Annotated in this window: 59 protein-coding genes (1 of these 59 only partly in view); 38 read left to right on the top strand and 21 right to left on the bottom strand. The window is 65.0% G+C overall.

Annotated features, from left to right (window positions below; translation table 11 throughout):
• Positions 1-152 precede the first annotated feature (152 nt).
• From P9230_RS28880 to leuC, 3 genes are all read left to right on the top strand, one after another.
• Positions 153-965: an amino acid ABC transporter permease gene (locus P9230_RS28880; protein ID WP_095799636.1), complete on the top strand. Its 813-nt coding sequence runs from the start codon at positions 153-155 to the stop codon at positions 963-965.
• Between the two features lie 57 nt (positions 966-1,022).
• Positions 1,023-1,658, top strand: a complete 636-nt coding sequence (locus tag P9230_RS28875) for a class I SAM-dependent methyltransferase (RefSeq protein WP_127214587.1) — start codon at positions 1,023-1,025, stop codon at positions 1,656-1,658.
• A gap of 280 nt (positions 1,659-1,938) precedes the next feature.
• Complete coding sequence (gene leuC / locus P9230_RS28870) at positions 1,939-3,348, top strand: 3-isopropylmalate dehydratase large subunit (RefSeq protein WP_278085935.1); 1,410 nt, start codon at positions 1,939-1,941, stop codon at positions 3,346-3,348.
• 60 nt (positions 3,349-3,408) lie between these two features.
• Here leuC and P9230_RS28865 read toward each other — a convergent pair whose 3' ends face one another.
• Positions 3,409-3,723 (bottom strand): hypothetical protein, encoded by a 315-nt coding sequence (locus P9230_RS28865; protein WP_066991843.1) that lies wholly within the window; start codon positions 3,721-3,723, stop codon positions 3,409-3,411.
• 126 nt (positions 3,724-3,849) lie between these two features.
• On the opposite strand from P9230_RS28865, the gene P9230_RS28860 reads away from it, so the two are divergent.
• Together P9230_RS28860 and P9230_RS28855 are read left to right on the top strand one after the other, a co-directional pair.
• A complete protein-coding gene (locus P9230_RS28860) occupies positions 3,850-5,043 on the top strand; it encodes a GGDEF domain-containing protein (RefSeq protein WP_127247335.1) in 1,194 nt (397 codons plus the stop codon).
• A 115-nt stretch (positions 5,044-5,158) separates the two neighbouring features.
• Entirely contained in the window at positions 5,159-6,358 is a 1,200-nt protein-coding gene (locus P9230_RS28855; RefSeq protein ID WP_278085934.1) for a GGDEF domain-containing protein, read from the top strand.
• Here P9230_RS28855 and P9230_RS28850 read toward each other — a convergent pair.
• Positions 6,342-6,695 (bottom strand): hypothetical protein, encoded by a 354-nt coding sequence (locus tag P9230_RS28850; protein ID WP_095799639.1) that lies wholly within the window; start codon positions 6,693-6,695, stop codon positions 6,342-6,344. The two genes, P9230_RS28855 and P9230_RS28850, sit on opposite strands and share 17 nt — an antisense overlap.
• Positions 6,696-7,161: 466 nt before the next feature.
• Here P9230_RS28850 and P9230_RS32450 point away from each other — a divergent pair, with 466 nt between their 5' ends.
• The 7 genes from P9230_RS32450 to P9230_RS28815 all read left to right on the top strand — a co-directional run bounded on the left by P9230_RS32450 (position 7,162) and on the right by P9230_RS28815 (position 12,426).
• Positions 7,162-7,407, top strand: a complete 246-nt coding sequence (locus P9230_RS32450) for a hypothetical protein (protein WP_336618886.1) — start codon at positions 7,162-7,164, stop codon at positions 7,405-7,407.
• Positions 7,408-7,630: 223 nt separating this feature from the next.
• Entirely contained in the window at positions 7,631-8,053 is a 423-nt protein-coding gene (sdhC, locus tag P9230_RS28840) for a succinate dehydrogenase, cytochrome b556 subunit (RefSeq protein WP_067322933.1), read from the top strand.
• A complete protein-coding gene (gene sdhD, locus P9230_RS28835; protein WP_095799641.1) occupies positions 8,053-8,448 on the top strand; it encodes a succinate dehydrogenase, hydrophobic membrane anchor protein in 396 nt (131 codons plus the stop codon). Before sdhC ends, sdhD begins: the two co-directional genes overlap by 1 nt.
• A gap of 4 nt (positions 8,449-8,452) precedes the next feature.
• On the top strand, positions 8,453-10,288 hold the full coding sequence (sdhA, locus tag P9230_RS28830; protein WP_095799642.1) for a succinate dehydrogenase flavoprotein subunit: 1,836 nt from the start codon (positions 8,453-8,455) through the stop codon (positions 10,286-10,288).
• 1 nt (position 10,289) lies between these two features.
• Positions 10,290-10,724 carry a DUF3052 family protein gene (locus tag P9230_RS28825; RefSeq protein WP_067322940.1) on the top strand — a complete coding sequence of 145 codons (435 nt, stop codon included), beginning with the start codon at positions 10,290-10,292 and terminating at the stop codon, positions 10,722-10,724.
• Complete coding sequence (locus P9230_RS28820) at positions 10,724-11,503, top strand: succinate dehydrogenase iron-sulfur subunit (RefSeq protein ID WP_278121371.1); 780 nt, start codon at positions 10,724-10,726, stop codon at positions 11,501-11,503. The genes P9230_RS28825 and P9230_RS28820 overlap by 1 nt, the downstream gene beginning before the upstream one ends.
• Before the next feature lie 293 nt (positions 11,504-11,796).
• Complete coding sequence (locus tag P9230_RS28815; protein WP_278121370.1) at positions 11,797-12,426, top strand: DUF480 domain-containing protein; 630 nt, start codon at positions 11,797-11,799, stop codon at positions 12,424-12,426.
• A 202-nt stretch (positions 12,427-12,628) separates the two neighbouring features.
• Here the strand turns inward: P9230_RS28815 and P9230_RS28810 are convergent, their stop codons facing one another.
• Positions 12,629-13,054 carry an OsmC family protein gene (locus P9230_RS28810; protein WP_095779974.1) on the bottom strand — a complete coding sequence of 142 codons (426 nt, stop codon included), beginning with the start codon at positions 13,052-13,054 and terminating at the stop codon, positions 12,629-12,631.
• Positions 13,055-13,259: 205 nt separating this feature from the next.
• Here P9230_RS28810 and P9230_RS28805 point away from each other — a divergent pair, with 205 nt between their 5' ends.
• From P9230_RS28805 to P9230_RS28795, 3 genes are all read left to right on the top strand, one after another.
• The gene (locus P9230_RS28805; protein ID WP_067322949.1) at positions 13,260-13,478 is read left to right on the top strand and encodes a hypothetical protein; all 219 of its coding nucleotides are present in this window, start codon (positions 13,260-13,262) and stop codon (positions 13,476-13,478) included.
• Positions 13,479-13,480: 2 nt separating this feature from the next.
• Entirely contained in the window at positions 13,481-13,837 is a 357-nt protein-coding gene (locus P9230_RS28800; protein WP_067322951.1) for a YciI family protein, read from the top strand.
• A 98-nt stretch (positions 13,838-13,935) separates the two neighbouring features.
• The gene (locus tag P9230_RS28795; RefSeq protein ID WP_278121369.1) at positions 13,936-14,466 is read left to right on the top strand and encodes a hypothetical protein; all 531 of its coding nucleotides are present in this window, start codon (positions 13,936-13,938) and stop codon (positions 14,464-14,466) included.
• 271 nt (positions 14,467-14,737) lie between these two features.
• Here P9230_RS28795 and P9230_RS28790 read toward each other — a convergent pair whose 3' ends face one another.
• Entirely contained in the window at positions 14,738-16,000 is a 1,263-nt protein-coding gene (locus P9230_RS28790) for a ubiquinone biosynthesis hydroxylase (protein WP_278121367.1), read from the bottom strand.
• A 107-nt stretch (positions 16,001-16,107) separates the two neighbouring features.
• Between P9230_RS28790 and tesB the strand changes: the two genes are divergently transcribed.
• From tesB to xth, 7 genes are all read left to right on the top strand, one after another.
• Positions 16,108-16,971, top strand: a complete 864-nt coding sequence (tesB, locus tag P9230_RS28785) for an acyl-CoA thioesterase II (RefSeq protein WP_066998363.1) — start codon at positions 16,108-16,110, stop codon at positions 16,969-16,971.
• A 248-nt stretch (positions 16,972-17,219) separates the two neighbouring features.
• On the top strand, positions 17,220-17,558 hold the full coding sequence (locus P9230_RS28780) for a P-II family nitrogen regulator (RefSeq protein WP_066998360.1): 339 nt from the start codon (positions 17,220-17,222) through the stop codon (positions 17,556-17,558).
• Between the two features lie 196 nt (positions 17,559-17,754).
• On the top strand, positions 17,755-18,936 hold the full coding sequence (locus tag P9230_RS28775) for an ammonium transporter (protein WP_245322420.1): 1,182 nt from the start codon (positions 17,755-17,757) through the stop codon (positions 18,934-18,936).
• Positions 18,937-19,229: 293 nt separating this feature from the next.
• A complete protein-coding gene (locus tag P9230_RS28770; protein WP_066998346.1) occupies positions 19,230-19,505 on the top strand; it encodes a hypothetical protein in 276 nt (91 codons plus the stop codon).
• A gap of 211 nt (positions 19,506-19,716) precedes the next feature.
• On the top strand, positions 19,717-22,374 hold the full coding sequence (locus P9230_RS28765) for a DNA translocase FtsK (protein ID WP_278121366.1): 2,658 nt from the start codon (positions 19,717-19,719) through the stop codon (positions 22,372-22,374).
• A gap of 143 nt (positions 22,375-22,517) precedes the next feature.
• Positions 22,518-23,186: an outer membrane lipoprotein carrier protein LolA gene (locus P9230_RS28760; protein ID WP_066998340.1), complete on the top strand. Its 669-nt coding sequence runs from the start codon at positions 22,518-22,520 to the stop codon at positions 23,184-23,186.
• Between the two features lie 103 nt (positions 23,187-23,289).
• Entirely contained in the window at positions 23,290-24,090 is an 801-nt protein-coding gene (gene xth, locus P9230_RS28755; protein WP_278121364.1) for an exodeoxyribonuclease III, read from the top strand.
• A 33-nt stretch (positions 24,091-24,123) separates the two neighbouring features.
• Here the strand turns inward: xth and P9230_RS28750 are convergent, their stop codons facing one another.
• The gene (locus P9230_RS28750) at positions 24,124-24,582 is read right to left on the bottom strand and encodes a cyclic nucleotide-binding domain-containing protein (protein ID WP_095782692.1); all 459 of its coding nucleotides are present in this window, start codon (positions 24,580-24,582) and stop codon (positions 24,124-24,126) included.
• A gap of 246 nt (positions 24,583-24,828) precedes the next feature.
• On the bottom strand, positions 24,829-25,512 hold the full coding sequence (locus tag P9230_RS28745) for a response regulator transcription factor (protein ID WP_066998380.1): 684 nt from the start codon (positions 25,510-25,512) through the stop codon (positions 24,829-24,831).
• A gap of 146 nt (positions 25,513-25,658) precedes the next feature.
• Here P9230_RS28745 and P9230_RS28740 point away from each other — a divergent pair, with 146 nt between their 5' ends.
• Positions 25,659-26,192: a L,D-transpeptidase gene (locus P9230_RS28740; RefSeq protein ID WP_245322417.1), complete on the top strand. Its 534-nt coding sequence runs from the start codon at positions 25,659-25,661 to the stop codon at positions 26,190-26,192.
• An 85-nt stretch (positions 26,193-26,277) separates the two neighbouring features.
• On the opposite strand, the gene P9230_RS28735 is transcribed toward P9230_RS28740, so the two are convergent.
• Complete coding sequence (locus P9230_RS28735) at positions 26,278-26,535, bottom strand: DUF1127 domain-containing protein (RefSeq protein ID WP_066998328.1); 258 nt, start codon at positions 26,533-26,535, stop codon at positions 26,278-26,280.
• A gap of 132 nt (positions 26,536-26,667) precedes the next feature.
• Between P9230_RS28735 and gcvA the strand changes: the two genes are divergently transcribed.
• Entirely contained in the window at positions 26,668-27,594 is a 927-nt protein-coding gene (gcvA, locus tag P9230_RS28730; RefSeq protein WP_278121362.1) for a transcriptional regulator GcvA, read from the top strand.
• A gap of 76 nt (positions 27,595-27,670) precedes the next feature.
• Here gcvA and P9230_RS28725 read toward each other — a convergent pair whose 3' ends face one another.
• The 6 genes from P9230_RS28725 to tsaD form a co-directional block, all read right to left on the bottom strand.
• Positions 27,671-28,096: a DUF1761 domain-containing protein gene (locus tag P9230_RS28725; protein ID WP_127247329.1), complete on the bottom strand. Its 426-nt coding sequence runs from the start codon at positions 28,094-28,096 to the stop codon at positions 27,671-27,673.
• Positions 28,097-28,146: 50 nt separating this feature from the next.
• Positions 28,147-28,818, bottom strand: a complete 672-nt coding sequence (locus P9230_RS28720; protein WP_278121361.1) for a methyltransferase — start codon at positions 28,816-28,818, stop codon at positions 28,147-28,149.
• The gene (locus P9230_RS28715) at positions 28,815-29,240 is read right to left on the bottom strand and encodes an EVE domain-containing protein (RefSeq protein WP_067322984.1); all 426 of its coding nucleotides are present in this window, start codon (positions 29,238-29,240) and stop codon (positions 28,815-28,817) included. The genes P9230_RS28720 and P9230_RS28715 overlap by 4 nt, the downstream gene beginning before the upstream one ends.
• A gap of 102 nt (positions 29,241-29,342) precedes the next feature.
• Entirely contained in the window at positions 29,343-29,639 is a 297-nt protein-coding gene (locus P9230_RS28710; protein WP_278051713.1) for a YciI-like protein, read from the bottom strand.
• Positions 29,640-29,656: 17 nt separating this feature from the next.
• Positions 29,657-30,682 carry an NAD(P)H-dependent glycerol-3-phosphate dehydrogenase gene (locus P9230_RS28705; RefSeq protein WP_278121359.1) on the bottom strand — a complete coding sequence of 342 codons (1,026 nt, stop codon included), beginning with the start codon at positions 30,680-30,682 and terminating at the stop codon, positions 29,657-29,659.
• Complete coding sequence (gene tsaD, locus P9230_RS28700; protein ID WP_278121379.1) at positions 30,679-31,764, bottom strand: tRNA (adenosine(37)-N6)-threonylcarbamoyltransferase complex transferase subunit TsaD; 1,086 nt, start codon at positions 31,762-31,764, stop codon at positions 30,679-30,681. The genes P9230_RS28705 and tsaD overlap by 4 nt, the downstream gene beginning before the upstream one ends.
• Before the next feature lie 228 nt (positions 31,765-31,992).
• Here tsaD and hemC point away from each other — a divergent pair, with 228 nt between their 5' ends.
• The 6 genes from hemC (at position 31,993) to P9230_RS28670 (ending at position 38,041) form a co-directional block, all read left to right on the top strand.
• Complete coding sequence (hemC, locus tag P9230_RS28695) at positions 31,993-32,919, top strand: hydroxymethylbilane synthase (RefSeq protein ID WP_127216349.1); 927 nt, start codon at positions 31,993-31,995, stop codon at positions 32,917-32,919.
• 1 nt (position 32,920) lies between these two features.
• Positions 32,921-33,634, top strand: coding sequence for a uroporphyrinogen-III synthase (locus P9230_RS28690; protein WP_278121357.1), 714 nt, complete (start codon positions 32,921-32,923; stop codon positions 33,632-33,634).
• A gap of 105 nt (positions 33,635-33,739) precedes the next feature.
• Positions 33,740-35,212, top strand: coding sequence for a mitofilin family membrane protein (locus P9230_RS28685; RefSeq protein WP_278121355.1), 1,473 nt, complete (start codon positions 33,740-33,742; stop codon positions 35,210-35,212).
• 10 nt (positions 35,213-35,222) lie between these two features.
• Complete coding sequence (locus P9230_RS28680; protein WP_278051706.1) at positions 35,223-36,794, top strand: heme biosynthesis protein HemY; 1,572 nt, start codon at positions 35,223-35,225, stop codon at positions 36,792-36,794.
• A gap of 32 nt (positions 36,795-36,826) precedes the next feature.
• Positions 36,827-37,306: a TerB family tellurite resistance protein gene (locus tag P9230_RS28675; RefSeq protein ID WP_066998287.1), complete on the top strand. Its 480-nt coding sequence runs from the start codon at positions 36,827-36,829 to the stop codon at positions 37,304-37,306.
• A gap of 18 nt (positions 37,307-37,324) precedes the next feature.
• Complete coding sequence (locus P9230_RS28670; protein ID WP_095826259.1) at positions 37,325-38,041, top strand: glutamine amidotransferase; 717 nt, start codon at positions 37,325-37,327, stop codon at positions 38,039-38,041.
• A gap of 70 nt (positions 38,042-38,111) precedes the next feature.
• Here P9230_RS28670 and P9230_RS28665 read toward each other — a convergent pair whose 3' ends face one another.
• From P9230_RS28665 to P9230_RS28635, 7 genes are all read right to left on the bottom strand, one after another.
• On the bottom strand, positions 38,112-39,350 hold the full coding sequence (locus P9230_RS28665) for an MFS transporter (protein WP_066998282.1): 1,239 nt from the start codon (positions 39,348-39,350) through the stop codon (positions 38,112-38,114).
• A 157-nt stretch (positions 39,351-39,507) separates the two neighbouring features.
• Positions 39,508-40,608 (bottom strand): pyridoxal phosphate-dependent aminotransferase, encoded by a 1,101-nt coding sequence (locus P9230_RS28660; protein ID WP_278121353.1) that lies wholly within the window; start codon positions 40,606-40,608, stop codon positions 39,508-39,510.
• 110 nt (positions 40,609-40,718) lie between these two features.
• Positions 40,719-41,183: a MucR family transcriptional regulator gene (locus P9230_RS28655; protein ID WP_095826256.1), complete on the bottom strand. Its 465-nt coding sequence runs from the start codon at positions 41,181-41,183 to the stop codon at positions 40,719-40,721.
• A gap of 191 nt (positions 41,184-41,374) precedes the next feature.
• Entirely contained in the window at positions 41,375-42,079 is a 705-nt protein-coding gene (locus P9230_RS28650; RefSeq protein ID WP_278121352.1) for an ROK family protein, read from the bottom strand.
• 16 nt (positions 42,080-42,095) lie between these two features.
• Positions 42,096-43,472 (bottom strand): glucose-6-phosphate dehydrogenase, encoded by a 1,377-nt coding sequence (gene zwf / locus P9230_RS28645; protein ID WP_278121350.1) that lies wholly within the window; start codon positions 43,470-43,472, stop codon positions 42,096-42,098.
• A gap of 16 nt (positions 43,473-43,488) precedes the next feature.
• Complete coding sequence (gnd, locus tag P9230_RS28640) at positions 43,489-44,496, bottom strand: phosphogluconate dehydrogenase (NAD(+)-dependent, decarboxylating) (RefSeq protein WP_127243065.1); 1,008 nt, start codon at positions 44,494-44,496, stop codon at positions 43,489-43,491.
• A 31-nt stretch (positions 44,497-44,527) separates the two neighbouring features.
• Complete coding sequence (locus P9230_RS28635; protein WP_278121347.1) at positions 44,528-46,945, bottom strand: glucan 1,4-alpha-glucosidase; 2,418 nt, start codon at positions 46,943-46,945, stop codon at positions 44,528-44,530.
• Positions 46,946-47,169: 224 nt separating this feature from the next.
• Between P9230_RS28635 and P9230_RS28630 the strand changes: the two genes are divergently transcribed.
• Together P9230_RS28630 and P9230_RS28625 are read left to right on the top strand one after the other, a co-directional pair.
• On the top strand, positions 47,170-48,447 hold the full coding sequence (locus tag P9230_RS28630) for a GAF domain-containing protein (protein ID WP_278121345.1): 1,278 nt from the start codon (positions 47,170-47,172) through the stop codon (positions 48,445-48,447).
• On the top strand, positions 48,447-49,187 hold the full coding sequence (locus tag P9230_RS28625) for a response regulator transcription factor (RefSeq protein ID WP_278121343.1): 741 nt from the start codon (positions 48,447-48,449) through the stop codon (positions 49,185-49,187). The genes P9230_RS28630 and P9230_RS28625 overlap by 1 nt, the downstream gene beginning before the upstream one ends.
• Positions 49,188-49,210: 23 nt before the next feature.
• Here the strand turns inward: P9230_RS28625 and P9230_RS28620 are convergent, their stop codons facing one another.
• Positions 49,211-49,549, bottom strand: coding sequence for a putative quinol monooxygenase (locus P9230_RS28620; protein ID WP_278121342.1), 339 nt, complete (start codon positions 49,547-49,549; stop codon positions 49,211-49,213).
• A 142-nt stretch (positions 49,550-49,691) separates the two neighbouring features.
• Between P9230_RS28620 and P9230_RS28615 the strand changes: the two genes are divergently transcribed.
• The 6 genes from P9230_RS28615 to P9230_RS28590 all read left to right on the top strand — a co-directional run.
• Positions 49,692-49,886 carry a 4-oxalocrotonate tautomerase family protein gene (locus P9230_RS28615; protein WP_067323038.1) on the top strand — a complete coding sequence of 65 codons (195 nt, stop codon included), beginning with the start codon at positions 49,692-49,694 and terminating at the stop codon, positions 49,884-49,886.
• Positions 49,886-50,776, top strand: coding sequence for an SMP-30/gluconolactonase/LRE family protein (locus P9230_RS28610; RefSeq protein WP_095826272.1), 891 nt, complete (start codon positions 49,886-49,888; stop codon positions 50,774-50,776). The genes P9230_RS28615 and P9230_RS28610 overlap by 1 nt, the downstream gene beginning before the upstream one ends.
• Positions 50,777-50,871: 95 nt before the next feature.
• Positions 50,872-51,888 carry an ABC transporter substrate-binding protein gene (locus P9230_RS28605; RefSeq protein WP_066998252.1) on the top strand — a complete coding sequence of 339 codons (1,017 nt, stop codon included), beginning with the start codon at positions 50,872-50,874 and terminating at the stop codon, positions 51,886-51,888.
• A 45-nt stretch (positions 51,889-51,933) separates the two neighbouring features.
• The gene (locus P9230_RS28600; protein WP_278121341.1) at positions 51,934-53,397 is read left to right on the top strand and encodes a sugar ABC transporter ATP-binding protein; all 1,464 of its coding nucleotides are present in this window, start codon (positions 51,934-51,936) and stop codon (positions 53,395-53,397) included.
• Between the two features lies 1 nt (position 53,398).
• A complete protein-coding gene (locus P9230_RS28595; protein WP_278121340.1) occupies positions 53,399-54,373 on the top strand; it encodes an ABC transporter permease in 975 nt (324 codons plus the stop codon).
• 3 nt (positions 54,374-54,376) lie between these two features.
• Positions 54,377-54,941: the 5' portion of an ABC transporter permease gene (locus P9230_RS28590; RefSeq protein ID WP_095779808.1), read on the top strand. 383 nt of this gene lie beyond the right edge of the window; 565 of the gene's 948 nt are visible here — the first part of the coding sequence; the start codon lies at positions 54,377-54,379; its stop codon lies off the right edge, out of view.

Below are 54,941 nucleotides of genomic sequence, written 5' to 3'. Positions count from 1 at the left end.
CAGTTTCAGCGCCTCCGCACATTCTGCATCGATGGTTTGCGAAAGCCGATCGACCATCTGATCTCCCGCCTTGAGGGGGAGATGGCCTGCAGGCCAGAGCGGGGTACCTGGGCGCCATCCTTTCTGGGTCGTTACACCGGCGGCACATCCTGATGACCGCCACGACGTCCACCGCCAAATCCGAATTCCCCTGGTGGCTGGCCGCAGCGGCCGTCCTGGCGCTCGCCGCGGCGCTGGCCATCGCCGCCAGCGACCTTTACGCTGAGGTCTTCGCCACCGTCGCCAAGGGCATCGGCATCACCGTCTTCGTCACCGTGGTCGGCTTCGCGCTGGCCTCGGCGCTTGGACTCGGCATCGCGCTGATGGCCTTGTCGGGGTCGCAATGGCTGCGCCAGATCGCGCGCTTCTATGTCGAGATCATCCGCGGCGTGCCGATCCTGGTGCTGCTGTTCTGGATCGCTTTTGCCGGGGCGCCGGCATTCGTCGCGGCGTGGAACGCGCTGACGGCGCCGCTGCAGAGCGCCGGCTGGATCGGCGAGCTCCTGGTGCGCGACATCTCGCTTCTGTGGCGCGCCATCATGGCTCTGACCATCGGCTATTCGGCCTTCATCTCGGAAGTGTTCCGGGCCGGCATCCTGTCGGTCGAGAAGGGTCAGATCGAGGCGGCAAAGGCGCTCGGGCTGACGCGCGTGCAGCGCTTCCGGCTGATTGTCTTTCCGCAGGCGATCCGCACCATCCTGCCGCCGCTCGGCAACGATTTCGTCGCCATGGTCAAGGACTCCTCGCTGGTCTCGGTGCTGGGCGTTGCCGACATCACGCAGATCGGCAAGGTCTATGCCGCCGGCTCGTTCCGCTTCTTCGAGACCTATTCGATCGTCGCCTATATCTATCTGATCTTGACGGTCGGCCTGTCGCTGGCGCTGCGGGCGCTCGAGAAACGGCTGCGACGGCAGCATGAGCAATAGCCCCCGGGCCAAGAGCGCGCTACGCTTCCTGGGTTAGTAACGTCCAGGAGCTGACCCATGAATTTCGACAAGGCCAATGCGGCGCTGGATTCCGTCTATTCGGCCGAGACGCCGGAGGCGCTCGCCAAGGCCTATGCCGAATGGGCGGCGACCTATGACGGCGAGACCGCCTCGCTCGGCTATCTGCTGCCCTTCCTTATCACCGCCTGGGTGGCGCGGCATGTGCCGGCGGGCGAAGGCCCGCTGCTCGACGCCGGCTGCGGCACCGGCCTGTCCGGGCCGTCATTGAAAGCGCTGGGCTATGGCGACATCTGCGGTCTCGACCTTTCAGACGACATGCTGAAGATCGCAGGCAGCCGCAATGCCTATGGCGAGCTGAAGAAGGCGATGCTCGGCGGTCCGCTGCCCTGGCCCGACAGTCATTTCCGCGCCTTCTTCTCGACCGGCGTCTTCACCATCGGCCACGCGCCGGCCGAGGGCCTGCACGAACTCGTGCGCATCACGAAGAGCGGCGGCCACGCCATCTTCACAGTGCGCGACCAGGTTTTTGAGAGCGGTGGCTTCCAGGCGGTGTTCGACGATCTCAGGCAGGCAAGGAAATGGCGGCTGGCCGAGGAAAGTCCGTGGTTTCGCTGCTATGCGATCGGCGACCCGGACGCGCTGGTGAAGACTTTCGTATTCGAGGTGCTGTGAGCGCGGCTTCCCCTTCTCCCACAAGGGGAGAAGGCAAAGCTACCGCAATTGCCGAAAAGCCAAAACGTTGATATGAGCAGCGCCATGGAAGAGCTTTTCGGCGATCCGGCCTATAAGGGTTTCGTGCTGCAGGACAGGAAGCGCCTGCCGTCGCGATTTGCCGCGCGCGTCTGCGGCGCGCTCACCAGCCGACTTAGCTGAGGCGACTTATCCGATCGCTTCGCCGGTCGGAAGCCCCGGCGACAGCTTTTGCCATTCTCATATCGACGGATTTACGCACATGAGCGCACCGCGCACCCTCTACGACAAGATCTTCGACGACCATGTCGTCGACCGCCAGGACGACGGAACCTGCCTGCTCTATATCGACCGCCACCTCGTCCATGAGGTCACCAGCCCGCAGGCCTTCGAAGGCCTGCGCATGAGCGGCCGAGACGTTCGCCATCCTGAGAAGACGCTCGCCGTGGTCGACCACAACGTGCCGACCTCGCCCGAGCGCAAGTTCGGCATCAAGAACGAGGAAAGCCGCATCCAGGTCGAGGCGCTGGCCAAGAATGCCAAGGATTTCGGCATCGAATATTATTCGGAGAACGACGTCCGCCAGGGCATCGTCCACATCATCGGGCCGGAGCAAGGCTTCACGCTGCCCGGCATGACCATCGTCTGCGGCGACAGCCACACCTCCACGCATGGCGCGTTCGGCGCGCTGGCGCACGGCATCGGCACTTCGGAGGTCGAGCATGTGCTGGCGACGCAAACTTTGATCCAGCGCAAGGCCAAGAACATGCTGGTGCGCGTTGACGGCCAGCTTCCGGAAGGCGTCACCGCCAAGGACATCATCCTCGCCATCATCGGCGAGATCGGCACCGCCGGCGGCACCGGCTACGTCATCGAATATGCCGGCGAGGCGATCCGCTCGCTGTCGATGGAAGGCCGCATGACGATCTGCAACATGTCGATCGAAGGCGGTGCGCGCGCCGGCCTGATCGCGCCGGACGAGACCACCTTCGCCTATGTGAAGGACAAGCCGCGCGCGCCGAAGGGTGCCGCCTGGGACGCCGCGCTTGCCTACTGGAAGACGCTGCATTCCGACGAAGGTGCGCATTTCGACAAGGTGGTCGTGCTCGATGCGCAAAAACTGCCGCCGATCGTCTCCTGGGGCTCCTCGCCCGAGGATGTCGTCTCGGTGCAGGGTTTCGTGCCGAATCCGGCCGACATCGCCGACGAGAACAAGCGTTCCTCGAAGCTCCGCGCGCTCGACTATATGGGGCTGACGCCCGGAACCAAGATCACCGACATCGCGCTCGACCGCGTCTTCATCGGGTCCTGCACCAATGGCCGCATCGAGGACCTGCGCGCCGCCGCCAAGGTGGTCGAGGGCAAAAAGGTCAATCCGCGCGTGAACGCCATGATCGTGCCGGGCTCCGGCCTGGTGAAGGAGCAAGCCGAAGCCGAAGGGCTCGACAAGATCTTCGTCGCCGCGGGCTTCGACTGGCGCGAGCCCGGCTGCTCGATGTGCCTGGCGATGAACGACGACCGGCTGAAGCCGCATGAGCGCTGCGCCTCGACTTCGAACCGCAATTTCGAGGGCCGGCAGGGTTTTAAGGGCCGCACCCATCTTGTCTCGCCGGCCATGGCGGCGGCGGCGGCAATCGCCGGCCATTTCGTCGATATCCGCGACTGGAAGTGACGGCCTGCCGCGGAGGCGATCAAAGGCCCGGAGCGCACCGCGTTCCGGGCCTTTTGTCGCTCAGCGGTCGCCGAGCCGGATAATCTCGTGGAACTCCTCACGTCGGCCAGGCTCGTCGGCAGCGACGATCAGCGCCAGTTGCTGCTCGTCGAAAATCTTGAACCACTCGTCCCATTCGACCAGCTCGTAGCCACCGGCGTTGGGAGGCCGCTCCGGGCGGTCGTCGTCCTCATAGGCGTTCTGGCCAAAAACCAGGCGCAGCATGGGTTGCGTGCCGGCCTCGGGCGAAATGTCGACAATGGCCGGAAATCCGGCGCGCGCCGCCGCCCAGGAACGGATCGCATCGTGCTCGGTCAGGGTGATTGTACCGGCCATAGGCGTTCTCCTGTTTTGTGTTGAGAACGCCGGCCTCCCGGAGCTGTTCCGTGCCGTCGCTTAACCGCTTGTTTGTGCTTCCGGACTAGCATCTCCCCCTGGGTAACTTGGGGAAGTCACGGTCCGTTGGACACCGGTCTGCTCATAGCGCTGCTCAATCCGACGATAGCGCTGGCGCTCGGCGCTGCGTTCCTCGTGCTGTGGTTCTATCAGCGCCATCGTCCGTATCTGGCGGTGCTGGCGGCGAGCTACTGCCTGTCGGCGTCGGGTTTCCTGCTGCAATATTTCACGCTGCCGCTCGGCATCGTGGCGACCAAGCTGATCTCCAACATATGTTTCACGATAGCCGCCTGCTGCCTTTCCGGCGCGATCATCGCCCGCTACGGCCGGCGCGTGCCCTATTTCGGCATCGGCCTCATGGCCGGCGGCGGGCTCGCCGCCTTCGCATGGTTCATGTTCGTCGAGCCGGATCTTACCTGGCGCGTGCTCAGCATGAATTTCGGCTTCGGCGGCCTGAGCCTGCTCGTCGCCGCCGAGCTCAGGACAGTGCGCAACAATGGCCCTGAGAAAATCCTGGTCGCGCTGGCCCTGCTTTCCGCGCTGAACTTCACCGCCCGTACCCTGATCGTCGTCATCGCGCATGGACCGTTCCCAAGCTATGACGGCTTCTACGGCTCGTCCTACTGGACGACGGCGCTGCTCTCGCACGCGCTTTTGTCGCTTCTGATCGCGCTCTGCCTGTTCACGGCGGCCGCCCTCGATGTGCTGAAGGCACTGAAGGCCGAGACGCACACCGACCCGTTGTCCGGCCTTCTCAACCGGCGCGGCTTCGAGGACCGGGCAGCACTTCTGCTCGATCAATGCGCCAAGGCCGGGTTTCCCGTCGCGTTGGTGCTTGCCGACCTCGATCACTTCAAGGCGCTCAATGACCAGCACGGACATGAGGCAGGCGACCGAGTGATTGCCGATTTCGCTGCCAAGCTGCGCTTTGCCACCGGCGCGCGTGGCGCAGCGGGCCGCATCGGCGGCGAGGAGTTCGCCGTGCTCCTGCCGCTTAGCGATCTCGCCGCGGCGCGCCTGTTCGCCGAAGCGATCCGCACCTTCTATTCGGCCGGGGCCGTCGACGGCCTGCCGCTCGGCACCAGGGTGACAGCGAGCTTCGGCGTCGCCGCCCGCAGCGGCGCGGAAGGGCTGGCGCCGCTGATGCGGCGCGCCGACGAGGCGCTTTACAAGGCCAAGAGGAATGGCCGCGACAGCGTCCGCCTTTCCTACGAGCGCCCCGAAACCGCCTTCGTGCCCGAAGCGGTGAGCGTCGGCTGAAAATCGCAGGCTCCAGAGCACCTGACAACAGCCAACATCACTGCCCGAAGGCGACGGACGTTAACGTGTTTTTCGCCCGTCGATGGTTTTCTGCCCGGGGGGCTTCGAAGGGAACATGGGCAGCGCTGATTTCATCCTGGTGATCAATCTGCTCGTCGCCGGGCTGTTGGCCGCGGCCTTCGCGGCGATCGCCGTCCACGACGTCGGGCGTGTGTCGGCGCGCTGGCTGGCTTTCGGCTATTTGCTCGGCATGGCCTATTTTGCCATCGAGTTCAGTATCCCCGCTTTTGCCGATGCCCGGCTGCCGGTTGTCATGGCCTTCGCTGTCTTCCTCGGCGCAACCATCGCTTTCAACGGCGGGCTTGCCCACAAATATGGCGTGACGCCGCCCTGGGCGCCGATGCTGGTCTTCCTGGCCGTGGCCTCGGCCGCCGTCTATCTGGTGCAGGACCTGCCGCGATACTCGCTCACCCGCATGTTGGCCTATCAGCTTCCTTATGCGGCCATGCAGTGCACCGCGCTTGGCATCGTGCTGTCCTCCAGGCAGCGGCTCGAGCGGCTCGATCACCTCCTGATGCTCGTGCTCGCGGCAAGCGCCCTGCAGTTCGCATCAAAGCCTTTCATCGCCGGCGCGCTGGGCGGCTGGGGCGCCAATCCGCAATCCTATGTGCAGACGGGTTATGCACTGGTGTCGCAGTCGCTTGGCACCGTGTTCGGTCTGGCGCTGGCGCTGCTCGCGCTCGCCATCCTGGTGCGCGACGTGCTGGCCGAGGCGATGTCGAAATCGGAGACGGACACGCTGTCGCGGCTCCTCAACCGCGGCGGTTTCGAACGCCATGCCGAGTTGGCGTTGCGCGATGCGGTGCGCCGGGGCGTACCGGTGGCGCTGGTCATTGCCGACCTCGATCACTTCAAGAGGATCAACGACAGCTACGGGCATGTCTGCGGCGATCGTGTCATCGAGACCTTCGCAGGCCTGCTGCGCGAGGCGGCGGCCGAGCATCACGTCGCCGGCCGCATCGGCGGCGAGGAATTCGCCATCATCCTGCCCGGTACCAACCTTGCTGCCGCGCGATTGTTCGCGGAAGGCGCGCGCAGCGCGTTTGGCGGGCTGCCGATCGAAGGCCTGCCCGCCGATCATCGCTGCAGCGCGAGCTTCGGCGTCGCCGAGCTTGCCACGGATGAGGATTTTCCAGATCTGCTGCGGCGCGCCGACGAAGCGCTTTACGCGGCCAAGAATGCCGGCCGCGACTGCGTGCGCGTCTCGCTCGGGACCGCGCGCCGGCAGTTCCCGGCGGTCAGCGGCAGGGGCTGAGGTTGGGCATCTCGCCGTCGGAGAGGCCGTACATATAGGAACGGCCCTTGATGAAGACCGGCGGCTGGTAGCAGCCCGGGGCGCCGGCAGCGTCGGAATCGTAGATGACATCTGGCTGGCCGGCGCCGGTGAAGTTCGAGAGCTGCTTGGCGTGCCGGCCCTCGCCGACGATGATGCGCTTGTAGCCGGCGGCGCTGTCGATGACGAGATTGCCGAAGGAATCGGCATAGACGCGGTCATGATGGCGCAGGCCGGCTTCGGCCGGCACAGCAACGGCGGTGGCAAGTGCAGCCAGCGTCGCGACCGCCAGGCCTGCCCGCACTGAATTCGAACGCATGTCGCTCTCCCTTGGACGGTGCGACCCCTCGGGATCGCCCTGCAAACGTCGTGCGAATCGGAAATTAACCCTTTCTTAACCTTTGTTAAGGGGCAGACAGGCTTCAGGAGGGGAACTTAATGAACATGGTTAATTTCGGCGCCTTGGCTCCACTCCGTCCATCGCCCCGCCCCGGCCCAGGCGAGCTTGATCTTGGCGCATTGCGTGGCTAGCGTGCCGCGCACGAAAGGGGCAGCACATGATGTTTGGCCGTGCGATTTGGGTGTCGCTCGTTGTTCCGCTGCTTCTTGCGGCTGCGGCCTGTATGCCGCAGGACGGCGTGCCGAAGGCGGCGAATACTTTATCGCCAACAGTCTCGCCCGTTCCAACCAGCCAACCCGTCGCTCCCGGGGCCGGAGCTGCCGCAGCGCCCAAGACATCGGCAACAGCTTCGCCACCCGCAACCAAAATCACCACCGACTTGACCATGCCGCGAGCCGGCGTCGGAACGGCCACCTACAGATGCGGCGATGGCGGCATGATCACCATCCAAAATCTCGGCTCTTCGCTGCGCGTGCTCGGGCCGGATGGCTCGGCCGAAGTATTTCCAGCGTCGCCCGCCAACCAGACCAGCCGCTACCAGGAAGCGGCGACGCATGACGCAATCGTGATCGACGGTCGCGAGGCGCTGGTGATGAAAAAGGGGTCCACGCCGCAGAGCTGCAAAAGATAACGGATCTTATTGCACTGCAGCGACGTTGCGCCGGCTGCAGATCGGCCGCTAATCGATTGAAGCTGAATTTCCCCGTTTTGTCAGACTAAATGACGTTTCCAAAACGATTTTCCGGCTTTGACGCGGTGCAAAAAGCGCATTAGAAACCCGCTATCCGAGGCCCTATGTCGTGGCGGCAAAAGCCGCATCCTTCGCGGCTCAGGAACGCCGATCTGGGGGAGCCATGAGCAAATCACCAGCCACCCGCGCAATTGCCAGACGTGAACGGCCGCTTTCGCCGCACCTGACGATTTACAGGCCCCCGATCACGATGACGATGTCGATCATCCATCGCATCACCGGCGGCGCGCTCTATTTCGGTACGCTCCTGGTGGCGGCCTGGTTGATCGCTGCGTCGAGTTCGCAGGCTGCGTTCGACTGGGTCAACTGGGCCTTCGGCTCCTGGCTCGGCCGACTGGTCCTGTTCGGCTACACCTGGGCGCTGATGCACCACATGCTGGGCGGGTTGCGCCATCTCGTCTGGGACACCGGCGCCGGGCTCGAAAAACACACCGCCTCGAGGATCGCATGGGCAACGCTCGCCGGCTCGATCGTGCTGACGCTGCTGATCTGGATCGCGGGCTACATGGCGCGGGGGGCACTCTGATGACCGCAAAGAATTCGGACATGCGCACGCCGCTCGGGAGGGTTCGCGGCCTTGGTTCGGCCCGTGAGGGTACCGGCCATTTCTGGCGCCAGCGGCTGACGGCGGTGGCCAATATCCCGCTCATCCTGTTCTTCGTCGGCTTCCTGATCGCCCTCAACGGCCACGGCTATGCTGAAGTGCGGGCGTCGCTCGCGAACCCCTTCGTGGCGCTGGTGCTGTCGTTGGTGCTGATTTCCGCGCTCTACCACATGCGGATCGGCATGCAGGTCATCATCGAGGACTATGTGCATGGCGAGGGCATGAAGCTGGCGCTGATCGCCCTCAACACATTCTTCTCAATAGCAGTCGGCGTCGCCTCACTCTTCGCTCTGCTCAAACTCGCATTCGGAGGCTGACGTCTTGGCCAACGCAAACACAGCCAGCACGGCTTCGGCCTACACCTTTGTCGATCACAAATTCGATGTGGTGATCGTCGGCGCCGGCGGTGCCGGGTTGCGCGCCACGCTCGGCATGGCCGAGCAGGGGCTGCGCACCGCCTGCATCACCAAGGTGTTCCCGACGCGCTCGCACACGGTCGCGGCGCAAGGCGGCATCGCCGCCTCGCTCTCCAACATGGGCCCCGATTCCTGGCAATGGCACATGTACGACACCGTCAAGGGCTCAGACTGGCTGGGCGACGTCGACGCCATGGAATACATGGTGCGCGAGGCGCCGGCCGCCGTCTATGAGCTCGAGCATTACGGCGTGCCATTCTCGCGCACCGAAGAGGGCAAGATCTATCAGCGGCCGTTCGGCGGCCACATGATGAATTATGGCGACGGCCCGCCGGTTCAGCGCACCTGCGCCGCCGCCGACCGCACCGGGCACGCCATCCTGCATACGCTCTACGGCCAGTCGCTGAAGAACAACGCGCAGTTCTTCATCGAGTATTTCGCGCTCGACCTGATCATGGAGCCGGGCGGCACATGCACCGGCGTGGTGGCGTGGAACCTCGACGACGGCACCATCCACCGCTTCTCGGCAAAGATGGTGGTGCTGGCGACCGGCGGCTATGGCCGCGCCTATTTCTCCGCCACCTCGGCGCATACCTGCACCGGCGACGGCGGCGGCATGGCCGCGCGGGCCGGGCTGCCGCTGCAGGACATGGAGTTCGTGCAGTTCCATCCGACCGGCATCTACGGCGCCGGCTGCCTGATCACCGAAGGCGCGCGCGGCGAGGGCGGCTATCTCGTCAATTCCGAGGGTGAGCGCTTCATGGAGCGCTACGCGCCGTCGGCCAAGGACCTCGCCTCGCGCGACGTGGTTTCGCGCTGCATGACGCTGGAGATCCGCGAGGGCCGCGGCGTCGGCAAGAACAAGGACCACATCTTCCTGCATCTCGACCATCTCGATCCGGCGGTGCTGCACGAGCGGCTGCCGGGCATCTCGGAATCGGCCAAGATCTTCGCCGGCGTCGACCTGACCAAGGAGCCGATCCCGGTGCTGCCGACGGTCCACTACAATATGGGCGGCGTGCCGACCAATTATTGGGGCGAGGCGCTAAATCCGAGCTTCGACAACCCCGACCGCGTGTCGCCCGGCCTGATGGCGGTGGGCGAAGCCGGCTGCGCCTCCGTGCATGGCGCAAACCGGCTCGGCTCCAACTCGCTGATCGATCTGGTCGTGTTCGGCCGCGCGGCCGCAATCCGCGCCGGCCAGGTGATCGATCGCAAGTCGGCGATTGCGTCGCCCAATCAGGAATCGGTCGACAAGATCATGGATCGCTTCGACAAGCTGCGCCACGCCAGCGGCTCGACCCCGACCGCGGCGCTGCGCGAAAAAATGCAGCGGGCGATGCAGGAAGACGCAGCGGTGTTCCGCACGCAGGAATCGCTGGAAAATGGCTGCAAGCGCGTTTCGCAGATCTGGAGCGAGCTCAAGGACGTCAAGGTCTTCGACCGTTCGATGATCTGGAACTCGGACCTGGTCGAGACGTTGGAGCTCGAAAATCTGATGGTCAATGCCATCGCCACGGTCTACGGCGCCGAGGCGCGCAAGGAGAGCCGCGGCGCGCATGCGCGAGAGGATTTCTCGGCGCGCGACGACGCCAACTGGCGCAAGCACACGCTGGCCCACGTCGGCGAGGACGGCAAGGTGACGCTTTCCTACCGCCCGGTGCACACCGACCCGCTGCTGGCGGAAAAGGATGGCGGCATCAGCCTGGCCAAGATCGCGCCAAAGGCCAGGGTCTACTGACATGGCATTGGCGGCCGCGGGATATTCCGGCACGCCCCTTCCGGCCAAGCTCGGCCTGAAGGACGGCATGGTCGCCGCCTTCATCGCGCTGCCGCCGGAGCTCGACGAGTTGGCTGGGGCCGTCGCGTTTGCCGGGGTCGACCGAGTGCCCAACTGGTCGGCGATCTCGGGCAACCGGAAATACGATGCCGTGCACGCTTTCACCCGGCAGCGCGCCGAGATCGAGGACGGCCTGGCCGGCATCGAGACGGCGATCAAGCGCGACGGCATGGTCTGGGTCTCCTGGCCGAAGAAGGCTTCGAACGTGCCGACCGACGTCACCGAGGACGTCATCCGCGCCGAGGCGCTCAAGCGCGACCTTGTCGACGTCAAGGTCGCGGCCCTCAACGAAATCTGGTCCGGGCTGAAGCTCGTCATCCGAAAGGACCGCAGGTAATGGTCGAACTCACGCTTCCCAAGAATTCGAAAGTCCAGGAGGGCAAGACCTGGCCGAAGCCGGAGGGCGCCACCAATCTGCGCGAATACCGCATCTACCGCTGGTCGCCGGACGACGACGAGAATCCGCGGATGGACACTTATTTCGTCGACATGGACGATTGCGGCCCGATGGTGCTCGACGCGCTGCTGTGGATCAAGAACAAGATCGACCCGACGCTGACGCTGCGCCGCTCCTGCCGCGAAGGCATTTGCGGGTCCTGCGCCATGAACATCGACGGCTCGAACACGCTCGCCTGCACCAAGGGCGCCGAAGACATTTCCGGCGCGGTGAAGATCTATCCGCTGCCGCATATGCCGGTGATCAAGGACCTCGTGCCCGACCTCACCAACTTCTATGCCCAGCATGCCTCGATCGAGCCCTGGCTGAAGACGGTCTCGCCCACGCCCGCCAAGGAATGGCTGCAAAGCCATGAAGACCGCGAGAAGCTCGATGGGCTCTATGAGTGCATCCTGTGCGCCTGCTGCTCGACCTCGTGCCCGAGCTACTGGTGGAACGGCGAGCGCTATCTCGGCCCGGCAACGCTGCTGCAGGCCTATCGCTGGCTGATCGATTCCCGTGATGAGGCGACCGGCGAGCGGCTCGACAATCTCGAGGATCCGTTCCGGCTCTATCGCTGTCACACCATCATGAACTGCGCGCAGACTTGTCCGAAAGGGCTCAATCCGGCGAAGGCGATCGCGGAAATCAAGAAGATGATGGTGGAGCGGCGCGTCTAGAGTTTAGCGGCTCAAGTTCGTACGCAGCGATTCTTCGCGCCCCCCTCTGGCCTGCCGGCCATCTCCCCCACCGGTGGGGAGATTGGCTGTCATCGCGGCTTTCGCCAATCGCCAACGTTGAAGGATGAGCGCCGTCGGCGAAGCTGCTGATCTCCCCCCAAGTGGGGGAGATGTCCGGCAGGACAGAGGGGGGCGCTGTCCCGCCGACGATCCGAAGGTTCTGCCTTGTCGCGGCGATCCGATGTCTGTCAAAATCGGTACCCGAGAACCGACCTTATCGAAAAGCCAAACCCATGACCGATCTTCCCACCCTCTCCGCCGTCGAAGCGCGCGTGCTCGGCTCGCTGATCGAGAAGAAGGAGCTGACGCCGGACGTCTATCCGCTGACGCTGAACGGTGCGCATGCCGCGGCCAACCAGAAGACGGCGCGCGAGCCGGTGATGGCGCTGGAGCTGACCGACGTTAGGCGCGCGCTCAGCTCGCTCGAACAGAAGGGTCTGGTGCGCCAGGCTTTTGCTTCGCGCGTCGAGCGTTACGAGCATCTGATGGCGCAGCGCTTTTCGCTGACCACGCCGCAGATCGCGATCGTCGGTCTGCTGCTCCTGCGCGGCGCGCAGACGGCGCATGAGCTGCTCGCCCGTTCTGAGCGCATGGCGCGCTTCGGGTCGATCGAAGAGCTTCGCGACAATCTCGACCTCCTCATCGGCCGCCGTCCGCCGCTCATTCTGCTGCTCGAACGTGCGCCCGGGCAGCGCGAGGAGCGCTATGTGCATCTGCTCAGCGGTCCGGTGGAAGTATCAGCGGCGGCAGCGCCATGGCAACCGCCGGCGTCCTCCGACGCTTCCGATCTCGAAGCGCGGGTGCGGGCGCTCGAGGAAGAGGTCGGCGCGTTGCGTGCCAAAATCGAGGCGCTGGGCGGCTAGCGTGAGATGATGGCGGGACAGCGCCCCCCTCTGTCCTGCCGGACATCTCCCCCACGAGGGGGGAGATTGGCAGTTCCAGCGCCTCGCTCGCGGCGTCGGTGATTGGCGAAAGCCGGCGCGAATATCCGATCTTCCCACTCGTGGGGAGATGTCCGGCAGGGCAAAGGGGGGCGCGACTGATCCCTGCCCCGCGCAGCCTACGTCAGCCCAGCCTCGCGTCCAGCGAGACTTTGATGGCGCCGAGCGCCTTTGAGACCGGGCACTCGGCCTTGGCCTTCTCGGCCAGTTCCTGGAACTTTGCCGCATCGATGCCCGGGACCTTGCCGACCAGGGTGATGGCGCTGCCGGTTATGCCGGTGCCGGGCACCAGTGTCACAACAGCCTTGGAGTCGAGCGCGGTGGCCGGGGTGCCGTTCTCGGCGAGGAAATGCGACAGCTGCATGGCGTAGCATCCGGCATGGGCGGCGGCGATCAGCTCTTCCGGATTGGTGCCGGATTTGCCGCTCTCATCCTCGAAGCGCGCCTTGAAGGAATAGGGTATGCCCTTCAGAGTCCCGCTCTGCGTTTCCAGCGTGCCCTTGCCCTCTTTCAGATTGCCTTTCCAGACGGCGTTTGCGGTGCGGTCCATGAAGTCCTCCTGGCTTGTCGGGGTTCGCGCCGGCGGGCGCCGGCGTTCCGCTGAACTATAGCGCGAGCGCGCCGGAAGACCATGGCGCGATTGGGTCGACGCCCGCGAAAAAATTCTCAAAAAAAGCGCGTGCAGAATGTCGACTTCCCGGCGGCCGGACCGTCCTGGGGGCGGCCACGAAGTTCGGGGCCGAAGGAGGTTGAAGATGGACAATCTGTTTTTCGCACTTTGGAGGCGCCCCGGCGGAAGGGTGCAGCGACCGGAAGAGTTCTGGCTGGATCCCCCGGCCTTCGGCCTCGGCCGGCTGGCGGCGGCCGTGGCCATAATCGGGATTGCGGCATGCCTGCTCGATCATGCGGCGGCCAGAAGCAAGGCTGACAGCATCGCGGTCGCCTCCTATGGTTCATCGCAGGAAGGGAACTGACAATGAAATATGTCCTGCTGGTCTACGGCGAGGAAAAGGACCTCTTCGCGCTCACGCCGGAACGATCCGCCAAGCTCGACGCCGATTCGCTCGCCTATGACAGGGAACTCGATCGACAAGGCAAGCTGATCATCGCGCAGGCGCTGCAGCCGGTGAAGATGTCGAAGTCGCTCAGGCGTCGCAAGGGCAAGCGGCTGGTTACCGACGGGCCGTTCGCCGAGACGAAAGAACAGCTGCTCGGCTTCGTCATGATCGAGGCCGCGGATCTCGACGAGGCGATGGCGATCGCAGACGGCATTCCGCTGGCCGAGCTCGGCACCGTCGAGGTCAGGGCTGTCTACGACATACCGGGGTCATGACCCGGAGCTATTAGCGGTTTGTTCATCGCCGCAATTGTCGCGAGTTGAAGCGATGCTGTACTTCTTCTATCGTTGCCGCAGTTTCGGGGGAATTCGGCATGCCTTTTCTGCTCGCTATGCTTGGCCTGCTCGGCGTGGCGGCCATCTGGTGGTACCGGCTGAAGGCGATGAACGAGGCGGCCAGCGAGGTCGCCGACGTTATCGGCCGCGTGCAGGGCAATATCCGCCGCAAGAAGCTGCGCAAACAGGCGGCACTTTCGCCGCTGACGGCGATCGACGATCCGGTCGTGGCCGCCGCGACGCTGATCACCGCGATCGTTTCGGAACATGGCCCGATCCTGCCGCAGCGCGAAGCCGTCATCCGTGAGGTGATCGCGCAGATTGCCGACAACCCTAAGAAAACCGACGAGGCCGTCGTCTACGCCAAATGGGCGGCCGCGCAGGTCGACGACACCATGATCGTCATCGACAAGCTGGCGCCGTTCCTGCGCGAGCGCCTCGAGCCGCACGAACGGGACGATCTGCTCAGCATGCTGAACCGGGTGGCACAGGGCGGCGAGCAACGCCTGCGGATCGCCGACCAGCGGATGGTGAGGCTGCGGCAGAAGCTGGGTTTTGAGGTCAATTAAGCTGAAGCAGTGGCGGCCGGATCGCCTACCTTCGTGATTGGCCGAAACGCCTCTCGCATCCTCATTATATGGCGGAGCAAGGAGCGAAGCGGCGCGGCGCAGACCATAGAATCCATTCCGTTACCTATAAGCGTTGCAGCGGTGCAGAATTCTGCTCGGCGGCATTCTTCGACCAAGGTCACGGCATGGATCCTCGGGTCTTGGCGTCCGCTTCGCTCCCGCTCCCGCCGTGGATGACGACGTCGCGTAGGCACCGGCCAATTGCTAGGCGCTAGATCGCTTCGCCCTTCAATAGCCGCGGCGTGTCGCCTGACAGGCCAGACGCCTGGCGGATGAAGAAGTCCTTGAGCTTCGGCATGCGCTCGACGAGGCCGAGGCCGATGTCGCGCACGGCGCGCAGCGGGCCGATGTCGTTGGAAAACAGGCGGTTCAGCACGTCGGTGGTGACGCCCATCTGCAGCGTGTCGAAGCGGCGCCATTGCTGGTAGCGCTCGAGCACGTCGAGCGCGCCGATGTCCTGGCCGAGCCGGTCAGCCTCGACCACCACTTCGGCAAGTGCTGCGACATCCTTGAAGCCGAGATTGAGGCCCTGACCGGCGATCGGATGGATGCCGTGCGCCGCATCGCCGGCGAGCGCGATGCGCGGTGCGACGAAGGCGCGCGCAAGGATCAGGCCGAGCGGCCAGGCGCGCGGCTTGTCGGCGACGCGTATCTCGCCGAGCTTCAGCCCAAAGCGCTGCTCCAGCTCATGCTCGAAGACGAACTCGTCGCCCTCGACCAGCTTCTGCGCGTCTTCCGTGCGCTCAACCCAGACGATCGAGGAGCGATTGGTGCCGTCCTCCTCAGGCTTCAGCGGCAAGGTGGCGAAGGGGCCGGCGGGCAAAAAATGTTCCTCGGCGCGGCCATTGTGCGGGCGCTCATGCGCGACCGTGCAGACGATGCCGGACTGGCCGTATTCCCATTTTACCGTCCTGATGCCGGCCATGTCGCGCAGCTTCGAATTGACGCCGTCAGCGGCGACGAGCAGGCAGGCCTTAAGCGCGGCGCCGTCGGCCAGATGCACGGTGATGCCGGCGCCGTTCGTGTCGAAGGCGCTGACGGCCATGCCTTCGATGACGTCGATGCCGAGTTTTTCGGCGCGGCGGCGCAGCGCGCCGTTGAGAACCCGGTTGGCCACCATATGGGCGAAGGGTTCGCCGGGCGCCACCTCGCCGTCGAAGGTCAAAAACACCGGGCGCACCGGATCGGCGGCGCGCGAATCGGTGACGATCATCTCGGTGATCGCCTGCGCCTCGGGCGCGATCTCGTCCCAGACGCCGAGCTGCTCCAGCATGCGGCAGGCGGCGGCGGCGATCGCCGAGGCGCGGCCGTCCTTCTGCCAGACGCCGGCAGGTGCCGCATCGACAATGGCGACGGCAAGGCTCGGTCGCGCCTGCTTCAGCGACACGGCCGCGGCAAGGCCGACATAACCGGCGCCCGCCACCAGCACGTCCACCGAGGTTTTGTCCGCTGCATCCGCCTTGCGGTCGACCATGGCACTTTCCTTTCGCGGCCTACGGCCACCGCGGCGGCCGTTGCAGCTTGACTGCCCGGCTCTCCTGTCCGAAACCCGCCATGACACATCTTCAAGGGACGTGGAACATGACGGCGGCCATGGACGAGCTTCTCGACATTCTCGACCTCGAGCAGCTCGAACACAACCTGTATCGTGGTCGCAGCCCCAAGCTCGACTGGCAGCGCGTGTTCGGCGGCCAGACGATCGCTCAGGCGCTGGTCGCCGCCCAGCGCACTGTCGAGCCCGGGCGCCATGTGCATTCGCTGCACGGCTATTTCATGCGGCCCGGCGACACCAAGGTTCCGATCGTCTATGAGGTCGACCGCATCCGCGACGGCGGCTCTTTCACCACGCGCCGGGTGGTGGCGATCCAGCATGGGCAGGCGATCTTCTCGCTGGAAGCCTCGTTCCAGCAGGACGAGGTCGGGCTGGAGCATCAGCTGCCGATGCCGCGCAACGTGCCGGCGCCCGACACGCTTCTGTCGCAGCGCGAGCTGCTCGGCAAGTTCGGCGAGGCGGTGCCGGAAGGCATCAAGCGCTACTGGGAGCGCGACCGGCCGATCGAGATGAAGCCGGTAATGCTCAAGCACTATACCAGCCGCGAGAAGCTGGAGCCGGAGCAGAATATCTGGATCCGCACCACGGGCCCGGTGCCGGAAGACCGCGCCACGCAGGCGGCGGTTCTTGCCTATCTCTCCGACATGACGCTGCTCGACACCTCGACCTTCGCGCATGGCCGCGCCATCTTCGATCGCGACATCCAGGCGGCGAGCCTCGACCATGCCATGTGGTTCCACCGCAGTCATTCGCTGGACGACTGGATCCTCTACACGCAGGACAGCCCCTCCACGCAAGGCTCGCGCGGTTTCACCCGCGGATCGCTGTTCGCGCGCGACGGAACGCTGATCGCCTCGGTCGCGCAGGAAGGCCTCATCCGGCTGAAACGCTGAGCCGGCTTCGAGGCATGGCTAAAAAGCAGGCATTTTCCAAATTTTGCTCATTTTTTGATCATGAGCCATTAAGGCGCTGCGCCCGTTTGTTGAGCAAGCGCTGCTGATCACCTTTGTTTACAACAGGTTAACGTTCTGCTTCGGCAATTGGCACGGAGCTTGAATCCTGTCCTGCACTCTCCGGCTCTCCTCGGGATCGGTGAAGGTGTGCAAACGCGGGGGACCGCAACAGCAAAGGGTGAAACCTTATGAAAATCGTGATGGCAATCATCAAGCCGTTCAAGCTCGACGAGGTGCGCGAAGCGCTCACCGCCGTCGGCATCCAGGGCCTGACCGTCACCGAAGTCAAAGGCTACGGGCGTCAAAAGGGACATACGGAAATCTATCGCGGCGCCGAATACGCGGTCAGCTTCCTGCCCAAAATCAAGATCGAGGTCGCCGTCGGCGCCGACATGGTCGACAAGGCCGTCGAAGCCATCAGCTCCGCCGCCAAGACCGGCCAGATCGGCGACGGCAAGATCTTCGTCTTCGGCATCGACCAGGCGGTGCGCATCCGCACCGGCGAAACAGACACCGACGCACTCTAAGCGGCGACCAGCTATTCCAACGGAGAGTTCAATGAATATTCCTTCCCCCTTGAAGACGACGGGACGCGCGGCCGCTGCGCTCGCTCTCGTAGCGTTCAGCACCGCCGCCGCCTTCGCGCAGGAGGCCGCCCCGGCAGCCACCGCCGCTGCGCCGGCCGCCCCGGCACCCGCGCTCGACACCGGCAACACCGCCTGGATGCTGACCTCGACGGCGTTGGTGCTGATGATGACCATCCCGGGCCTGGCGCTGTTTTACGGCGGCATGGTGCGCAAGAAGAACGTGCTCGCCACCATCATGCAGAGCTTCGCCATCACCTGCCTGGTGACGGTGCTGTGGTTCATGTTCGGCTACTCGCTGGCCTTCTCCGACGGCGGCGGCATGAACAAGTTTATCGGCGGTGCCTCGAAATTCTTCCACCACGGCATCACCACTTCCTCGCTGTGGGCGCCCGGTGTGGCGAACATCCCTGAATTCGTCTTCTCGATGTTCCAGATGACCTTCGCCATCATCACCCCGGCGCTGATCGCCGGCGCCTTCGCCGAACGCTTGAAGTTCTCGGCGCTGCTCATCTTCATGGCGCTGTGGCTGCTGGTCGTCTACGCGCCGGTCGCGCACTGGGTATGGGGCGGCGGCTTCCTCGCCACCGCCGGGGTGCTCGATTTCGCCGGCGGCACGGTCGTCCATATCAATGCCGGTGTCGCGGGCCTGGTCTGCGCGCTCGTTCTCGGCAAGCGCGAGGGCTATGGCACCACCAACATGGCGCCGCACAACCTGGTCTATTCGGTGATCGGCGCCTCGCTGCTGTGGGTCGGCTGGTTCGGCTTCAACGCCGGTTCGGAACTGGCGGCCGACGGCCTCGCCGGCGCTGCGATGTTGAACACGCAGGTCGCCACCGCCGCGGCGGCGCTGGCCTGGATGTTCGCCGAATGGATCGTCGCCAAGAAGCCTTCGGTGCTCGGCATCATCTCGGGTGCTGTCGCGGGCCTTGTCGCGGTGACGCCGGCTTCCGGCTTCGTCAACCCGACCGGCGCCTTCTTCGTCGGCATCATCGCGGGCGTCGTCTGCTACCTGTCGGCGGTCAAGCTCAAGCATGCCATGGGCTATGACGACTCGCTCGACGCCTTCGGCGTCCACGGCGTCGGCGGCATCGTCGGCGCACTGCTGACCGGTGTGTTGGCCGATCCGGCGATCAACAGCCTGTCGTCGGGCGCCTCGCTCGCCAAGCAGGCATACGGCGTCGCTGTCACCATCGTATGGACGGCGGTCGCCACCTTGGTGATCCTCTACATCGTCAAGGCGCTGGTCGGCCTGCGTCCGAGCACCCAGGAAGAGGTCGAGGGTCTCGACGTCACCCAGCACGGCGAAGTCGTGCCGTAAGGGACCCTGCCAATGACCGGCGGATACTCCTCCCGCCGGTCCGGATATCAAGGAAAGCCGCGGCGCGGCTTTCCCGATTTGCTCCCAAGATCCCGTCGTGATGCTCTCGAAAGGGGCTCACGCCTTGAGGCCCGGAAGATCTTCCGGGCCTCCTTTTTTCTCGGATATGAGCATTGAGCGTTTCGATCACATTCACTTGATCGCGAATGTGTGAAACGTCCGCCCTTCCGGTTCCGTACTGGGATTGCGAGCGCCATCGTGGTGTCGCCAAACATCAGGGAAGGAACCGACCAATGAACTGCAAGAATATCTTCCTGGGAGCAATGGCTCTGTCGATGGTCAGCGGTGTTGCACTTGCTGGCGCGCTCGACTCGCCTGACAATATGGCCCCGTTCTTCACCGATTCCAGCATGAAGACCATGAAGTCCGAGGCCGATTTCAAGGCCGCCTGGGCGACGACGGCAAAAGACAAGCAGGACGCGATGATGAAGGAGTGCCAGGACGCGGCGATGAGCAAGCCGCATGCCGAATTCTGCGCCAACCTGATGCAGTACGCCGGCCATAAGTGATTTGCGGCAGGTCGGGTCCTTACGGGCCTGATCGTTTCATCTTTGCCAATGAGAGATGGCGGGCTTCATGGGCCCGCCATCTCCTTTCCGAGAGCATCTCGGTAAAAGGCCATGGTTAATGCGCCCTTAACCTTCCCGCCGATAGTCTGGGAGACGAATCTCCCGGCATGCGCCACGCATCCGGCCAGGCATCGACACACGGGGAAGAGGCATGCGTTCAGGCGCTTCAGCACCGCTCGCGCTGACCGATACGGGGCACGGCATCCAGGCGTTCGCGCGGCGGCAGGTTGGGCGCCTGGTCGGCGCCGGGATGTTCGTGTTCACCGCTTTCGGCGTCGCCAGCCTCGCTACCTGGAACGTCGCCGATCCAAGCTTCTCGCACGCCACCAACAATCTCGTCACCAACGCCATGGGCTATGCGGGCGCGGTGTTTTCCGACCTTGCCATGCAGTTCTTCGGCCTTGCCGCCGTCGCCGGGCTGGTGCCGGCGGTGATCTGGGGTTTTCTGCTCTTCTCCGCTCGCGGCGTCGACAGGCTGGGCAAGCGCGGGCTTGCCTGGTTCGGCTTCGCGCTGCTTGCCGCGGCGATCGTCGGCTGCGTGACGCCGCCCAACACCTGGCCGCTGCCGACCGGTCTCGGCGGCGTGTTCGGCGATATGGTGCTGAAGATCCCGGGCATCGCCGTCGGCGGCTATCCGAAGGGCCTTTTCGCCACCGTCATCGCCGTTGTGCTCGCCACGCCGGCGCTCTGGCTGTTCGCCTATGGCTCGGCGCTGATCGCGCGCAAGAACGGCTTTGCCGTCATGGAGCGCGCCGCCGAGCCGGAACCGCGCGAGCAGGACGATCTGCTCTTCGATGAGGATGAAGACGAGGGCGACGAAGGCATTCTTGCGCTCGGCGCCATCACCCATTGGTGGCTGTCGTTCCGTGCATGGATGCATCGGCGTGCCGCGCGCCGCAGGCAGGAGCGTGACGAGTTCGAGCCTCAGATGGAGCCGCGGGCCAGCGCCTGGCGCCGCGCCGCCGAACGGGTCGAATCGGCCGAGTACGCCGAATCCAGGATGAGCCCCGGCGGCCGCGCCCGTGTCGAGCCGGAATTCTTCGCCGCAATGGTCAACGACCGCAGTGCTTCGGTCGATCCCGTGGACGACAACGTCTTCGACGACGAGGAGGCCGATCTCGACGACTTCGACGACGAAGAGCCGGTCCAGCGCCGCGCCAATGTGCGCAATTTCCGCTCGGACGCGGCGACGCGCGTGGAGGCGCCTGCGCCGCGTCCGGTGCAAGGCGCACGCGTTCAGCGCGAGGCGCAGACCTCGCTCATTGGCTCCGGCACGTTCGAGATGCCGTCGCTGCATTTCCTGTCCGAACCGAAGAACGTGGCGAAAGACCCTAGCCTGTCGAAGGACGCGCTGGAGCAGAACGCAAGGCTGCTCGAAGGCGTGCTCGAGGATTTCGGCGTCAAGGGCGAGATCATCCATGTCCGCCCGGGCCCGGTCGTCACGCTCTATGAGCTGGAACCTGCGCCCGGCATCAAATCCTCGCGCGTCATCGGCCTTTCCGACGACATCGCCCGCTCGATGAGCGCGATCGCCTGCCGCGTCGCCGTCGTGCCCGGCCGCAACGCCATCGGCATCGAGCTGCCGAATGCCAAGCGCGAGACGGTTTATCTGCGCGAGATCATGGCGAGCCGCGACTTCGAAACCACCAAGGCGAAGCTCGCCTTGGCGCTCGGCAAGACCATCAACGGCGAGGCGGTCATCGTCGACATCGCCAAGATGCCGCATGTGCTGGTCGCCGGCACCACCGGCTCGGGCAAGTCGGTCGCCATCAACACCATGATCCTGTCGCTGCTCTACCGGCTCACCCCGCAGGAATGCCGGCTGATCATGATCGATCCGAAGATGCTCGAGCTCTCGGTCTATGACGGCATCCCGCATCTGCTCACGCCCGTCGTCACGGATCCGAAGAAGGCCGTGGTGGCGCTGAAATGGACTGTGCGCGAGATGGAGGACCGCTACCGCAAGATGTCCAAGGTCGGCGTGCGCAATATCGACGGCTTCAACGCACGCGTCAGCCAGGCCGAGAAGAAGGGTGAGAAAATCTCGCGCACCGTGCAGACCGGCTTCGACCGCCAGACGGGCGAGGCGATCTACGAGACCGAGGATCTCGACCTCGAGCCGATGCCCTATATCGTCGTCATCATCGACGAAATGGCCGACCTGATGATGGTGGCCGGCAAGGACATCGAAGGCGCGGTGCAGCGCCTGGCGCAGATGGCGCGCGCCGCCGGCATCCATGTCATCATGGCGACGCAGCGCCCGTCGGTCGACGTCATCACCGGCACCATCAAGGCCAATTTCCCCACCCGTATCTCATTCCAGGTAACGTCGAAGATCGACAGCCGCACCATCCTGGGCGAGCAGGGCGCCGAGCAGCTGCTCGGCATGGGCGACATGCTCTACATGGCGGGCGGCGGCCGCATCCAGCGTGTCCACGGTCCCTTCGTCTCGGACGACGAGGTCGAACGGATCGTCGGCCATCTCAAACTGCAGGGCGTGCCGGAGTATCTCGACGCCATCACCGAGGATGACGAGGAAGACGACGAGGACGGCGCCTCGGGCCGGGGCGGTTCCGGCGGCGGCGGGGGCGGCAATTTCGAGGATTCCGATGATCCCTACGATCAGGCGGTGGCCGTGGTGCTGCGCGACGGCAAGGCCTCGACCAGCTACATCCAGCGCCGGCTGGGCATCGGCTACAACCGCGCGGCGTCAATCATCGAAAAGATGGAGAAGGAAGGCATCGTCGGCCCGGCCAACCACGCCGGCAAACGCGAGATTCTCGTTCCCACCGAGGACGATAAGTTCTAGCCCGGCGACGTCCACGGGAGGCGGCCGGCAACTTTGAACCCTCTGGCGCGTTGATGCGACCAAGCGCCGTGCGACCCGCCAAACTTAGGCCCAACTGGCGGTCCAGAGACTGCGACCAAGGCAAATCACAGGAAGTGACCGGCATGAAGACCCAGACAGATTTCGCTCCGACCCGCCGACAGCTGCTCGGCCTTGGCCTGGTGCTTGCGGGCGCCGCCGCCATCAATGTCGTGCCGGGCTTCCAACTTCTGGCCTTGGCTCAGGCCGCCGTTCCGCCGGCGGCGCAAAAGATCGCCGACCATTTTTCCTCGGTCAAATCGATGAGCGGCGAATTCGTGCAGTTCGGCCCGAAGGGCGAGCAGACCGGCGGCAAGTTCTTCCTCGAACGTCCCGGCAAAATCCGTTTCAACTATGACGGATCGTCGAATTTCCGGGTGATCTCGGACGGCAAGTCGGTCGTCATCCTCAACAAGAAGCTGAACACCTCCGACCTCTATCCGCTGTCGAAGACGCCCTTGAAGCTTTTGCTCGACGACCGGATCGATCTCTCGGGCGGGCGCGTGAAGGCCGTCAAGGAAGAAGACGACCTCACCACCATCCAACTCTCCGACAAGTCGGTGTTCGGCAACGCCAAGATCACCATGATGTTTGATCCGAAGACCTATGAACTGCGCCAGTGGACGATCACCGACGCGCAGGGCAAGGACACGACGGTGATGATCTTCAACGTCAAGGAAGGCGTCTCCATTCCGGACGGCACCTTCGCGATCGACTATACGGCGAACCGCGAGCTCAATACCAAGACGCGGTAGGTCCGCCCATATTCAGGGCAGGGCCGGCTTGCAGCGCGGGCCGGCTTGTCTTTATGGCGCGTCGCTGGCAGTAGATCGGCGATCTTTTGCCGGACCTGCCTGAATGCCCTTCACCATAGCCACCTGGAACATCAACTCGGTGCGTCTGCGCATGCCGATCATCGAGCGGCTGCTCAAGGAGCACGCGCCGGACGTGCTCTGCCTGCAGGAAACCAAGGTCCCGGACGAGCTGTTTCCGGAAAAGGCTTTCCGCAAGGCCGGATACCAGCACATCCTGTTCCACGGCCAGAAAGGCTATCACGGCGTGGCGACGGTCGCGCGCCGGCCGATCGAGCTGGTCGAGAAGCGGCGTTTCTGCGAGATCGACGACAGCCGGCATCTCTCGGTCAGGGTCCAGGCCGGCGGCAGGTCGATCCTGCTGCACAATTTCTACGTTCCGGCCGGCGGCGACGAGCCGGACCCGGAGATCAACCGGAAATTCCGGCACAAGCTCGATTTCGTCTATGAGATGAACAGCGTGCCGGCGAGCCAGGACGATGCCTCGATCCTGGTGGGCGACCTCAACATCGCGCCGCAGGAGCATGACGTGTGGTCGCACAAGCAATTGCTCAACGTCGTCAGCCACACCCCGGTCGAGACCGAAAACTTCGAGGCGATGCGGCAGGCCGGCGGCTGGGTTGACCTGATGCGGCTCAACGTGCCGGCCGAGCAAAAGCTCTACACCTGGTGGAGCTACCGCGCGAAGGACTGGCAAGCATCGGACCGCGGCCGGCGGCTCGACCATATCTGGTCGTCCGCCAATCTGGTGCCGAGCTTTGCCGGTTACGAGATTCTCAAGGCGGCGCGCGGCTGGGAGAAGCCGTCGGACCATGTGCCGGTCATCGCTAAGTTTGAATTGGATTGAGCGCTATCAATCGGCAGAGACGCTGCGGCGCGTCTATTCCGTAAACCGCGGCGCCAGCTCCTCGATGCGGGCGATCATCTCTTGGAATTCCTCCAGGATGCGCTCGTGCAGCTGCACCGCGAGCTCCGGATATTCCTCGAGGATGCGGCGAAACATCTTTCGGCTCAAGCGGATAACTTCCGAATCGATCGCGGCCGAGGCGCTGGTCAGCCGGTTGGTGTCGGCGATAAGGGCCAGTTCGCTGAGCATGGCGCCGGGGCCTGCCGTGCCGATCGGGACGCGTTCGCCGCTGCCTTGCTCGCGATAGAGGACTATGCGCCCGCTGACGACGATATAGGCCGAGTCGGCCACGTCATCCTCGCGGTAGAGCTTGTGGTCGGCCTGCAGAAAAGTGGTCTCGGCGCCGAAGGCCAGCAGGCGCAACTGTTCCTGCGTGAAGCCCTGAAAAAGCTTCACGGCGGACAGGATGCGGATGTCGTCATCCAGCGCCATGCTAGCTGTGTCCCCGAGCGGTCAGTCCAGTCCCTCCTTTGGAGCGCCGTGTCCTTGCGGGAGCGCGCACTCCAACTTTCAATCACGCATCGTGCGATGCGTGCAGCGAGCCGATCCATCACCCTCCAGCATCAGGATCGTACCCGAGGCAGTCCCGCCCCACCGCCTATCTGTTTGGTTCGACGCAATTCCGATCGGAAAACCGCTTTCACACTTTTCCTGGAATCGCTCTAGATCATGAAATGTTTAAGGAACCAGCTTGTAGCCGCCGCTTTCTGTCACAAGAATTTCGGCATTGGAAGGATCGCGCTCAATCTTCTGGCGCAGCCGGTAGACATGGGTTTCCAGCGTGTGGGTGGTGACGCCGGAATTGTAACCCCACACTTCTTCCAAGAGCACGTCGCGCGTTACCACCTTCTGGTCGGCGCGATAGAGATATTTGATGATCGAGGCTTCCTTTTCGGTCAGCCGCACCTTGGCGCCGCGCGGATCGATCAAAAGCTTCTGGCTGGGCTTGAAGGTGTAGGGGCCGACCGAGAAGGTGGCGTCCTCGCTCTGCTCGTGCTGGCGCAACTGCGCACGGATGCGCGCCAAGAGCACCGCGAAGCGGAAAGGCTTGGTGACGTAATCGTTGGCGCCGGCCTCGAGCCCCAGAATGGTGTCGGAATCGGTGTCGTGGCCGGTCAGCATGATGATCGGGGCCTTATAGCCGCCCTTGCGCAGGATCTTCACCGCCTCGCGACCGTCCATGTCTGGCAGGCCGACGTCCATGATGAGCAGATCGACAAGGCCGCCGCGCGCCGTGGCGACGCCTTTTGCGGCAGTGGCTTCCTGCTGGACGTCGAATTCCTCGTAAAGCGCCAGTTGCTCGACGAGGGTGGCTCGCAGGTCGTCGTCGTCGTCAACGATCAGAATGGTGCGTGATGTCATGATCAATCCGTTGTTTTAAAAAGAATATTCAGTTGACCTCCCCCCATTTATGCGGAAGCTCACCGGCGCAACAGTCGTTCACAGTGATTTGTTCCGTGAGACAATCATACAAGAAAAAACGCGCGCGCAATGCGGCAGGCGAATTTTTGCCGAAGGGGCTGCATGTCCTGGTTGTGCGTGCGAGGCCCGGCAACCCTGCGCAGGGATTGCTGCAAGCCGGCCAAACGGTGTTTCCCTGCGCCCTCGGGCGCGGCGGCATTTCCGCCAGCAAGCGCGAGGGCGACGGCGCGACGCCACTGGCTGCGATGCGGATATTGTCAGGCTATTTCCGCAACGACCAGTTTCCCGGCGGCCGCCGGACGGGGCTGGCGATGGCGCCGATCGGCCCGGATCTCGGCTGGTGCGAGGTGCCGGACGACCGCAACTACAATCGGCCGGTGAAGATCCCTTACGGCGCCAGCCATGAACGGATGCGGCGCGCCGACCGGCTCTACGATGTGTGCCTGGTGCTGGACTGGAACATCGCGCCGCGCCGGCGCGGGTGCGGCAGCGCGATCTTCTTCCATCTGGCGCGTCCCGGCTTCACGCCGACGCAAGGCTGCGTCGCGGTGACGGCGCGCACCATGGCGAGGCTGCTGCCGCTGCTGTCGGACCGGACCGTGGTGAAGGTGGTGAGGTAGGGGAGTAGGGGAGTAGGGGAGTAGGATATGTCACGGAGGACGCACGTCCACCGAAGCGAGATTCTCTGCCTACTCCCCTATTCCCTCAGTGCCGCTTAGGCTGCTGCCAGCCGGTATCCAGCAATCCGATCCGGCCAAGCTCCCGGTTCATCGCCTTTGCGACGTCCCTGCGCTCGACGCCGATGTCGCGCAGCTGACGGTCGGAGAGATCCTCGACGGATTCGTCGGGAAGCCGAGCGGCGACCCCGGCCTGGCGCAGCCACTCGAATGCCGAACGCAGCCAAAGCGTGATGCCGGAGTCGGATTTCTGGACGGCGTGAGACTTCAGGACGATCTCGGTCATGGCTCTATCCCGTGTTCTCCGGATATCAAATCCGGTTTGATGGTTTATCGATGCGGCCATCTTGCCGGATTGAAAAACAAACGGGAAACGAGTAGTTCTAGTCTGATCATCAAGTTTTTTTTGGAGATTGAGATGGCCCGCTTGCTGCCCGGAACGCGTGCGTTGAGGACGTTCGAGGCAGCGGCGAGGCACCTCAATTTCACCCGTGCCGCGGACGAGCTTGGCCTGACGCCGGCGGCGGTCAGCTACCAGATCAAGGAAATAGAGGATCAGCTCGGCCTCGTGCTGTTCACGCGCACCAGCCGCACCATGCGGCTAACCGAAGCGGGGAACGTTCTGTTCGAAGCCTCGGTCGATGCGCTCGACCTGCTTGGCCGCGCCGTTACCCGCGCGCGCAAGATGGCGAGAGGCACGGCGCTGCTGAAAGTGACGCTCGACGCGCAGTTCGCAACCAAGTGGCTGATGCGGCGCGTCGACGGTTTCCGCCGGCAAAAGCCTGGCGTCGAGTTGCGCTTCGACATTACCTATGAAGTCAGGGATTTCGAGCGGGACGATGTCGATATCGGCATTCGTTTCGGCAGCGGCAAATATCCCGGGCTCTGCGCGCACCGGCTGTTCGAGAACATCATCATCCCCGTCTGCAGCCCGGCGCTGCTCGCCTCAGGCCTGCCGCTAAAGGAGCCGCGCGATCTCTTCCACCATACGCTGGCGCATATCGAATGGTCCCGGCAGGGCGTCACTTGGCCGAACTGGAGCATGTGGATGCACGCGGCAGGGGTCGAAGATTTCGACGACAGCCGCACCCTTGTCTTCGGGTCCTCGACCGATGCCGCGCAGGCGGCGCTCGACGGCAATGCGGTGGCGCTTGCCGACTTCGCCATGGTGGCCAACGACCTTTCGCAAGGGCGGCTGATCCGGCCCTTCGAACTCGGCATCAAGGTCGCGCCGGAGTTCGCCTATTTCCTGGTTTATCCGGAAGCGATGAAGGACGACGCGCGCATCGTCGCCTTCCGCGAATGGCTTCTCGACGAAGTCACGAAAGACGGAGACGCGGGTTAGCGGCGCTCCGGACCGCTCTCTCTGTTTATTGGGCGCAATTCCAACGGAACCGTTTCACACTCTTCCTGGAAGTGCCCTAGCCTGCCGGCGCGGCCGGCGCGCCGAACCAACCGATCACGGCGCCGATGATGAGCAGCACGCCGAGCCAATGGCCGGCATCGATCAGCGTGAGGTCCCAGCCAAAGCCCTGATAGCGGTGGTTGACCGACAGCGTGGTGGCGACGAAGCCAAACCAGAGCACAAAGCCGAAGATCACGCCGGCGAGCGGGTTGGGCTCGCCGCCGGTCATCGCGCCGACCACCAGCGTCATGATCAGCGCCATGACGAGCTCGGCGACGAAGCTGACGATGAACGGAACGGCCGAGCGCTTCATCGTCGCCGGATCGAGCTTTGCCGCCTTCAGCCAGGGCCTGCTCAGGCCCATGTACCAGGCGGCACCGAACAGCCACGCCACGACGGCTGCGGCGATCACCGCCAGCCAGTTCACCGTTGAAAAATCCATAGAATCCCCTCCCGAAAGATGAGCGATGGAATCCCTGTTCGCCGGCTGCGTCAAGCCGAAGCGGCGGAAACCCATCGCCACACGGTCGTGCGCTTGACCTCGGCATCCTCCAGCACGCGCGTCACCGGCACCTGGTAGACGGCGAGCGATTGCAGTCCGGTCTTCGGCAGATAGGCGCGCCCGGGATCGCCGACGAGGATGTCGGCGCCGCGCGCCTTGAGGCTCGTGAACCACGGCGTCAGCCTCTCCGCCAAAGGCTTGTCGTAGAAGACATCGCCGGCCAAGACGACGTCCCAGCCGTCATCCGTGCCGATGGAGTCCGCATCCAGGAAATCGGCCTTCACGCCATTGGCTTCCAGGTTGAGGGCGATGACCGTCGCGCAAAAGGGATCGATATCGGCCGCGGTCAGTTCAGCCGCGCCGGCCTTCAAGGCAGCGATGGCGACCACGCCGGAGCCGGAAGCGAAGTCGAGCACGCGTTTGCCCTGCAACGTCGCCGGATGGTCGAGCACATAGCGGCCAAGGCCCTGGCCGCCGGCCCAGGCGAAAGCCCAGAAGGGCGGCGGCAGGCCGATCTCGGCCAGCTCCTCCTCGGTGCGCAGCCAGAGGTCGTGCGCCTCGTCAGCCAGGTGCAGCAGCACTTCCGGCACATGCGGCGGCGCCATCAGCGCCGTATTGTCGAGGATGAATGTCCTTGCGTTTTTGGGGGTGAGCCTGGTCACGGCGCCGGGTCGAGGCCGGCCATGCGGCAGACCTCTTTCCACTCTGCCGGCGTCACCGGCTGCACGGAAAGCCGGCCAAGCCGCACCAGCGCCATGTCGGCCAGCTTCGGATTGGCCTTGACCTGTTCCAGCGTCACCGGCTTCGGCACGTCCTTGCAGGCGCGGATGTCGACGCATTCCCAGCGTGGGTCGTCAGTGGTGGTATCGGGGTGGGCGAGCGCGCAGACCTCGGCGATGCCGACGATGTCGAGGCCTTCATTGGAATGGTAGAAAAAACCGAGGTCGCCGATCTGCATGGCTTTCATGTTGTTGCGCGCAGCGTAGTTGCGCACGCCGTCCCACTGCGTGCCGGCCTTGCCCTTCGCCTTCAGCGCCTCGAAGGAAAAGACCGAGGGTTCGGACTTGAACAGCCAGTAGTTCATCTCAGTTGTCCCCTTGCCATTGTCGGTTCGCCACGATTGAAGCGTTGGCGCTCTTCCTTATCCTTTCCCCGTACTCGCGGGGAGCGGAGCGCCAGCGACCGGTCACGCGGCGGCAGGCTTCTGGAAGACCCAGTTCCATGGACGGATTTCGACGCTTTCGAACAGGCCGGCCTTGGCATAAGGGTCGGCGGCCGCCAGGGCTTGCGCGCCGGCCATGTCGGGCGCCTCGATCATCACCAGGCTTCCGTCAGGCTTGCCGGCAGCGTCGAGGAAGGGCCCTGCAAAGGCAAGTCTTCCTTCGTTGATCAGGCCTTCCAGGAACGCCGCATGCGCCGGCCTTGTGTCGGCGCGCAGCTGCAAGCTGCCGGGCTTGTCCTTGCAAATCAACGCAAACAGCATGTTTCAACTCCGAGGCTTCAAATGTCGGTTTCGGTCTTGAGCGGCCGCGTCATCAGCGCCGTCACAGCCTGGCCGATGGTCACCTTGCCATCGAGAATGGCGGCGACCGCGGCAATGATCGGCGCCTCGATGCCGCGCTCGGCGGCTATGCGGGCGGCAATACCGGCCGTCGGCACACCTTCGGCGAGCGGCAGGCCGGTGAGCTCCTTGCCTTGGCCGAGCGCCAGGCCGTAGGCGAAGTTGCGCGACTGCGCCGAGGAACAGGTGAGCAGCAGGTCGCCGAGGCCGGAGAGTCCCATCAGCGTTTCCGGCCTGGCACCGAAGGCGGCGCCGATGCGGCGCAGCTCGACGAAGCCGCGCGTCACCATGGCGGCCTGGGCGCTGGCGCCAAGCCCGGCGCCCGTTACCGCGCCGGCGGCGATGGCAAAGACGTTCTTCAGCGCGCCGCCGATCTCGACGCCGATGAGATCGTCGCTGGAATAGCAGCGCAGATTCTCGGCCGAGAAGCGGGCGGCGAGATCGGCCGCCAGTTCTCCGTCGCGGCCGGCCACCACCACGGCCGTCGGCAGGCCGCGCGCGACATCGCTGGCGAAGCTCGGGCCGGAAAGTGCCGCGACCGGGTTGTCGGGCAGGTTTTTCTCGACGATCGAGGACAGCAGCGCGCCGGTATCGCGCTCGATGCCCTTGGCGCAGAGGACCAGCGGCACGCCGGATGGCACATGGCCGGCGGCAGCGGCCAGAACCGCGCGCAGCGATTGCGCCGGCGTTACCGCCAGCACGCAATTCGCACCGTCGAGCGCAGCAGCGATATCGCTGGTGGCGACGATGCCGGGCTCGATCGCGATGCCGGGCAGATAGTGCGGGTTTTCGCCACGGTCGATCGCTGCGACGGTGTCGGGATCGCGGGCATAGAGGCGGACAAAATGGCCGGCGCGCAGCATGGCGAGCGCCAGCGCCGTGCCCCAGGCGCCGCCGCCAAGCACCGCTACGCGCCAGCCGCTGGGCGCCTTGGCCTGTGCGCCGTTCGTGACCGCGTCAGTCATGCCTTTGCCCCGCGACGGCCCGAGCCGACCAAGGGAGCCGAAACACTGTCCAGCGGCCAGCGCGAGCGCGGAACGAAGTCGGCGGCGCTCGCGTCGACCACCCCGGCGCGCAGCCGCTCGATGCCGGCCCAGGCGATCATCGCGGCATTGTCGGTGCAAAGCTTTTGCGGCGGCGCGACGAATGCGAAGCCGGCCTTGGAACAGCGCGCCTCCAACGTCGCCTTGATCGTGCGGTTGGCGGCGACGCCGCCGGCGACGACCAGCGCCGGCTTTGCCGTGTCGGGAAATTCCTTGCGGAAACGGGCGAGCGCCCGCGCGACACGGTCGCCCAGCGCATCGGCCACCGCAGCCTGGAAGGAGGCGCAGATGTCGGCGACGTCCTGGTCGCTGAGCGGCGCGATTGCCGTTGCCGCCTGGCGCACAGCCGTCTTCAGGCCGGAGAAGGAGAAATCCGGCTGCGCCGACCCTTTCATCGGACGCGGGAAGGCAAAGCGGCTCGCATCGCCGCTGGCCGCTGTCTTTTCTACGTTGGGCCCGCCCGGATAGGGCAGGCCAAGCATCTTGGCCGTCTTGTCGAAAGCCTCGCCCAGCGCATCGTCGATGGTCGTTGCCCAGCGCTGGTAGTCGCCGACGCCGCGCACCGCGACGATCTGGGTGTGGCCGCCGGAGACCAGCAAGAGCAGATAGGGAAAGTCGAGCCCCTCGGTCAGCCGGGCAGTCAGCGCGTGACCTTCGAGGTGGTTGATGGCGATCAGCGGCTTGTTCGCGGCGGCGGCAATCGCCTTGGCAGTCATCAGACCAACGATCAGCCCGCCGACCAGCCCCGGCCCGGCAGTCGCGGCGACGGCGTCGACCTCATCGAGCGATACGGCCGAATCGGTCAGCGCTGCCTCGACGATCCCATCCAGCGCCTCGACATGGGCGCGCGCGGCAATCTCGGGCACGACGCCGCCGAAGGCGGCATGCTCCTCGATCTGGCTCAAGACGACATTGGAGAGGATTTCGGGCGCGGAGTCGCCGTCCAGCGCCACCACGCTGGCGGCCGTCTCATCGCAGCTTGTCTCAATGCCCAGAACGCGGATCAATTCGTAGCTGTCCTCGAAGATTGTGTCTCCGACCTTTCCTATATAGGAGGTCTGTCGATAGTCAGGTGATGCCGGCCTGCAAATGGCGGTTTTCTGCGCTTCCGGCGCTCGCGTACCCAAAAGTACGCGCCGCTCCGGTTCTCGAAATCCGCCATTTTCGGCTCGGCCTGACCTGAATCTCGGCAGACCTCGAAATCGCTTCGGGGTTATCACGGACCGCGCGCCATGCAAACAACCTTGAAAATCGGAACACGCGGCAGCCCGCTGGCGCTCGCCCAGGCGCATGAAACGCGGGCGCGGCTCATGCAGGCGCATGGCCTGCCCGAGCAGGCCTTCGAAATTGTGCCGATCTCGACCAGCGGCGACCGCATTCAGGACCGGCCGTTGTCGGAAGCGGGCGGCAAGGGCCTGTTCACCAAGGAGATCGAGGAAGCGCTGCTCGATCGCCGCATCGATATCGCCGTGCATTCCTCGAAGGACATGCCGACGGTGCTGCCCAACGGGCTGGAGCTTTCCGTCTTCCTGCCGCGCGAGGACGCGCGCGACGCCTTCATCGGCAAGACCGCGAAGCGGATCGCCGATCTGCCGCATGGCGCCACGATCGGCTCGTCGTCGCTCCGGCGCCAGGCGCTGCTCCGCCGGATGCGGCCGGACCTCAATGTGGTGATGTTCCGCGGCAATGTGCAGACCAGACTGCGCAAGCTGGATGAGGGCGTGGCCGAAGGCACCATCCTCGCCTATGCCGGGCTGAAGCGGCTCGGGCTCGAGAGCGTGATCACCGATCTGATGCCGCTGGATGTCTTTCCGCCGGCGCCGGGGCAGGGGGCGATCGGCATCGAAAGCCGCATCGGCGACGGCGTGGTCGAAAATATGCTGGCGGCTATTCACGACATGCCGACCGGCCAGGCGCTGGCCTGTGAGCGCGCCTTTCTTGCTGCGCTCGACGGCTCCTGCCGCACGCCGATCGCCGGCCATGCGACCGTCTCGGACGAAAACCTGTCTTTCGCCGGGCTGATCATCTCGCCCGACGGCACCGAGTCGCATGAGGTCAGATTGAACGGCCCGGCCCGGGACGCGGCGAATATCGGCGCGGAAGCCGCGCGGGCCGTTCGCGCCAAGGCCGGCGCAAAATTCTTCGACGGCTGGGCCTGACATGGTCCGCGTCCTGGTGACGAGGCCGGAACCGGGCGCCTCCCGCACGGCCCGGCGGCTTCAGGCCCAGGGGTTCCAGCCCGTCCTGCTGCCACTGACGGAAACAGTGGCGTTGCCGGTCGAGGCAAGCGTCTTGCCCGCTGCTGCCGCGGTTGCCGTCACCAGCGCCAATGCGGTGCGCTATGCGCCCAAGGAACTGGTCGCCGCGCTTGCCGCCCTGCCTTGCCATGCGGTCGGGACAAGGACGGCGGAAGCCTGCCGTGCGGCTGGATTTACGTCCGTCTTTGAAGGCCCAGGCGATGCCGAAGCACTGGCCGGCCAGATAACCGCCGAACTTACGGGCAAGGAGATGGTTTATCTTTGTGGCCGGGTGCGCTTTCCGGTGTTCGAAGAACGGCTGGCGGCAGCCCGGGTGCGTGTCCGGCCTGTCGATACCTACGACACCATCGAATTCGATTATGGCGACGATGCCGTCGTTGCCCGATTGTCGGGCACGCCGGTCGAGGCAGTGCTGCTCTATTCGGCCAAGGCGGCACCCGTGATGATTGGCCTGGCCATGCGCCCAGCACTGCGGCATCTCTTTGAACGGGCGGAGTTTTTGGCCCTGTCCGTAAGAATCGCCAAAGAATTGGACGGGGTTGGCGGGCAAAAGGTTCGCATTGCCTCTAAACCCGACGAGGACGCGCTGTTCCAGCTTTTGTCGCTACCGAGCTGAGCCGCGTCATCACACCGCCCCTTTTCACCGCTTGGTGATGTGGTAGAGCATCCTTGAGCTCTAGACCCTTCGAACCATCCTCAAGCCAATTTGCGGAGCCCAAGCATGGTCAAGACGCCTAAGGTGCGACATTCGAAGAGCCGCCGCGAGCCGGTGACCATCGAACTCGAACCCGGCGCCGTCTCGCGAATCACCGACGAGGATGCCGCCGATACCGATACCAACACGGAACGAACCGACGAGGCGAAGGCAGAGGAAGGGGCTGCTGCTTCGCAGCCGGAAGCTCCCGAAGAGCCGATCCATGCCGAACAGGCCGACATCGAGCCGTGGGAACACACCGACGCGGCGCGGGGCGGAGCTGACCAGGCTGGAACCAACAAGGATGGGGCGCAAGCCTCCTATCCGGGCACGGATGAGGCTCCGAAGAGCGAACCAAAAAGCTTCGGCTACAGTTTCGAGGATGCGTCGGCAGCCAAGACCAGTTCTGCCGCCTCGGCGTCGAAGCCGAGCGAAACCCGAAGCGACGATCGCGACTTCCCGGCCGCCAGGCGCTCAGGCGTCAACATGATTGCTGCCGGCGTGATCGGCGGCGTTGTCGCGCTTGCCGGCGCCGGTCTTCTGCAAGCGGTAGGGCTGCTCGGTTCTCCGACTTCGGTCGGCGGGCCCTCGCCCGACGGCGTCACCGGCGAGATCGCTTCGCTGAGAAGCCAAATCGCGGCACTTAAGGAGGCGGCCGATACCGGCGCTTCGGCCAAGGTCGACGGCCTGTCCTCGGCGCTCGACCAGGTGAAGTCGGACGTCGCGGCGCTGAAATCCTCGCCCGGCCAGGGCGACGACGGCGCCGCGCTCAAGGCGCTCACCGACAAGGTCGGCCAGGTCGAGACGTCGGTCGCCGACCTGCAGAAGGCCGGAAATGCTGCACCGGTCGATCTCGCCCCGCTCAACGAGAAGCTCGCCGGGCTCGACGCGCTTGTGAAATCGGCGGGCGACGCGGCGAAGGCGGCGGACAGTCGGATCGCGGCGCTGGAACAGTCGGTGCAGCAGCTCTCCGGCAAGGTCGAGGCGCAGGCCTCGCAGCCGAAGATCGCGTTGGCGATTGCCGCTTCGGCGCTGAAGGCGGCGCTCGATCGCGGTGCGCCGTTCGCGACCGAGCTCGACACGTTCGCCGCCATTGCGCCTGACTCGCCGGAGCTTGGCGTTCTGCGCGGCTATGCGGAAAAAGGCGTGCCCACGCGAGCCACCATCGCTTCCGAGGCCGAAGCCGCCGCCAACGCCATGATCGAAGCGGCAACGCCGGTCGACCAGAATGCCGGCTTCTTCCAAAGCCTGGTGTCGAGCGCGAAATCGCTGGTGCAGGTGCGGCCGGTCGGCGCCGTCGAAGGCAAGGGCGTGCCGGAAACGGTCGCGCGCATTGAAGTGGCAGTCAACCAGGGCGACTATGCCAAGGCGCTCGCCGAATACGATACCCTGCCCGATGCGTCGAAGGCGGCCGGCGCCGACTTCGCCAGCAAACTGAAGGCGCGGCTCGAAGTCGAAAAGCAGATCGAAGCGCTGATTGCCGGCGCGACCAAGGCATGAGGACCGTCAGATGATCCGCATCCTCGCCTTCCTCGCCGTCGTGTTCGCGCTGGGGCTCGGCTTTGCCTGGCTGGCCGACCGTCCGGGCGAGATGATCATCACCTTCAACGGTTACCAGTACCAGGTCACGCTGATGGTGGCGGCGGTGGCGATCGTCGCCGTGGTCGCAGCGGTGATGATCGTCTGGTGGCTGATCAAGTCGCTGTGGAACAGCCCCTATGCGATCTCGCGCTATTTCCGGGTCCGCCGCCGCGATCGCGGCTACCAGGCGCTGTCGACGGGGATGATCGCAGCCGGCGCCGGCGACGGCGCGCTGGCGCGTAAGAAGACCAAGGAGGCGGCCAAGTTGATCAGTTCCGACCAGGAGCCGCTGATCAACCTGCTCGATGCGCAGGCCTCGCTGCTCGAAGGCGACCATGACGGCGCGCGGGAAAAGTTCGAGCGCATGCTCGATGATCCGGAGATGCGACTGCTCGGCCTGCGCGGGCTCTATCTCGAAGCTGAGCGACTGGGCGACCGCAACGCCGCGCGCCACTATGCCGGTCGTGCCGCAGCTGTGGCACCGCAGCTTGCCTGGGCGGCGGAATCGACGCTTGAAGAGCTGACCGAGCGCGGCGACTGGGACGGCGCGTTGAAGCTGGTCGAGGCGCAGAAATCGACAAGGCAAATCGAACGCGATGCCGCCAACCGCCGCCGCGCCGTGCTGCTCACTGCCAAGGCGCAGGCGCTGGTCGACAGCGATCCGAACGCTGCCCGGACCGCGGCGCTCGAAGCCAACAAGCTGGCGCCCGATTTCGCGCCGGCCGCGGTGATCGCGGCCAACCTGCTGATTAAGCACAACGATGTGCGCAAGGGTTCCAAGATCCTGGAGACGGCTTGGCGGGCCGAACCGCATCCGGACATCGCCGAGCTCTACATCCATGCGAGGCCGGGCGATGCCGTGCTCGATCGCCTCAACCGGGCGAAAAAGCTGCAGGAATTGAAGAAGAACCATGCCGAATCGTCGATGGCGGTGGCGCGCGCCGCGCTCGACGCGCAGGATTTCGCCACCGCCAGGCGCGAGGCGGAATCCGCCATCCGCATTGATCGCCGCGAAGGCGCCTATCTGTTGCTGGCCGACATCGAGGAGGCCGAAAGCGGCGACCAGGGCAAGGTGCGGCAGCTGCTGTCCAAGGCTGTGCGCGCGCCGCGCGATCCGGCCTGGGTGGCGGACGGTGTCGTCTCGGAGCGCTGGGCGCCGGTATCGCCGATCACCGGCAAGCTCGACGCGTTCACTTGGCGCGCGCCGATGGAGCGGCTCGGGCAACTAATCGACAGCGAGGTTGAGGAGGAAATTCCCGCGATCGCTGCATCGGCGCCCGCTTTGCCGGCTGACGAGAGAGCGATCGACCTTGAGCCCGATAGTTCGGCCGAGAAGGCGGCCGCCGAGGCGCCGAACGGCATCGAGAGGGAAACCGCGGTCGCCGCCGCCGATGACACGGTGGTCGAGCAGGCGCCGGAGTTGCCGCGCTTGCCGGATGATCCCGGCGTGACGCCGGAAGACGAGGCGGAAAAATCGCCGCGCCGGTTTCGTTTGTTTTGAGGCTCGGCTTGGCGGACAGGGAAAAAGCATCGATGTTCGAACGCGTATTGTCCTTCCTGAGGGATTTGCCTGCTGCGGGCGCGAGCAAGCCAAGCGCGGACGATCCGCGCGTCGCGGCCTCGGCGCTGCTCTATCACGTGATGAACGCCGACGGCGTGCGCCAGGATATCGAGTGGGAGCGCTTCAAGGAGATCCTGGCCGAGACCTATTCGATCAGCGGCGACGAGCTCGACGCGCTGGCCGCCGCCGGCGAGCGTGCCGATAACGAGGCGATCGACCTCTATGCCTTCACCAGCGTGCTCAAGCGCCATCTGGATGCCGAGGCGCGCAAGGCCTTCATCGGCCTGATGTGGGAGATCGTCTACGCCGACGGCGAGCTGCACGAGCTCGAGGACAACACCGTCTGGCGCGTCGCCGAACTGATCGGTGTCGAGCGCCACGACCGCATCGAGGCGCGCCGCAAGGCGGCGGCCGAAGCCCCGGGCGCTCGGGGCACATCGAGCGACGAATAGCTGGACCTTTCTTCTTCCATGCCACCCAGACCCAGGCCGAGACCAAAAATCCTGATCGTGCTGCATCAGGAGACTTCGAGCCCCGGCCGCGTCGGCCATATGCTTCTGGAAGAAGGTTTCGATCTCGACATTCGCCGGCCGCCGCTTGGCGAAGAGCTTCCCTGCACTTTGGACGGCCACGCCGGGGCGGTGATCTTCGGCGGGCCGATGAGCGCCAACGACCAGGACGAGTTCGTCCGGCGTGAGACCGAGTGGCTCGAAATCCCGCTCAAGGAAAACCGGCCTTTTCTTGGGATCTGCCTCGGCGCGCAAATGCTCGCCAGGTATCTTGGCGGCAGGGTCGAGGGTCATGGCGAAGGACTGGTCGAGATCGGCTGGTATCCGCTGAAGGCGACCGACGCCGGCAAGAAACTGCTGCACTGGCCGGAGATGGTCTACCAATTCCACCGCGAGGGCTTTTCCCTGCCGAAGGACGCGACGCTGCTCGCCACGGCCGAAACCTATCCCAACCAGGCTTTTCGTTATGGCGAGAATGCCTGGGGCATTCAGTTTCATGGCGAGCTGACCAGGGTGATGATGCAGCGCTGGGTGGTGCGAGGCGCGCATCGCTTCGAGCTGCCCGGCGCGCAGCCCGGCCGCGATCATCTCGGCGGCCGGCTGATCTGGGACATGCACCTCAAGCGCTGGCTCGGCGAATTTTTGAGCCTGATCTTCGGCAAGCCGGCCGTCGGATAGATTTTGCCGCAATTGCAGAGGGAAGCCGCTGCACTCTTCTAGTCCGGCCGTCAAGTTGCTGCGCCGGCAATTAGTTCCTGCTATTCAAATGCCGCACCTGCCGCAGCGCAGGGAACAACCAAGCCCAGATCCCGGCAACCGCGATGGCGCCGATGCCGCCGATCACCACCGCCGGCACAGTTCCGATCAGCGCCGCCATGGTGCCGGCGCGGAACTCGCCGACTTCATTGGAAGCGCCGACGAAGACCTGGTTGACGGCGTTGACGCGGCCGCGCACCTCGTCCGGCGTCCAGAGCTGGATCAGCGTCTCGCGGATATAGACGCTGAACATGTCGGTGGCTCCGAGCATGGCGAGCGCCACGATCGACAGCCAGGTGATGGTCGAGACGCCGAACAGGACGGTGAAGGCGCCGAACAAGGCGACGAAACCGAGCATGATCTTGCCGGCATGGTCGCGGATCGGATGGCCGGCGAGCCAGACCGCCACGGCGATGGCGCCGATCCCAGGCGCCGAGCGCAGCAGGCCGAGGCCCCAGGGCCCAAGCTCCAGAATGTCGCGGGCATAGACCGGCAGCAGCGCCGAGGCGCCGGAGAGCAGCACCGCGAACAGGTCGAGCGAGATCGCGCCGAGCACGATCTTCTCGCCCCAGATGTAACGAAAGCCGGCAAACAGGGTCTGCATCGTCGGCTTGTCGGTAGCCGTCTGCTGCGCGGGCTTGGGGATGGTGAAGACGAGCAGCGCGGCGACAAGCATCAGGATCGCCGCAGTAGCGTAGGCGATCTCCGCCGAAAGGCCGTAGAGCAGGCCGCCGGCGACCGGGCCGACGATGGTTGCCGTCTGCCAGGCGGACGAATTCCAGGCAATGGCGTTGGCGAAATCCTGTGGCGGCACCAGATTGGCGACCAGCGAGGACGAGGCCGGCCCGTAGAAGGCGCGGGCGATGCCGAACATGGCGAGCACGACGAAGATCGGCAGGGGGCCGCCAAGGCCGCGCAGCGTCAGCAACAACAGAGTGAGCGCACAGCCGGCCTCGACGAACGACGCCAATGTCATGATCAGGCGGCGGCCGAAGCGGTCGGCGACGACGCCGGTGACAAGCACCAGGAGCAGCGACGGCAGGAACTGGACGATGCCGACGATGCCGAGGTCGAAGGGATTGCGCGTCAGGTCGTAGATCTGCCAGCCGACGGCGACGGAGACGATCTGGGTGGCGAAAGTGGTGAGGAAGCGCGCTGTCCAGTAGCTGAGATACGGCCGGTGCCGGAAGGCGGCGTAGCGCTGTTCAGGTGAAGTTGCTTCGGCGGTCATGATTCGAGGGCCCCGTTGTGACATCGGCCGGCGGGGCACTTCCACGGTGGGCGCTGGTCCGGCCGGAGACCCTTAGCCCAGTTCGCCTCGTCGCGCGCGCAAAAAATCGGCGCGGCATGAAGGAACTACGGGATTATCGTTCGCGGTGGAAAGAGGCTCAGTCTCTCAGCGCGGCGGAAATCGCTTGCAACCCGCCGCGCAATTCCGCCTCTTTCGGCCAGCCGAAGCCGACGCGGAAGAAGCGCTTCGGCATCTCGAACCAGTGGCCGGGACCGACATAAGTGCCGTGTTCTTCCAGGAGCCGAGCGTAGAACCGGTCGAGGTCGAAGCCCGCATCGACATTCAGCCGCGGGAAGCCGACCACACCGCCTTGCGGACGCATCCAGTCGACCAGCGGCTCGCCGTCGATCCAAGCCTGGACGATATCGCGGCGCTTGGCCATCTCCGGCAGCAACGATGCAAGGAAGGCATCGCGCCGCTCGAGCATGGAGCGTGCGATCGCCTCGTCGATGACACTGCCGCAGATGCCGATCTGCTCCTTGGCGGCGAGGAACGTCTCTTGCAGAGCGTGGTCCTTGCTGACCAGCCAGCCGATGCGGATGCCCGGAATGCCAAATGCTTTCGAAAGGGAACAGACGCTGATCGCGCTTGGACTGAGCGATGCCGCGGAGGGCAGGCGCTCGCCATAGGACAGATCGCGATAGGTTTCGTCGACCAGCAGCCGGCAGCGGCGGCTTTCGGCAAGCGCGACCAACCCGTCGAGATCGGCGCCGGTCATCATCGTGCCGGTCGGGTTGTGCGGGCAGGTGACGCTGATCAGCCTGGTGTTCGGCCGCACCGCCGCCGCGACCCGCGCGACATCCACGGCGAAGCCCTCGTCGAAGTCGAGATCGACATAGCTGATCGCGCAGCCGATCGCCTTGGGCGTCTCGATATTGGTGGCATAGTTCGGCCGCACGACGACGAGATGGTCATCGGCCGAAAGCAGCGAGGTGGCAATGATGAACAGCGCGCCGGCAGCGCCGGCGGTAACCAGCACGTCGTCCGGGGATAGCGCCTTGTCCTGCCCGGCGATCAGCGCGCGCAATTGCTTATCGCCGCGATGCTCGTCGTAGAACAAGGTGAGGTCGGGCAGCGAGAGGCCGATATCGGCAAGCTTCTGGTCGGCGATCGAGCTTTCGGAGAGATTGAAGCGGATGCGGTCGTAGCCGTATTCCTCCGGCGCTTCCTTCTCGATCACCATCCTCGCATAGTTCATGGCTCACCCGAACAGCATTCGCTTGTCTTATCCAAGCCAAAAGCAGGAAGCCTGCCAAGGCGGATTCCTTGGCAGGCTTCTTCAAACCGTTGGCACAGGGCCAAGATCGTTCAGGCGGGGGCCTTTACCTTCCTGGCCTTTGCCGGCTTCTCCGGCTCGGCTTCGGCCTTGCGGCCGAGGCCGATCGACTTGGCGAGCTCGGAGCGCGATGCCGCGTAGTTAGGCGCGACCATCGGGTAGTCTGCCGGCAGGCCCCATTTGGTCCGGTAGGCTTCCGGGCTCAGCCCGAAATGCACGCCGATATGACGCTTCAGCGATTTGAACTTCTTGCCGTCCTCGAGGCAGATGATGTAATCCGGCGTCACCGAGCGCCGGGGATTGACGGCAGGAACGGGCGGCGGTGCCGGGGGAGTCGGCGGCTGGTTCAGGGCGCCGATCGAGGAGGCGACACTGGCGATGAGCTCGCCCAGGCCCGAAGCAGGCAGCCGGTTCTTGGCGACATAGGCCGACACGATGTGGGCGGTGAGCTCGAGCAGGTCGACATCTTCGTTGGCTGTATTGGTTTCCTCGTCCACGTCAGTCCTCCTCTATGCCGCACGGCCGCAAATCGGGATGTAAAATCCAGCGCGCTGCCGCGCGTTTGGCGCGCCGAGGCGGGCGCATGTGCGGCAGGCCGGCGGATTCCTAGTCGGCAAATCTGCGCGGCGCAACGACAGGTCGTGCGACTACACGTTATTTTGAACGACTATACTGAAAAGTAAAAATATCAGACGATCAGCGCCTTATCGCGCCACAGTCGAAATCCGCCTTCGAAGGCACGTGTGTTGTCGCCGCGCCTGGATTTTTCAGGCAATTCATCGAGCTTGTCGACATTGCCGCCGCCGATGACCACATAGTCCGGCTGCAAGGCGGCGCGAAGCCTGTTTACGACATCGAAAACGTATCTGCGCCATTTTTTCTTGCCGTGCTTTTCCAGGCCGCGCTCGCCGACATAATCCTCGAAGCTGCCGCCCTTCTTGTAAGGAAGATGAGCAAGCTCCATCGGCTGCCCGACATTGTCGAGGATCATGGCGGCGCCCAGGCCGGTGCCGAGGCCGAGGAACAGCATACGGCCGCCGTCATAGCTGCCGATCGCCTGCAGGAGCGCGTCGTTGACGACTTTGACCGGCTTGCCGAAGGCGGCGGCGAAATCATAGCCGTTCCAGCCCTTGCCGAGATTGAAGGGGTCGAGCGAAGGCTTGTTGTCCCTGACCGGGCCAGGGTAGCCCATCGAAATGACGTCGTAATCCAGGCCCTCGGCCAGCTTCTTCACCGAAGCCACCATCTGCTCAGGTGTCAGGCCCGGCCCGGAATCGGTGCGGCGCATCTCGCCGCCGGCGCTGGTGAGAATTTTCACACGCGATCCGCCGACGTCGATGGTGAGGACGACCTGCCCGTCCTTCGTCGAAGCCCGTTTTGCTGCTTTCGCCATCCCGTCCCCCGAGAAGCTATTTCGTCGGATTGATCCAGCCATTGGGCGGGCCGAAGCCGTTCATGGCGTTGGCCGGCCCCCAGGTCTTCGGCGCGTAAATCGGAGGCGGCGTGGTGTCGCCAAGCACCGGTCCGACGATCCGCCACGCAAGCTCGGCCGCGTCCTGGCGCGTGAAGAGCTGGCCGTTGCCGTTCATCGCGTCGCCGATCAGCCGCTCATAGGGCGGCATATCGCCCTTGGTGTCGTCGAGCGCGGTCAGTTCCACCTGCTCGCCGATCATGTCGTCGCCGGCTACCTTGCGCTGGGCGCCGATCGAGATCGCCACCTGCGGATCGATACGGAAACGGACATAGTTGGCGTCGCCCGGCTTGATCGGATCGAAGACGTCGAGCGGCGGGCGCTTCAGCCGCACGATCACTTCGGTCGCATGCACCGGCATGTTCTTGCCGGCGCGGATGAAGAAGGGCACGTCCTGCCAGCGCCAGGTGTCGACGAAGAAGCGTACGGCGGCGAAGGTCTCGACCGGCGAGTTCGGCCGCACGCCCGGTTCGGCCAGATAGCCGTCGAACTGGCCGCGCACGACATCGTCCTTGGTCAAGGTGCGGATGGCGCGCAGCACCTGCACCTTCTCGTCGATCAAATCGTCGGCAGAGCGGCCGACCGGCGGCTCCATGGCGAGCAACAGCAGGATGTTGAGCAGATGGTTCTCGATGACGTCGCGGATGCAGCCGACGTCGTCATAGAACTTGCCGCGGCCTTCGATGCCGAAATCCTCGGCCATGGTTATCTGCACGCTCTCGACGAAGTTGCGGTTCCAGATCGGCTCGAGGAAGGCGTTGGCGAAACGGAAATAGAGCAGGTTCTGGATCGCTTCCTTGCCGAGATAGTGGTCGATGCGGAAGATGGACTGTTCGTCGAACACCAGGTGCAACACGCGGTTCAGCCAGCGGGCCGACTGCAAATCGTGGCCGAAAGGCTTTTCGACCATCAATCTGGCGCCCCGCGCGGTGCCGGATTGTTCGAGCCCCTGGACGACGGTTTCGAACATGGTGGGCGGCACTGCCATGTAATGCAGCGGCCGCTGCGCCGAGCCGAGCGCCGCCTTCAATCTCTCGAATGTCGCCGGATCTCGATAGTCGCCGCTGACAAAGCGCAGCAGCGAGGCGAGCCTGGCGAACACCTTGTCGTCGACGCCGCCCAGCGCATTGACGACGCCGTCGCGGGCACGGTCCACCAGCTTGCCAAGATCCCAGGGATCGAATGCGACGCCGATCACCGGCTCGCTCAGCGTCCCCTTGGCGACCATGTGATAGAGGGCCGGAAATATCTTCTTGTGCGCAAGGTCGCCGGTCGCCCCGAAAAGCACCAGCGTGTCGGATCTCTCCTGGCTCATCCCGTCACTCCCGCCCTCACGCCTTCGGCTTTTCGACATGGCCGCCGAAAGCGTAGCGCATGGCGGACAAGAGCTTGTCGGCAAAGGCGGATTCGCCTTGCGAGGAGAAGCGGTCGAACAGCGCCGAGGAGAGCACCGGCGCCGGAACGCCGGTGTCGATCGCGGCCTTCAAGGTCCAGCGGCCTTCGCCGGAATCGGAGACGCGGCCGCCGAACTGGGCGAGCGACGGATCGTTCTTCAGCGCGCCGGCGGTGAGATCGAGCAGCCAGGAGCCGATGACGCTGCCGTGGCGCCAGACTTCGGCCACGGCGGGCAGGTCGATGTCGAACTGATAGTATTGCGGGCTTTCGAGCGGGCTGGTTTCGGCGTCCGCCGTGCGGGCGCGCTTGCCGGCATTGGCCGATTTCAGGATGTTGATGCCCTCGGCGTAGGCGGCCATGACCCCGTATTCGATGCCGTTATGAACCATCTTGACGAAATGGCCAGCGCCGCTCGGCCCGCAATGCAGATAGCCGTAAGGCGCGGTTCCGCCGTCTTTCGGCGGCTTGGAGCCCGGGTCGGCGCCCGGCGCCAGCGTGGCGAAGACGGAATCCAGGTGTTTCACGGCTTCGTCGGGGCCGCCGATCATCAGGCAGTAGCCGCGCTCCAGCCCCCAGACGCCGCCGCTGGTGCCGACATCGACGAAATTGATGCCCTTGGTCGCCAGCTTCGCCGCCTGGTCGACGGCGTCGTGATAATAGGAATTGCCGCCGTCGATGATGATATCGCCCGGCTCCATCAGCGCCGCAACCTGGTCGACGATCCTGCCGGTGATCGCCGCCGGCAGCATCAGCCAGGCGCAGCGCGGCTTGGCGAGCTTGGCGACGAACTCCTCCAGCGAGGCGGCGCCGATGGCGCCGTCCTTGACCATGCCGGCGACACTTGCCGAATTGATGTCGTAGACGACGCATTCGTGGCCGTCGCGCATCAGGCGGCGCACCATGTTGGCGCCCATCCTGCCCAGTCCCATCATTCCGATCTGCATGGTGTTATCCTAATAGCTTGAGGAAAGAACCTTACTGGCTATCCGAAGGATCGATGCCGACGGTGAAGTCGACATTCTCCCAACGGCTGGCTTCCGGCCAGAAAAATGTGAAGACGACCGTCGATCCCGGCTGCAGGCCGTCGACATCCAGGTCAACCAGGTGGACGCCGAAGGCGTTCTCCACCGTGTTGTCGTCGCGCACCGTCAGCCACTTGTCGCTACTCCAGTGAACCACGCCGCGCGCCGCAAGTTCCACGCGCAGGAGCTTGCCGGCGGGAAGAGAGCGGATCTTGTTGTTGAAGCGCCATGTCCTGAACGGCGACACGGTCTTGCGCTTGATGTAGCGCTCGACGCCCTGCGGCGGCATGTCGAAGACCTTGCCGTCGCGCAGCGAGCGCAGCAGCTTGATGTGCTCGGCATGCGCCCAGACCAGCGGCATGGCGCTGCCCGATGGCGCGCCGAGCCGCAATTCGCGCTCCGGCAGGTCGGGTCTGTCCCAGACCTGCTCCGGCAGCAGGCCGCCTGCACCGGCAGAGCGCTCGAAGGTCTCGAGCAGCTCGGCCGCTTTGCCGGGTCGCCCGGCGGCCAGCTCGTAATGCGCGCGCTCGCCGGCGAGCAGCGGCCAGGGCCGGCCCCGGCCGGTGCCGTCGAAGGGCGAACCATCCTCATGCTCGCCATAGCCGTCGCCGGTATAGCGGTACCAGAGCGGGCCCTGCGGCAACTCGCAGCGCAGAAGCGCGTCGATGGCTTTGACCGTGTTCACGATGCGCGCATCGTCGGCGGCTCTCAGTCCGAAGCGGACCAGCGCCAGCGCGTCGGGACTTATGATGGCCTCGGCCGGCCGATGGCTATCGCCGGGCGGGCGGTTCTTGATCGGCACGAAACCGTCCTTCGGCGAAGCGGCGCCAGCACCGTCGGGCGGTGTGATGCGGACATGGTAGCCGTCGATGCCCTCCCTGGCGCAGAGTTCGGTGCCGGTGACATAGGTCCAGCGCTCGATCTGGTCGTTCCAGCAGTCGGCCGTCTCGCGCAGATAGTTTGCCGGTTCATTTTTGCCGCAAGCATCCAGCATGTCAGCCGCCGCAAGCAGCGCCGCGATCTCGACGGCCAGCGTGAACGGGCTGTAGCCGGCGTCCTCTTCCCAGCGGTCCTCGCCGGTGACCGGGCCGTTGCGCACCACATAGGAAGCCGCGCTTTCGATCATGGCTAGGAAGTCGTCGAGCTTCGCGCGCGGCAGATGGCCCGCGCGGCGGAGCGCGTCGGCAAGCAGCAGCGGAAAGGCGCATTCGTCCATCTGGATGCCAGGCCAGTAGGGCGTGCCGCTCACCCAGTAGTTCTGCGGCCAATGACCGTCCGCCTGTTGGATCGAGCGGAGATAGGTGAGGACATCGAGCGCCTGCCTGGCGTCGCCGGCTGCAAGGAAGCCCCCCGCCGTTTCGACCAGGTCGCGCGGCCAGACCAGATGGTAGCCGCCGAGATCGTCGTCGCCCTTGTTGAAGCCCCAGGGGATCGATAGACTGGCGACTGCGGCTCCAGGCCTGGCGATCGACAGATGCGAGGCAAGCACCGCGGTACTGACGCGGTAGGTATTCAGGCCGGAGGCGGCTTGCCTGTCGAGCGTCTCCAGGCCGGACTGGAAATTCCGCCAGCTGGCGGCATAGGTTTCGGCGGCCGCATCGAAACCGTCCTTCAGGCTGGCCAGCGCGGCTTCAGCCGCCTCTTCCGGCGAGGCGCCGAAGCCGAGCGCCAGCAATGCGGTGCCCTTGCCTGTCGAGAAGCCGATCTCGCCGGTCAGCGCCACATTGCCATCCTTCGTGCGCTCAGCGGCAGGATCGAGCGCGCCGCCATTCCGCAGCTGCTGCCAGCCGTCCGAGAAACCGACATAGCCGGCCGAGCATGCGCCCCAGGGCCGCGAGGCTGCAAGCGCGAGCGAGACGCCGCGGCCTGACGCAAAGAGAACACGCTGCCCCTTGTGCTCGCCGACCCAGGCGGTGTTGCCCATGCCGCGATTGACGAGATGCGGCGCGAGCAGCGCGTAGACCTGGTAGTCCGAGGCTGAGCCTTCGAGCGCCGCGAATGTGATTTCCTGCAGCAGAACAGGCCGTTTCGAATCCGTAACGATGCGCTTTTCAATCCGATAGGAGCCATTGACCGCCGTGTTGACCAGGCGATAGCCGGGGACGCCGGCTTCGAATGGCTCGACAAGGTGGGCGGCATCGCGTTTCTCTTCCGAGAAATAGCCATCGGGACCGGTTATGATCAGCCCCAGGTCGCGCGTGCAGGCGCTGTCGAGGCGGGGATAATAGACCTCGTTCAATATGCCGTGACTGAGGGTGAACCAAAGTGGGCTGTTCGCTGAAAGCCCGGTGCCGGCGCCGCTCTTGGCGCTTGACGTCCAGCGCGCGGGACTTCCCGGGGCGCCCTGAGCAACGGTCGGCGTCACTGCCATCGATTGGCCTCCTGCGGCCGTTCCTAGACCAGGAGCCGGCGGCTTTTCAATCGCCGCACCCGAAGTTGATCGGGCTCGGGTCGCTTGACCCATCGTTGACAGCGGCGCCGTCAAGCGCTCACTATTTCTCGGGCAGGGAGGAACTGCGGAAAACAGGATCGAGGCCGCGCGGCGCGGCTTGGCTGTCGTTCCACGGCATTCATCAGGGCGAAAAGGGAGGAGACATGTCTGAGGTATCTCCCCAGCTAATCGATCGGCTGCTCGCAATCTCGCGGGCGCTCGCCGGCCATATCGATCCGGGCTCCGCGTTCCGCGCGACAGCGATCGAAATCGGCACGCTCATCCCGCACGACCATATCGATCTGGCGGTGTTGTCGCTCGATGGGCGCATGCATGCCTGCTACGAGGCCGGCTTCCATACCAGCTGGAGCGATCTGGCGCAGCATCCGGTCGAGGGCAGCCCGATCCGGCGCGTGCTGTGGGGCGACACGCCTTATCTGCTGACCGACAATGCACTTCTCGACGACCGATTCCACTTCGAGGGAGCGTTCGACGGGCCGATCTTCGCCGCCAAGCTGCGGAGCCGCATCATCGTGCCGCTGCGGGCACGCGGCAGCGTCATCGGCGCGCTCAACATCAGCCGGCACAAGACCGGCTGCTACTCGCAAGAGGACGTCGAGATCGCTCAGCAATGCGCTGACCTCATCGGGCCCTATATGTTCGCGCTGATCCAGACGGAGGAAGCGCGCCGCGCCATGCTCGCCGAAAGCGAGGCGCGCAACCGGGCGGAACTGCTGAGAGTCGGCGCCTCGCAACTGACCGAGGGTATGGAGCGCGAGCGCCGCCGCATGGCCATGGACCTGCACGACCAGACGCTCGCCGACCTTGCCCGCATAGCACGTCAGGTTTCTGCGTTCCGCAGCCGGGGCGTGGCGCGGACGGCCCAGCTTGCCGATCTCGAGCAGGAGGTGGCGGGCTGCCTCGCGGAGCTGCGCCACATCGTCGACGACATGCGGCCGAGCGTCCTGGAACTGTTCGGCCTGCGCGACGCGGTCGAGGCACATCTCAACCGCAGCGTTGCCAGGGCCAAGCCGCCGATCGCGGTGCGCATCGCCGACACCAGCGACGGCAGCGCCGACGGCCTGTCGGAAACACTTCGCACCGCGCTCTATCGCATCGTGCAGGAAGCCATCAACAATGCGGTCCGTCATGCCGCGCCAAGCCGCATCGAGGTGCAGCTGGCGTCGACGGCAACCACATTCAACGTGACCGTCACCGACGACGGGCATGGCTGCGGCGCGATCGATCCCGCCGCTCAAGGCGGCATCGGCCACATGCACACGCGAGCGGCCCTTGTCGGGGCGCGGCTGCGTTTCGAGCCGGCCGACCGCAAGGGCGGCACCAGGGTCGTGATCGAGATCGATCGCGAGTCCGCCGAGGCCGAGGCGGCGGCGTGCGGCACCGCGATAACCGAAGCTCAGCCGGTGGCGGAGGCAGTCTGATGCTGGTCATGATCGCCGAAAATGACGGGCTGCACCGCACCTTCGCGCGGCGGACCGTCGAGCAATTGTGGCCCGGCGATGTCGAGGTGATCGAAGCCGGCGACGGCGAGGACGCCATCAATCTTGCGGCGGAACGGCAGCCGCCGCATGTCGTGCTCGACCTGCAACTGCCCAAGGCGACCGGAATCGAGGTGGCGCGCGCCATCTGGAGCCAGCGCGCCGGCACGCATATCCTGTTCTGGTCCAACTTCGCCGACGAGGCCTATGTGCGCGGCGTGGCGCGCATCGTGCCGCCGGGGTCGGTCTATGGCTATGTGCTGAAATCGGCGACGGAAGAAGGCATGCGCTCGGCGCTGCGGGGCGTGTTCCGCGAGGGGCATTGCATCATCGACCGCGAGATCCGCGGCATCCAGCACCGCGTCCAGGACCGGTTCGAGGGCATCACCGACGGCGAATATGAAAGCCTGATCGACATCGCGCTCGGCCTCACCGACCGAGCGATCGCGGCGCGGCGCGGCCTGTCGATCCGCGGCGCGCAGAGCCGCATCAAGCATGTCTATGACAAGCTCGGAATAGTGCCGCCGGAGGAAGGCGTTGGCGAGGCGTCGGTGTTCAATTCGCGCACCCGCGCGATCTATCTGGCCATGGCGCGCGGCCTGATCAACATCGATGCGCTGCGGCGCGAGCAGGAGCAGCTCGACGCCTGGCTCGCGCAGGCAACGCCGTTGCAGGAGCAGTAAGCCCCGTCAATGGGTCAACAGGCTCAGCTTGAATGCTGATTGCTCTTGGCCCTCAGAACGATCGGCTCGGTCTCGATCAATCGAAGCGACCTGACCATATCAGCCGTCCGCGGCTTGTATTTGAGAAAGTGCGGCGCGGTCAGGTGGGCGTGGTAGGCGGAATGATCGACGTAGCATTCGATGACGCGCACCGTTTCGGGCGAACCTTTTATCGAGACCGCGTGCAGGAACAACACGCCGGGCTCGTTCTGCACCGAGGCCTCGATCTCTTCGGCGAGCAAGGCCCTGAAGCTTTCGAGCTGGGATGCCTCGATCTCCAGTTCCGCAATCCGCACGATCGGCCTGCCGCATCTCTCTGCCATCCATGGTTCTCCTGTCTGCAGCCGTGGATGCCGGTGCCGACTGTGCAAAACCACAGTCGGTGCTGCGCTTAGACCGCTATCGCCCGGTCCGCGTCCCGACTAGCTTTTGTCCTACAAAAACAAAAATCCCGGGGAAGCGCTCATGCCGTTCGTCAGCATACGGATACTCGAGGGTCATTCGCAAAAGCGCAAGAACGAGATCTCTCGCCGGGTCACCGAGGCGATCAGCGAGGTCGCCGGACTGCCGATGGACGCGATCTGGGTGGTGATCGAGGACGTGCCGGGCAGCGACTGGTTCGTCGCCGGCAAGCCGGTGCGGGAACCCAAGAGCCCGTGATGTCGATCCCGGCGCGCGCCCGTCATTCCGGCTTTGATGACGTCGTCGGCAATGCGGCGATGGAGCGGCTCGCCACCGGCTACGGCTTCATCGAAGGTCCGGTGTGGCATCCCTATGAGAAATGGCTGGTCTTTTCCGATATTCCGCAAAGCCGCATGTACCGGCGCAGCGCTTCCGGCGAAATCGCGGCGTTCCGCGACCCGAGCCACATGGCCAACGGCAACACGCTCGACCGACAGGGGCGGCTGGTGACCTGCGAGCACGCTAGCAGCCGCGTTACCCGCGCCGAGCCGGGCGGCACCACGACCGTTCTCGCCACGCATTACCAGGGCAAGCAGCTCAACAGCCCGAACGACATTGTCGTTGCTACTGGAGGCTCGATCTATTTCACCGATCCGACCTACGGCCGAGCGGAATTCTACGGCGTGCCGAGGCCGCAGGAACTGTCCTACCAGGGTGTCTACCGGATCGACGGCGACGGCGCCGGGCTGACGTTGCTTGCCGACGATTTCGCGCAGCCCAACGGGCTCTGCTTCTCGCTCGATGAATCGCGGCTCTTCGTCAACGATACCACGCGCGGCCACATCCGTGTGTTCGGCGTCGAATCCAATGGTGACCTCAATGGCGGCGCCGTATGGGCTGTGACCGAGGGCGATGCGCCAGGCGCGCCGGATGGGATGAAGATCGACAGCCGCGGCAACCTCTATTGCACCGGCCCGGGCGGCATCCATGTCTTTGACGCGTCGGGCGATCTCCTCGGCGTCATCGCGACGCCGGAAGATTGTGCCAATTTCACCTTCGGCGACGAGGACCTGCGGAGCCTCTACATCGCCGCGTCGACGTCGCTCTACCGGCTGAGGGTACGGGTGCCGGGATTGAGGCTGTTTTGAGCGGGACCGTTCGCGCTCAGATCGGATGGGAGTGAAGCCGGCCCGCAGGGGCCGGTGGGAAGTGCAGCAGTCAACACATCTGGGAGGATAATGACATGAAGAAACTACTGGTCTTGAGCGCCTTTGCAGCCATGCTCGCCTCGGGCACCGCGCTTGCCGACACGAGCGGCAAGAAGATCGCCTTCTCCAACAACTACGCCGGCAATTCGTGGCGCCAGGCGATGCTCGACAGCTACGCCATCGTCACCAAGAAAGCGGTCGAGGACAAGGTGGTGGCGGCGGCGGATGTCTTCACCACCGCCGACAAGGAAGTGCCGACGCAAGCCGCGCAGGTGCAGAACCTGATCCTGCAGGGCTATGACGCCATTGTCATCAACGCCGCCTCGCCGGATGCGCTGAACGGCGCCATCAAGCAGGCCTGCGACGCCGGCATCGTGGTCGTTTCCTTCGACGGCATCGTGACCGAGCCTTGCGCCTACCGCGTCGTCGTCGACTTCAAGGACATGGGCAGGCAGGAAGTCGAGCAGATGGCCAAGTTCCAGCCGAAGGGCGGCAATTTGCTGGAAATCCGCGGGCTGGCAGGCACCTCGATCGACGATGCTATCCACGCCGGTATCCTCGAAGGCGTCGCCGCCCATCCCGAGTTCAAGATCGTCGGCTCGGTGACCGGCGACTGGGACCAGACCACGGCGCAGAAAGCGGTGGCGACCATCCTGCCGTCGCTGCCGGAGATCGTCGGCGTCGTCGACCAGGGCGGCGACGGCTATGGAGCCGCGCAAGCGTTCGCCGCCGCCGGCAAGCCGCGTCCGACCATCATCATGGGCAACCGTCAGGACGAGCTGAAGTGGTGGAAGGAGCAGAAGGACAAGGACGGCTACCAGACCTGGTCGGCCTCGATCGCGCCCGGCGTGTCGACGCTCGCCTTCTGGGTGGCGCAGCAGGTGCTCGACGGCCGCAAGGACGTGCCGCACGATCTGCTGGTGCCGTATCTCGCCTTCACCCAGGACAATTTCGAGGCCGCGCTGCCGAAGATCAAGGAAGGCGGCGTCGCTACCCACGAATACACCCAGGAAGACGCGATCGCGGCCATCAAGGCCAACATCAAGCAATAGCGGCGCGACGTTGCCAGCCGCATCGCCGACCGGATATCGTTGAGGATGCTCCAGGCTATTGCAGACATCGTCAGGCTGGACGGCGCCGAAAAGCACTTCGGCGCCGTCCGCGCGCTCAACGGCGTCGACTTCCATGTCGGCGCCGGCGAATGCGTCGGGCTGGTCGGGCACAATGGCGCCGGCAAGTCGACGCTGATGCATATGGTTGCGGGCACGCTGCGGCCCGATGGCGGGCAGATCGCGGTGCGCGGCAACCAGGAAGCGAGCTATTCCGTGGCGCGCGCGCTCGAGCTCGGCATACGCTGCGTGTTCCAGGAGCTGTCGCTCTGCCCAAACCTCAGCGTCGCCGAGAACACGCGCATCAACCATCCCTCGCTCAGCGGGCTCGGCTGGCGGCGCAAGGCCGCCGATCTCATCCAGGCCAAGCTCGACGAGATCTTTCCCGACCACGGCATCGCGGCGGACGACATTGCCGGCGATCTTTCGATCGGACGCCGGCAGATGGTCGAGGTGGCGCGCGCCTTCACGCTGACCCGCGAGCCGCTGCATCTGGTCATCCTCGACGAGCCGACCTCGTCGCTCGATGCGCATACGGCCGGCCAGCTGCTTTCATTCGTGCGCCGCTTCGTCGCCGCGGGCGGCAGCTGCATCCTGATCTCCCATGTGCTGGGCGAGGTGCTGCAGAATGCCGACCGCATCGTGGTGATGCGCGACGGCAAGGTGGTCGCCGCCGAGGCCGCAAGCGCGTTCGACCGGGACAAGCTGGTCGCCGCGATGGGCGGCGCCGGGGAACATCAAAAGGCCGCCGCCGAGACCCGCAAGGTCGCGGTCGGGGCGCTAAGGGTGCGGGCGCGCCCGGCGCGGCAGCAGGATGGCAAGGAGCTTGTCGCCCGCGCCGGCGAGATCATCGGCCTTGCCGGACTCGCGGGGCATGGCCAGACGGACCTGCTGCTCGCGATCTTCTCGGCCGCCTCGCGCGCCAGGGCCGGCATCGAAGTGACGGCGCCGGTGGCGCTGGTCGCCGGCGACCGCCAGGCGGACGGCATCTTCGCGCAATGGTCGATCGCGCAGAACATCGGCATCCGCTCGCTTCAGCGCCTGCGCGACGGCCTGCTGATCTCGCCGCAGCGCGAGGCGGAGCTGGCCGAATTCTGGAAGAAGAAGATCGGCATCCGCACGCCGGACATGAACAACAACATCTATTCGCTGTCGGGCGGCAATCAGCAGAAGGCGCTGTTTGCGCGCGCGCTCGGCTCCGATGCCGAGATCGTGCTGATGGACGATCCGATGCGCGGCGTCGACATCGGCACCAAGCTCGAAGTCTACGACCTCGTGCGCGAGGAAGCCGGAAAGGGCCGCACCTTCCTCTGGTACACGACCGAAACCGAAGAGCTCGACAATTGCGACCATGTCTATGTCTTCAAGAACGGCCGCATCGTCGCCAATCTTGGACGCGACGAACTGACGGAGGAGAAGATCATCCAGTCCTCGTTCGGCGACACGGCCTGAGATGACGGCGATCGCTCCCGGCACGCTCCCCAAATCCTCGCGCGGGAGCGCGGCCCGCGCACGCACGCTGCGCAGCCTGCTGCCGGCGCTGTCGCTGGCGCTGGTGCTGATGGCCATCGCCTGGCTCAATCCGCGCGCCATCAGCTATTTCGGCTTCAATCTAATGCTGAACCTGGCGATCCCGATCGCGCTGGCGACGATCGCGCAGATGTTCGTCATCGCCGGCAATGAGCTCGATCTCTCGATCGGCACTTTCGTCGGCTTTGTCGGCTGCGTCACCGCCACCTGGCTCAGGGATGCGCCGTTCATCGGTGTCGCTGTGCTGCTCGGTTCAATCGGCGTCTACGCGCTGCTCGGCGCGCTGATCCATCTGCGCAACCTGCCCTCGATCGTGGTGACGCTCGGCATGAGCTTCGTCTGGCAGGGGCTGGCTATCCTCATCCTGCCGAAGCCGGGCGGCAAGGCTCCGGACTGGCTGCTGGCGATCATGTCTTTCAAGCCGCCCTATATCCCGTTCCCTATCCTGGCGGCATTGCTCATCGCGGCGATCGTGCATCTTGGCCTGATGCGCACTTCATATGGCGTCATCCTGCGCGGTTCCGGCGGCAATGCCGCGGCGCTCAGGCGCGCCGGCTGGTCGCTGCTCAAGACAAAGATCGTGCTCTTCGCGTTGACCGGCCTGTTCGGCGTGCTTTCCGGCATGGCGCTGATCGGCATCACCACTTCGGCCGACGCCAATATCGGCAACGGCTACACGCTGCTTTCGATTGCCGGCGTCATCCTTGGCGGCGGCGAGTTCGTCGGCGGCCGGGTGTCGCCGATCGGCGCGGTCATCGGCGCGCTGACGCTGGCTTTGGCCGCCTCGCCGCTCTTGACCTTCATGCACATCCCGCCCGATTGGCAAGTGGCCGCCAATGGCGCGATCCTGATCATCGTGCTGGCGGCCCGGGTGCTGATCAGCCGCAGGGAGAGGTGAACGATGACCTCGGTCCGGATGCTGCTTGAAAAACCCTGGCTCTGGTCCTTCGTCGGCGCCGTTCTCGTGTGGGTGGCAACCGTCGCCTTCACCGGCGGCTATGGCGCCGGCGGTATGGTCACGGCGGCACTTTCGCTTGCCGTCTTCACCGTCATCGTCGGCGTCGGCCAGATGTTCGTCATCACGCTCGGCCCCGGCAATGTCGACCTGTCGCTGCCCGCCAATATCGGACTGGCGAGCGCGGTGGCGATGAAGGTTATGGGCGGCAGCGATTCGATGATCGTCGTCGGGCTGTTGGCGGCGCTCGCCTGCGGCGCGGCGATCGGCGCCATCAACTATCTGCTGATCTGGGCGCTCAGGATTCCGCCGATCATCGCGACGCTGTCGGCGAGCTTCATCATCCAGTCGGTCGACATCAGCTACGGGCGCGGCCTGCAGATCAAGCCGCCGCCTGGCTTTGCCGATTTCACCAACTGGCAGGTGCTGGGGATCCCGGTGCTGGCGATACTGACGGTGGTCTTCACCATCGCCGCGGCGCTGGCGCTGCAGCGCATGATCTATGGCCGCT

The organism is Mesorhizobium sp. WSM4887 (genome assembly GCF_029625865.1).
Classification (GTDB): domain Bacteria; phylum Pseudomonadota; class Alphaproteobacteria; order Rhizobiales; family Rhizobiaceae; genus Mesorhizobium.
Note: the sequence above shows the minus strand (reverse complement) of the source record. Positions and strands in the feature narration are given on the sequence as shown.

Bases quoted from the DNA above. Each gene is read 5' to 3' on its own strand.
- P9230_RS28880 (WP_095799636.1), top strand. From the start codon at position 153: ATGACCGCCACGACGTCCACCGCCAAATCCGAATTCCCCTGGTGGCTG.
- P9230_RS28875 (WP_127214587.1), top strand. From the start codon at position 1,023: ATGAATTTCGACAAGGCCAATGCGGCGCTGGATTCCGTCTATTCGGCC.
- leuC (WP_278085935.1), top strand. From the start codon at position 1,939: ATGAGCGCACCGCGCACCCTCTACGACAAGATCTTCGACGACCATGTC.
- P9230_RS28865 (WP_066991843.1), bottom strand. From the start codon at position 3,723: ATGGCCGGTACAATCACCCTGACCGAGCACGATGCGATCCGTTCCTGG.
- P9230_RS28855 (WP_278085934.1), top strand. From the start codon at position 5,159: ATGGGCAGCGCTGATTTCATCCTGGTGATCAATCTGCTCGTCGCCGGG.
- P9230_RS28850 (WP_095799639.1), bottom strand. From the start codon at position 6,695: ATGCGTTCGAATTCAGTGCGGGCAGGCCTGGCGGTCGCGACGCTGGCT.
- P9230_RS32450 (WP_336618886.1), top strand. From the start codon at position 7,162: ATGCCGCGAGCCGGCGTCGGAACGGCCACCTACAGATGCGGCGATGGC.
- sdhC (WP_067322933.1), top strand. From the start codon at position 7,631: ATGAGCAAATCACCAGCCACCCGCGCAATTGCCAGACGTGAACGGCCG.
- sdhD (WP_095799641.1), top strand. From the start codon at position 8,053: ATGACCGCAAAGAATTCGGACATGCGCACGCCGCTCGGGAGGGTTCGC.
- P9230_RS28825 (WP_067322940.1), top strand. From the start codon at position 10,290: ATGGCATTGGCGGCCGCGGGATATTCCGGCACGCCCCTTCCGGCCAAG.
- P9230_RS28820 (WP_278121371.1), top strand. From the start codon at position 10,724: ATGGTCGAACTCACGCTTCCCAAGAATTCGAAAGTCCAGGAGGGCAAG.
- P9230_RS28815 (WP_278121370.1), top strand. From the start codon at position 11,797: ATGACCGATCTTCCCACCCTCTCCGCCGTCGAAGCGCGCGTGCTCGGC.
- P9230_RS28810 (WP_095779974.1), bottom strand. From the start codon at position 13,054: ATGGACCGCACCGCAAACGCCGTCTGGAAAGGCAATCTGAAAGAGGGC.
- P9230_RS28805 (WP_067322949.1), top strand. From the start codon at position 13,260: ATGGACAATCTGTTTTTCGCACTTTGGAGGCGCCCCGGCGGAAGGGTG.
- P9230_RS28800 (WP_067322951.1), top strand. From the start codon at position 13,481: ATGAAATATGTCCTGCTGGTCTACGGCGAGGAAAAGGACCTCTTCGCG.
- P9230_RS28795 (WP_278121369.1), top strand. From the start codon at position 13,936: ATGCCTTTTCTGCTCGCTATGCTTGGCCTGCTCGGCGTGGCGGCCATC.
- P9230_RS28790 (WP_278121367.1), bottom strand. From the start codon at position 16,000: ATGGTCGACCGCAAGGCGGATGCAGCGGACAAAACCTCGGTGGACGTG.
- tesB (WP_066998363.1), top strand. From the start codon at position 16,108: ATGACGGCGGCCATGGACGAGCTTCTCGACATTCTCGACCTCGAGCAG.
- P9230_RS28780 (WP_066998360.1), top strand. From the start codon at position 17,220: ATGAAAATCGTGATGGCAATCATCAAGCCGTTCAAGCTCGACGAGGTG.
- P9230_RS28775 (WP_245322420.1), top strand. From the start codon at position 17,755: ATGCTGACCTCGACGGCGTTGGTGCTGATGATGACCATCCCGGGCCTG.
- P9230_RS28770 (WP_066998346.1), top strand. From the start codon at position 19,230: ATGAACTGCAAGAATATCTTCCTGGGAGCAATGGCTCTGTCGATGGTC.
- P9230_RS28765 (WP_278121366.1), top strand. From the start codon at position 19,717: ATGCGTTCAGGCGCTTCAGCACCGCTCGCGCTGACCGATACGGGGCAC.
- P9230_RS28760 (WP_066998340.1), top strand. From the start codon at position 22,518: ATGAAGACCCAGACAGATTTCGCTCCGACCCGCCGACAGCTGCTCGGC.
- xth (WP_278121364.1), top strand. From the start codon at position 23,290: ATGCCCTTCACCATAGCCACCTGGAACATCAACTCGGTGCGTCTGCGC.
- P9230_RS28750 (WP_095782692.1), bottom strand. From the start codon at position 24,582: ATGGCGCTGGATGACGACATCCGCATCCTGTCCGCCGTGAAGCTTTTT.
- P9230_RS28745 (WP_066998380.1), bottom strand. From the start codon at position 25,512: ATGACATCACGCACCATTCTGATCGTTGACGACGACGACGACCTGCGA.
- P9230_RS28735 (WP_066998328.1), bottom strand. From the start codon at position 26,535: ATGACCGAGATCGTCCTGAAGTCTCACGCCGTCCAGAAATCCGACTCC.
- gcvA (WP_278121362.1), top strand. From the start codon at position 26,668: ATGGCCCGCTTGCTGCCCGGAACGCGTGCGTTGAGGACGTTCGAGGCA.
- P9230_RS28725 (WP_127247329.1), bottom strand. From the start codon at position 28,096: ATGGATTTTTCAACGGTGAACTGGCTGGCGGTGATCGCCGCAGCCGTC.
- P9230_RS28715 (WP_067322984.1), bottom strand. From the start codon at position 29,240: ATGAACTACTGGCTGTTCAAGTCCGAACCCTCGGTCTTTTCCTTCGAG.
- P9230_RS28710 (WP_278051713.1), bottom strand. From the start codon at position 29,639: ATGCTGTTTGCGTTGATTTGCAAGGACAAGCCCGGCAGCTTGCAGCTG.
- P9230_RS28705 (WP_278121359.1), bottom strand. From the start codon at position 30,682: ATGACTGACGCGGTCACGAACGGCGCACAGGCCAAGGCGCCCAGCGGC.
- hemC (WP_127216349.1), top strand. From the start codon at position 31,993: ATGCAAACAACCTTGAAAATCGGAACACGCGGCAGCCCGCTGGCGCTC.
- P9230_RS28690 (WP_278121357.1), top strand. From the start codon at position 32,921: ATGGTCCGCGTCCTGGTGACGAGGCCGGAACCGGGCGCCTCCCGCACG.
- P9230_RS28685 (WP_278121355.1), top strand. From the start codon at position 33,740: ATGGTCAAGACGCCTAAGGTGCGACATTCGAAGAGCCGCCGCGAGCCG.
- P9230_RS28680 (WP_278051706.1), top strand. From the start codon at position 35,223: ATGATCCGCATCCTCGCCTTCCTCGCCGTCGTGTTCGCGCTGGGGCTC.
- P9230_RS28675 (WP_066998287.1), top strand. From the start codon at position 36,827: ATGTTCGAACGCGTATTGTCCTTCCTGAGGGATTTGCCTGCTGCGGGC.
- P9230_RS28670 (WP_095826259.1), top strand. From the start codon at position 37,325: ATGCCACCCAGACCCAGGCCGAGACCAAAAATCCTGATCGTGCTGCAT.
- P9230_RS28665 (WP_066998282.1), bottom strand. From the start codon at position 39,350: ATGACCGCCGAAGCAACTTCACCTGAACAGCGCTACGCCGCCTTCCGG.
- P9230_RS28660 (WP_278121353.1), bottom strand. From the start codon at position 40,608: ATGAACTATGCGAGGATGGTGATCGAGAAGGAAGCGCCGGAGGAATAC.
- P9230_RS28650 (WP_278121352.1), bottom strand. From the start codon at position 42,079: ATGGCGAAAGCAGCAAAACGGGCTTCGACGAAGGACGGGCAGGTCGTC.
- zwf (WP_278121350.1), bottom strand. From the start codon at position 43,472: ATGAGCCAGGAGAGATCCGACACGCTGGTGCTTTTCGGGGCGACCGGC.
- gnd (WP_127243065.1), bottom strand. From the start codon at position 44,496: ATGCAGATCGGAATGATGGGACTGGGCAGGATGGGCGCCAACATGGTG.
- P9230_RS28635 (WP_278121347.1), bottom strand. From the start codon at position 46,945: ATGGCAGTGACGCCGACCGTTGCTCAGGGCGCCCCGGGAAGTCCCGCG.
- P9230_RS28630 (WP_278121345.1), top strand. From the start codon at position 47,170: ATGTCTGAGGTATCTCCCCAGCTAATCGATCGGCTGCTCGCAATCTCG.
- P9230_RS28625 (WP_278121343.1), top strand. From the start codon at position 48,447: ATGCTGGTCATGATCGCCGAAAATGACGGGCTGCACCGCACCTTCGCG.
- P9230_RS28620 (WP_278121342.1), bottom strand. From the start codon at position 49,549: ATGGCAGAGAGATGCGGCAGGCCGATCGTGCGGATTGCGGAACTGGAG.
- P9230_RS28615 (WP_067323038.1), top strand. From the start codon at position 49,692: ATGCCGTTCGTCAGCATACGGATACTCGAGGGTCATTCGCAAAAGCGC.
- P9230_RS28610 (WP_095826272.1), top strand. From the start codon at position 49,886: ATGTCGATCCCGGCGCGCGCCCGTCATTCCGGCTTTGATGACGTCGTC.
- P9230_RS28605 (WP_066998252.1), top strand. From the start codon at position 50,872: ATGAAGAAACTACTGGTCTTGAGCGCCTTTGCAGCCATGCTCGCCTCG.
- P9230_RS28600 (WP_278121341.1), top strand. From the start codon at position 51,934: ATGCTCCAGGCTATTGCAGACATCGTCAGGCTGGACGGCGCCGAAAAG.
- P9230_RS28595 (WP_278121340.1), top strand. From the start codon at position 53,399: ATGACGGCGATCGCTCCCGGCACGCTCCCCAAATCCTCGCGCGGGAGC.